The organism is uncultured Microbacterium sp., from assembly GCF_900078385.1.
Lineage (GTDB): Bacteria > Actinomycetota > Actinomycetes > Actinomycetales > Microbacteriaceae > Microbacterium.
Map to the genome: position 1 here is coordinate 1 of NZ_FLQR01000003.1, position 43,055 is coordinate 43,055.

General features: G+C 71.7%; 38 protein-coding genes. 19 read left to right on the forward strand and 19 right to left on the reverse strand.

The features are described from left to right. Positions 1-295 precede the first annotated feature (295 nt). The 4 genes from QZL85_RS04425 to QZL85_RS04440 are packed head-to-tail and all read left to right on the forward strand — an operon-like array spanning position 296 to position 6,717. Positions 296-1,084 (forward strand): PP2C family serine/threonine-protein phosphatase, encoded by a 789-nt coding sequence (locus QZL85_RS04425; protein WP_295574142.1) that lies wholly within the window; start codon positions 296-298, stop codon positions 1,082-1,084. 58 nt (positions 1,085-1,142) lie between these two features. Further along, positions 1,143-3,896, forward strand: coding sequence for an FtsK/SpoIIIE domain-containing protein (locus QZL85_RS04430; RefSeq protein ID WP_295574144.1), 2,754 nt, complete (start codon positions 1,143-1,145; stop codon positions 3,894-3,896). Positions 3,897-3,929: 33 nt separating this feature from the next. Then, complete coding sequence (locus QZL85_RS04435) at positions 3,930-5,474, forward strand: APC family permease (RefSeq protein ID WP_295574148.1); 1,545 nt, start codon at positions 3,930-3,932, stop codon at positions 5,472-5,474. Positions 5,475-5,499: 25 nt separating this feature from the next. Then, positions 5,500-6,717, forward strand: a complete 1,218-nt coding sequence (locus QZL85_RS04440; protein WP_295574150.1) for a saccharopine dehydrogenase family protein — start codon at positions 5,500-5,502, stop codon at positions 6,715-6,717. A gap of 33 nt (positions 6,718-6,750) precedes the next feature. Here QZL85_RS04440 and ald read toward each other — a convergent pair whose 3' ends face one another. Together ald and QZL85_RS04450 are read right to left on the reverse strand one after the other, a co-directional pair. Beyond that, positions 6,751-7,866 (reverse strand): alanine dehydrogenase, encoded by a 1,116-nt coding sequence (gene ald, locus QZL85_RS04445; protein WP_295574152.1) that lies wholly within the window; start codon positions 7,864-7,866, stop codon positions 6,751-6,753. A gap of 32 nt (positions 7,867-7,898) precedes the next feature. Beyond that, positions 7,899-8,888: an asparaginase gene (locus QZL85_RS04450; RefSeq protein ID WP_295574155.1), complete on the reverse strand. Its 990-nt coding sequence runs from the start codon at positions 8,886-8,888 to the stop codon at positions 7,899-7,901. A 52-nt stretch (positions 8,889-8,940) separates the two neighbouring features. Between QZL85_RS04450 and QZL85_RS04455 the strand changes: the two genes are divergently transcribed. Then, positions 8,941-9,444 (forward strand): OsmC family protein, encoded by a 504-nt coding sequence (locus tag QZL85_RS04455; protein WP_295574158.1) that lies wholly within the window; start codon positions 8,941-8,943, stop codon positions 9,442-9,444. Here QZL85_RS04455 and QZL85_RS04460 read toward each other — a convergent pair. After that, positions 9,413-10,162 (reverse strand): 1-acyl-sn-glycerol-3-phosphate acyltransferase, encoded by a 750-nt coding sequence (locus QZL85_RS04460; protein ID WP_295574240.1) that lies wholly within the window; start codon positions 10,160-10,162, stop codon positions 9,413-9,415. The two genes, QZL85_RS04455 and QZL85_RS04460, sit on opposite strands and share 32 nt — an antisense overlap. A 144-nt stretch (positions 10,163-10,306) precedes the next feature. Between QZL85_RS04460 and QZL85_RS04465 the strand changes: the two genes are divergently transcribed. Both QZL85_RS04465 and dxr read left to right on the forward strand, forming a co-directional pair. Continuing rightward, positions 10,307-11,248 (forward strand): FKBP-type peptidyl-prolyl cis-trans isomerase, encoded by a 942-nt coding sequence (locus tag QZL85_RS04465; RefSeq protein WP_295574160.1) that lies wholly within the window; start codon positions 10,307-10,309, stop codon positions 11,246-11,248. A gap of 20 nt (positions 11,249-11,268) precedes the next feature. Continuing rightward, positions 11,269-12,351, forward strand: a complete 1,083-nt coding sequence (dxr, locus tag QZL85_RS04470; protein WP_295574161.1) for a 1-deoxy-D-xylulose-5-phosphate reductoisomerase — start codon at positions 11,269-11,271, stop codon at positions 12,349-12,351. A 136-nt stretch (positions 12,352-12,487) separates the two neighbouring features. Here the strand turns inward: dxr and pflA are convergent, their stop codons facing one another. The 5 genes from pflA to QZL85_RS04495 all read right to left on the reverse strand — a co-directional run bounded on the left by pflA (position 12,488) and on the right by QZL85_RS04495 (position 19,027). Next, entirely contained in the window at positions 12,488-13,393 is a 906-nt protein-coding gene (gene pflA / locus QZL85_RS04475; protein ID WP_295574164.1) for a pyruvate formate-lyase-activating protein, read from the reverse strand. 5 nt (positions 13,394-13,398) lie between these two features. Beyond that, the gene (gene pflB / locus QZL85_RS04480) at positions 13,399-15,660 is read right to left on the reverse strand and encodes a formate C-acetyltransferase (RefSeq protein ID WP_295574167.1); all 2,262 of its coding nucleotides are present in this window, start codon (positions 15,658-15,660) and stop codon (positions 13,399-13,401) included. A 297-nt stretch (positions 15,661-15,957) separates the two neighbouring features. After that, positions 15,958-17,610, reverse strand: coding sequence for a Mur ligase family protein (locus QZL85_RS04485; protein ID WP_295574170.1), 1,653 nt, complete (start codon positions 17,608-17,610; stop codon positions 15,958-15,960). A 97-nt stretch (positions 17,611-17,707) separates the two neighbouring features. Next, positions 17,708-18,382, reverse strand: a complete 675-nt coding sequence (locus QZL85_RS04490; protein WP_295574173.1) for a DUF1775 domain-containing protein — start codon at positions 18,380-18,382, stop codon at positions 17,708-17,710. A gap of 63 nt (positions 18,383-18,445) precedes the next feature. Further along, positions 18,446-19,027 (reverse strand): hypothetical protein, encoded by a 582-nt coding sequence (locus QZL85_RS04495; protein ID WP_295574176.1) that lies wholly within the window; start codon positions 19,025-19,027, stop codon positions 18,446-18,448. 64 nt (positions 19,028-19,091) lie between these two features. Between QZL85_RS04495 and QZL85_RS04500 the strand changes: the two genes are divergently transcribed. The 3 genes from QZL85_RS04500 (at position 19,092) to QZL85_RS04510 (ending at position 22,078) form a co-directional block, all read left to right on the forward strand. Beyond that, entirely contained in the window at positions 19,092-20,387 is a 1,296-nt protein-coding gene (locus QZL85_RS04500; RefSeq protein ID WP_295574179.1) for an RIP metalloprotease, read from the forward strand. 69 nt (positions 20,388-20,456) lie between these two features. Next, positions 20,457-20,846, forward strand: coding sequence for a YciI family protein (locus QZL85_RS04505; RefSeq protein WP_295574182.1), 390 nt, complete (start codon positions 20,457-20,459; stop codon positions 20,844-20,846). Further along, a complete protein-coding gene (locus tag QZL85_RS04510) occupies positions 20,843-22,078 on the forward strand; it encodes an RNA polymerase sigma factor (RefSeq protein ID WP_295574185.1) in 1,236 nt (411 codons plus the stop codon). Before QZL85_RS04505 ends, QZL85_RS04510 begins: the two co-directional genes overlap by 4 nt. Here the strand turns inward: QZL85_RS04510 and QZL85_RS04515 are convergent, their stop codons facing one another. Further along, positions 22,079-23,974, reverse strand: coding sequence for an anthranilate synthase family protein (locus tag QZL85_RS04515; RefSeq protein ID WP_295574189.1), 1,896 nt, complete (start codon positions 23,972-23,974; stop codon positions 22,079-22,081). Positions 23,975-24,168: 194 nt separating this feature from the next. Between QZL85_RS04515 and ispG the strand changes: the two genes are divergently transcribed. Continuing rightward, positions 24,169-25,320 (forward strand): flavodoxin-dependent (E)-4-hydroxy-3-methylbut-2-enyl-diphosphate synthase, encoded by a 1,152-nt coding sequence (gene ispG, locus QZL85_RS04520; protein ID WP_295574192.1) that lies wholly within the window; start codon positions 24,169-24,171, stop codon positions 25,318-25,320. On the opposite strand, the gene QZL85_RS04525 is transcribed toward ispG, so the two are convergent. Further along, positions 25,310-26,539, reverse strand: a complete 1,230-nt coding sequence (locus QZL85_RS04525) for a PLP-dependent aspartate aminotransferase family protein (protein WP_295574195.1) — start codon at positions 26,537-26,539, stop codon at positions 25,310-25,312. The two genes, ispG and QZL85_RS04525, sit on opposite strands and share 11 nt — an antisense overlap. 114 nt (positions 26,540-26,653) lie before the next feature. Here QZL85_RS04525 and QZL85_RS04530 point away from each other — a divergent pair, with 114 nt between their 5' ends. Beyond that, positions 26,654-27,154: an Lrp/AsnC family transcriptional regulator gene (locus QZL85_RS04530; RefSeq protein ID WP_295574198.1), complete on the forward strand. Its 501-nt coding sequence runs from the start codon at positions 26,654-26,656 to the stop codon at positions 27,152-27,154. Positions 27,155-27,162: 8 nt separating this feature from the next. On the opposite strand, the gene QZL85_RS04535 is transcribed toward QZL85_RS04530, so the two are convergent. The 6 genes from QZL85_RS04535 to QZL85_RS04560 form a co-directional block, all read right to left on the reverse strand. Then, positions 27,163-27,591 (reverse strand): VOC family protein, encoded by a 429-nt coding sequence (locus QZL85_RS04535; protein WP_295574201.1) that lies wholly within the window; start codon positions 27,589-27,591, stop codon positions 27,163-27,165. Positions 27,592-27,608: 17 nt separating this feature from the next. Further along, the gene (locus QZL85_RS04540) at positions 27,609-29,057 is read right to left on the reverse strand and encodes a maltokinase N-terminal cap-like domain-containing protein (protein ID WP_295574205.1); all 1,449 of its coding nucleotides are present in this window, start codon (positions 29,055-29,057) and stop codon (positions 27,609-27,611) included. Then, complete coding sequence (treS, locus tag QZL85_RS04545) at positions 29,054-30,823, reverse strand: maltose alpha-D-glucosyltransferase (RefSeq protein ID WP_295574209.1); 1,770 nt, start codon at positions 30,821-30,823, stop codon at positions 29,054-29,056. The genes QZL85_RS04540 and treS overlap by 4 nt, the downstream gene beginning before the upstream one ends. Before the next feature lie 163 nt (positions 30,824-30,986). Further along, positions 30,987-32,006 carry a 1-aminocyclopropane-1-carboxylate deaminase gene (locus QZL85_RS04550; protein ID WP_295574212.1) on the reverse strand — a complete coding sequence of 340 codons (1,020 nt, stop codon included), beginning with the start codon at positions 32,004-32,006 and terminating at the stop codon, positions 30,987-30,989. A gap of 141 nt (positions 32,007-32,147) precedes the next feature. After that, complete coding sequence (pcp, locus tag QZL85_RS04555) at positions 32,148-32,780, reverse strand: pyroglutamyl-peptidase I (RefSeq protein WP_295574215.1); 633 nt, start codon at positions 32,778-32,780, stop codon at positions 32,148-32,150. Then, a complete protein-coding gene (locus QZL85_RS04560; protein WP_295574218.1) occupies positions 32,777-34,222 on the reverse strand; it encodes an RNB domain-containing ribonuclease in 1,446 nt (481 codons plus the stop codon). The genes pcp and QZL85_RS04560 overlap by 4 nt, the downstream gene beginning before the upstream one ends. Before the next feature lie 95 nt (positions 34,223-34,317). On the opposite strand from QZL85_RS04560, the gene QZL85_RS04565 reads away from it, so the two are divergent. From QZL85_RS04565 to QZL85_RS04580, 4 genes are read left to right on the forward strand one after another with little or no spacing between them, the layout of a single operon-like run. Beyond that, positions 34,318-35,358: a hypothetical protein gene (locus QZL85_RS04565; protein ID WP_295574220.1), complete on the forward strand. Its 1,041-nt coding sequence runs from the start codon at positions 34,318-34,320 to the stop codon at positions 35,356-35,358. 53 nt (positions 35,359-35,411) lie between these two features. Next, positions 35,412-36,407: a hypothetical protein gene (locus tag QZL85_RS04570; protein WP_295574223.1), complete on the forward strand. Its 996-nt coding sequence runs from the start codon at positions 35,412-35,414 to the stop codon at positions 36,405-36,407. A 46-nt stretch (positions 36,408-36,453) separates the two neighbouring features. Further along, the gene (locus tag QZL85_RS04575) at positions 36,454-38,211 is read left to right on the forward strand and encodes a proline--tRNA ligase (RefSeq protein WP_295574225.1); all 1,758 of its coding nucleotides are present in this window, start codon (positions 36,454-36,456) and stop codon (positions 38,209-38,211) included. 43 nt (positions 38,212-38,254) lie between these two features. Next, positions 38,255-39,322, forward strand: a complete 1,068-nt coding sequence (locus tag QZL85_RS04580) for a TIGR00730 family Rossman fold protein (protein WP_295574227.1) — start codon at positions 38,255-38,257, stop codon at positions 39,320-39,322. Position 39,323: 1 nt separating this feature from the next. On the opposite strand, the gene QZL85_RS04585 is transcribed toward QZL85_RS04580, so the two are convergent. The 3 genes from QZL85_RS04585 to QZL85_RS04595 are packed head-to-tail and all read right to left on the reverse strand — an operon-like array spanning position 39,324 to position 41,268. Beyond that, positions 39,324-39,824 carry a pyridoxamine 5'-phosphate oxidase family protein gene (locus tag QZL85_RS04585; RefSeq protein ID WP_295574229.1) on the reverse strand — a complete coding sequence of 167 codons (501 nt, stop codon included), beginning with the start codon at positions 39,822-39,824 and terminating at the stop codon, positions 39,324-39,326. Between the two features lie 50 nt (positions 39,825-39,874). Next, complete coding sequence (locus QZL85_RS04590; RefSeq protein WP_295574232.1) at positions 39,875-40,675, reverse strand: DUF1206 domain-containing protein; 801 nt, start codon at positions 40,673-40,675, stop codon at positions 39,875-39,877. Between the two features lie 8 nt (positions 40,676-40,683). Further along, positions 40,684-41,268 (reverse strand): acetate uptake transporter family protein, encoded by a 585-nt coding sequence (locus QZL85_RS04595; RefSeq protein ID WP_295574234.1) that lies wholly within the window; start codon positions 41,266-41,268, stop codon positions 40,684-40,686. 154 nt (positions 41,269-41,422) lie between these two features. Here QZL85_RS04595 and nusA point away from each other — a divergent pair, with 154 nt between their 5' ends. From nusA to QZL85_RS04610, 3 genes are all read left to right on the forward strand, one after another. Beyond that, entirely contained in the window at positions 41,423-42,412 is a 990-nt protein-coding gene (gene nusA, locus QZL85_RS04600) for a transcription termination factor NusA (RefSeq protein ID WP_295574236.1), read from the forward strand. Positions 42,413-42,421: 9 nt separating this feature from the next. After that, a complete protein-coding gene (locus tag QZL85_RS04605; RefSeq protein WP_295574238.1) occupies positions 42,422-42,673 on the forward strand; it encodes a YlxR family protein in 252 nt (83 codons plus the stop codon). Positions 42,674-42,762: 89 nt separating this feature from the next. Next, the coding region (locus tag QZL85_RS04610; protein ID WP_295574242.1) for a translation initiation factor IF-2 N-terminal domain-containing protein at positions 42,763-43,055 on the forward strand (293 nt) is incomplete at its 3' end.

Below are 43,055 nucleotides of genomic sequence, written 5' to 3' on the forward strand. Positions count from 1 at the left end.
GCCGCCCGCGCCGCCGGCTGCCGAACCGCCGGCCGCCGCGCCGCCGGCTGCTGAGCCGCCGGCCTCCGAGCCGCCGGCTGCCGCGCCGCCGTCCGACGAGCCGCCGGCGCCGCCGCGGGTCTGATCGAACCGCTGACCGGAACCCCCGACCTCCGTGGTCGGGGGTTCCGTCGTGTGCGGGGGCGAGTGGTGGCCCGCCCGAATGGCCCGATGCCGGGGTGCGGCGGCGGGCTGTCGCGGGCGCCGTCCACTAGAGTGTGAGGACGCGATCCGTCGACCAGAAAAGGGTGTCAGCGTGCCCGAACCCGCGACCGAGTCGCGGACCGTTCCACTTCCGGACGGTTCGCTCGAGCTCACGTGGGCCGAAGTGACCCACAAGGGCCGACGGCGCGACGGGAACCAGGACGCCGTCCTGGCCCGCTATCCGCTCTTCGCCGTCGCCGACGGCATGGGCGGCCACATCGGCGGCGAGATCGCCAGCTCGAGCACCGTCGAGCGGCTCGCCGGGGTCGTGGCCAAGGGGTCCGTCACCCCGAAGACGATCGAGAAGGCGCTCTCCCGCGCCGTGGCCGACATCTCCTCGCACCCCGAGGCCACCGACGACGGCACGGGGACGACGGTCACCGGGGTCTACCTCGACGACTCGGATGCCGAGCCGACCTGGGTCACCTTCAACATCGGCGACTCGCGCGTCTACCTGTTCCGCGATGACAGCCTCGCCCAGGTCACGACCGACCACTCCGTCGTCCAGGAGCTCATCGCGTCGGGCCGGCTGAGCCCCGAAGAGGCGGAGAACCACCCGTACGGCAACGTCATCACGCGCGCTGTCGGCCCGAGCGACGGGGTCGTGCCGGACTACGTGCGGCTCGAGGTCGTCGACGGGGACCGCTTCGTCATCTGCAGCGACGGACTCACGAAGGAACTGACCGACTACGGCATCCTGCACTTCCTGCTGCAGCACGCCGACCCGGGTGACGCGGTCGACGCGATGCTCGAGGCGGCGCTGGAGAACGGCGGCCGCGACAACATCACGATCATCGTGCTGAACGTCGCGCGCACCGGCTCCTCCCCCGTCGCCGACTGATCCCGTCTCGCCCCGGGACCACGCCCCGGGTGCCCGCGCGATCGCGCGACCCGATTCGATGGACGTCGTGCAGCACGATGACCTCGACGAGCCGCTCTCGCTCCCCGCAGCGCCGGCCCCGGTGCCGCGGGCGCCCCTTCCCGTGGTGTCCGCGCTGGCTCCCGTCCTCGGAGCCGTGCTCCTGTGGGCCATCACCGGCTCCGTCTTCGCGCTCTGGTTCGCCGCGCTCGGGCCCGTCCTCCTCGCGGCATCGGCTCTCGATGCGCGGCGCGGCGCACGTCGCCGGCTCCGGCGCGCCGCGCGGGAGTCCGCGGCGGCGGTGGCCGGCGTACGGACGGGCGTCGCGGCACGTCACGAGGCGGAGCGTGCCGACCGGTGGGCACAGCACCCCGACGTGGCCGGCTTCGCCGGCGCGCCCGAGGACATCTGGCGTCCCGTCCCGGGCCGCCCGGATGCGCTCGTCGTCGCTCGCGGCGACGCGGCGAGCCGCCTGCGCGTGACCGGCGGGGACGGCGGCGTCGCGGCGCGCGATCTGCAGCGGTCGGCCCGGCGGCTCGAGGACGCGCCGATCACCGTGCCCGTCGAGAGCGGCGTGGCTGTCGTGGGACCGCCGCTTCTCGCAGCCGCCGTCGTGCGGGCGCTCGTGCTGCAGGTGTGCCTGACCGCGCCGCCCGGCGCGGTGCGCCTCCTCGAGGGCGCCCCGCGGGAGCTGCAGGGCCTGCCGCACACCACCGCTTCCTCGGGCCGCGTCCTGTGCGCACCGATGGACGCCGGTGCGCTGCCGCCCTCGGCGGACATCCCGATCGTCCGGGTCGACCCGGGTCGACCACCCCCGCCGCGCTGTGCCGTCGTGGTGACGCTCACCGGGATCGACAGCGCCCGGCTCGACCATGAGGGAACGAGCCGGGACGTGCGCATCGAGGCGCTCTCCGTCGGGCAGGCGCGCGAGATCATGGCGCTCTTGCGGGCCCGCAATGCCGCCGCCGCGGCGCCGGTGGAACAGGCCACCGGGCTCGCAGCGCTCCTCGAGCACGCCCCGCCGGCGGCCCTCGACCGGCTTCCGGCGCCGATCGGCACGACCCTGGGGCGGCCCGCCGTGCTGGACCTCGTGCGGGATGGGCCGCACGCCATCGTCATCGGCGTGACCGGCGCCGGCAAGAGCGAACTCCTCACCTCGTGGATCGTGGCGCTCTGCCGCTCGCACGGCCCGGACCGCGTGTCCTTCCTGCTCGTCGACTTCAAGGGCGGGCGGACGTTCGACGCGCTGCTGCCGCTGCCGCAGGTCACCGGCGTGCTGACGGATCTCGACGACGCGGCCGCCGCACGAGCCGTCGGGAGCCTGCGAGCCGAGATCCGGCACCGCGAACGCGCACTCGCGGATGCGGGCGCACGCGACGTCGCCGACGTCGACATCCCGCGGCTCGTCGTCGTGGTCGACGAGTATGCGGCGCTCGTGGCCGCACATCCGGCGCTACACGACGTCTTCGGCGACATCGCCGCGCGCGGGCGTGCCCTCGGCATCCACCTCATCCTCGCCTCCCAGCGGGCCGCGGGCGTGTTCCGGGATGCCGTGCTGGCCAACGCCCCGCTGCGGATCAGCCTGCGGGTGACGGACGCCGGCGACTCCCGCAGCGTGCTCGGCACGGACGAGGCGGTGCTGCTCAGCGGGAGCCCCGACGCGCGCGGGACGGCGCTGGTGCGACGCGCGTCGGACGCCGAGCCGCACAGCCTCCGTGTCGCGCTCTGCGACGACGCGACGATCGCGCGCATCGCCGCCCGGACGCCGGGGCCGCGTGCGCGGCGACCATGGCTGCCGGCCCTGCCCGCGGTCATCCCGCTGGACCAGGTGCGCGCGCCCGGCCACATCGTGCTCGGCATCGCCGATCAGCCCGACCGGCAGCGTCAGCCGGCCGTGCACCTCGCGCCGGGGGAGCCCGGGCTCGTCGTCCTCGGGCGGGCCGGGTCGGGGCGCACCGCGATCGTCCGGACCGTGGCGGCGCAGTGCGGGGCGACATGCGTCATCCCGGCGGACCCGGAGGCGGCGTGGGACGCGACCGTCGCCCTCGATGGGCTCCGCCCCGGCACCGCGGTGCTCGTCGATGATGCCGACGCCCTCCTCGGGCGTCTCCCGCCGGAGTACGCCACCGCGGTCCTGGAGCGACTCGAGACCGTTGCGCGGACGAGTCGCGCGCGCGGCGTGCTCCTCGTCCTGACGGCTCAGCGACTGAGCGGCGGTCTCGCACGCCTCGCCGAGCTGATCCCGCGTCGCGCGATCCTCGCGCTCGCCACGCGCGCCGACCACGTCGCCGCGGGCGGCGATGCCGCCGGGTTCCTCGCCGACGCACCGCCCGGTCGCGGCCACCTGGGCGGCGAGCTCGTGCAGTTCGCGCTCCCCGCCGGTGACTCCGGCACCCCCGCGCGCTGCGCGCCGCCGGTCGTGCACCCCGCGCGCCGGGCGGCGGCGTTCATCGCGCCGCCGGGGCCCGGCACGCGCGCGACCCTCGCGGCCTGGAGCGACGGCGGCCTGCGCATCGCGCACGTCGCCGACGCCGACGCCGACCTGCGGCCCGGAGTCGTCGTGTGGGGCACGCCGGAGGAGTGGCTCGCGCAGTGGCGCCTGCTCGCGCGCGCCCGCGGAGAGGCGGACCTCGTCGTGGACGTCGCGTGCGCGGCGGAGTATCGCGTGCTCACGGGTCGCCGCGACCTGCCGCCGTACGCGCTCGGCGGCGCGCGCCGCGCGTGGCTCGTGCGCGCCGACCCCGACGCCCCTGCCCGCCGCGTCGCGCTCCCCGGCGGCGATGCGGTGCCTTGACGCTCCGGCCTCGGGGGGCCTAGCGTCACGACTGTGACTACCACGCCTGTTCACCTGACCCGGGGTGATGGCAAGGGACTCGCCGCAGGAACGCTCGGGCTCTGGGGCTCGACGGTCATCGGCTTGGCCTCGACCGCACCCGTGTACTCCCTCGTCGCGACCCTCGGCTGGGTGGTGCTCGCCGTCGGCGGGCAGGCCCCCATCGCGTTCATCGTCGCGTTCGTCCCGATGCTCTTCATCGCGTTCGCGTACCGGGAGCTGAACAACGCCGTCCCCGACTGCGGCACGACGTTCACCTGGGCGACGAAGGCGTTCGGCCCGTGGGTCGGCTGGATGGGGGGCTGGGGCGTCGCCGTCGCCGGCATGGTGGTCCTCGCGAACCTCGCCCAGATCGCCGGCATCTACTTCTGGTCGCTGTTCGGCGACGGGTCGCTGTCCGAGAACGTGGCGGTCGTCACGGCCACGGGCGTCGTCTTCATCGCGGCCATGACGTGGGTGAGCTGGCGCGGCGTCGAGATCGGCGAGCGTCTGCAGAACGTGCTCCTGGCGGTCCAGTACATCGCGCTCGCCGTCTTCGTCATCGCCGCCCTGTGGCAGTACTTCACCGGCACCGCCCCGAACGCCACCGCCTTCGACTGGGAGTGGATGAACCCGCTCGCGTTCGACGACTGGCACGGCTTCACCGAGGCGGTGCTCCTGGCGCTGTTCATCTACTGGGGCTGGGACACCTGCCTCGCCCTGAACGAGGAGACGAAGGACCCTAAGCGCATCCCGGGCCGCGCGGCGCTCCTGACCACCGTCATCCTGCTGTTCACCTATGTCACCGTCACGATCGCCGCCATGATGTACGCCGGCATCGGAGAATCCGGCGTCGGACTGGGCAACGAGGACAACGCCGACGACTTCTTCCTCGCCGTCCGGGACGGCCTGCTCGGGCCGTGGGGCTGGGTCCTGATCGTCGCGGTGCTCATCTCCGCGGTCTCCTCGACGCAGACCACGATCCTCCCGACCGCCCGCGGCACCCTCGCGATGGGGGTGTACCGTGCGCTTCCGGAGCGTTTCAAGCACGTCCACCCCGAGTACCGCACGCCGTCGTTCTCGACTCTCGTGATGGGCGTCGTCGCGGTGGTCTACTACGTCGGGATGACGCTCATCAGCGACAACCTCCTGCAGGACTCGATCCTCTCGCTCGGCCTGGCGATCGCCTTCTACTACGCCATCACCGGGTACGCGTGCGTCTGGTACTTCCGCCGCGACCTGTTCACCTCGGGGCGCAACCTGTTCTATCGCGGCATCCTGCCGCTGCTGGGTGCGCTCATGCTCACCTACGCGTTCATCCAGTCGGCGATCGACATGTACGACATCGAATACGGCTACTCCGAGCTCCTCGGGATCGGCGGCACCTTCGTCGTCGGCGTGGGCGCGCTCCTCGTGGGCGTCGTCCTCATGTTCGTGTGGTTCCTCTTCCCCCGGTCGAAGCGGTTCTTCCGCGGCGAGAGCCTCAACCGCGACACGCCCGTCCTCGTGCCGGAGGAGCCGGGCGAGTTCGTCCGCTCCGTCGACGGCGGGCGTGCCTGACCCCCAGCGCCGAAGGGACACCACCATGCGCATCCTCATCGTCGGCGCCGGCGGCGTCGGCTCCGCCGCCGCCCGCATCGCCGTCCGTCGCGACTTCTTCGAGCGCCTGATCCTCGCCGACTACGATCCCGCCCGGCCGCAGGCCGTCGTCGACGAGCTCGGCGACGAGCGCCTCGTCGCTGCGCAGGTCGATGCGTCCAGCGCGGACTCCGTGGCCGCGCTCATCACGGAGCACGGGGCCACCCACGTCCTCAACGCCGTCGACCCCCGCTTCGTGATGCCGATCTTCGACGGCTGCTTCGCGGCCGGGGCCGTCTACCTCGACATGGCGATGAGCCTGTCCCACCGGCACCCCGATCGCCCGTACGAGCTGACCGGGGTCAAGCTCGGCGACGAGCAGTTCGCGAAGGAGCAGGAGTGGAAGGATGCCGGCCGGCTCGCGCTCGTCGGCATCGGGGTCGAACCCGGGCTGTCCGACGTCTTCGCCCGCTACGCGGAGGACGAGCTGTTCAGCGAGATCGACGAGCTCGGCGTGCGCGACGGCGCGAACCTCGTCGTCGCCGGGTACGACTTCGCGCCCTCGTTCTCCATCTGGACGACCATCGAGGAGTGCCTGAACCCGCCGGTCGTCTACGAGCGCGACCGCGGCTGGTACACGACGGCGCCCTTCAGCGAGCCCGAGGTCTTCGACTTCCCGGAGGGCATCGGTCCCGTGGAGTGCGTCAACGTCGAGCACGAGGAGGTGCTCCTCATGCCGCGGTGGACGGGTGCCCGTCGCGTCACCTTCAAGTACGGCCTCGGCGACGAGTTCATCGAGGTGCTGAAGGTGCTCAACAAGCTCGGCCTCGACCGGACCGAGAAGGTCACGGTCAAGGGCGTCGAGGTGTCGCCCCGCGACGTCGTGGCCGCGTGCCTGCCCGACCCCGCGACCATCGGCGACAAGATGACCGGGAAGACCTGCGCCGGCGTGTGGGTCACCGGGAAGGGCAGGGACGGGGAGCCCCGCTCGACCTACCTGTACCACGTCGTGGACAACGAGGACACGATGCGGGAGTACAACTCGCAGGCCGTCGTATGGCAGACCGCCATCAACCCGGTCATCGCGCTCGAACTGCTCGCATCGGGCGTCTGGTCGGGCACGGGCGTGCTCGGCCCGGAGGCCTTCGACGCGCGACCGTTCCTCGATCTCCTCGGCGGCGCTTACGGTTCGCCGTGGGGGATCCAGGAGAAGGAGCCCGCCTGACGCGTCACCGCGTGACCCGTCAGGCGGACCGTCTCACGCGAGGGCGTCCTGGAGGGCGCGCAGCGCAAGACCGTGCGCGGTGGCGACGCCGGCGTTCACGACATCCCCGCCGACCGTGTTGAGCCCTGCCGCCAGCGACGCATCGCCGCGCAGCGCGTCGCGCCAGCCGTGCGCCGCGATCCGGCGGATGTACGGCAGCGTCGCGTTCGTCAAGGCCGACGTCGAGGTGTTCGGCACGGCGCCGGGCATGTTGGCCACGCAGTAGAACACGCTGCCGTGGACCGTGAAGGTCGGGTCGGCGTGCGTCGTCGGGCGCGTGTCCTCGAAGCAGCCTCCCTGGTCGACGGCGATGTCGACGAGCACCGAGCCGGGCCGCATCCGCGACACCATGTCGTTGGTGACGAGCTTGGGCGCCTTCGCCCCCGGGATGAGCACCGAGCCGATCACGAGGTCGCTGGCGACGACCGCGCGGTCGAGATCGAGGGGGTTGGACGCGGCCGTCTTCACGCGCCCCTGGAAGTGGTCGTCGAGGTAGCGCAGGCGCTGGATGTTCGTGTCGAACACCGTGACGTCCGCGCCCATGCCGACCGCGATGACGGCCGCGTTCGCGCCGGCCACGCCGCCGCCGATGACGGTCACGGTCGCGGGGCGCGTGCCCGGTACGCCGGACATGAGAAGGCCCAGGCCGCCCGCGGAGCGCAGCAGCGTCGCCGCGCCGACGGTCGGCGCGAGCCGCCCCGCGACCTCGCTCATCGGCGCGAGGAGCGGCAGCCCGCCGCCCGCCGACTGCACGGTCTCGTACGCGATCGCCGTCACACGGTCCGCCACGAGGCGATCCGTCAGCGGGCGGTCTGCGGCGAGGTGCAGGTAGGTGAAGAGGACGAGGTCGTCGCGGAAGTGGCCGTACTCGGAGGCGATGGGCTCCTTGACCTTCAGCAGCAGCTCGGCGCGTGCCCACACCTCGGCCGCATCGTCGAGGAGTGTCGCGCCGGCGTCCTCGTACTCAGCGTCCGTCATGGACGATCCGAGGCCCGCGCCACGCTGCACGAACACCTCGTGCCCCGCGGCGGACAGGTCGTGCACGCCCGCGGGTGTCAGTGCGACCCGGTACTCGTTGTTCTTGACTTCGGTGGGAACACAGATCCGCATGCTCGTCCTTTCTGCGTCCCTTGTGGGGACGACTACACCGTCGGCCGGATGGACCCGACGTCCTGCCCGCCGCCGGTCACCGACAGCGGAAGAAGTGACAGGGTCTGCGCAACGTCGCCCGCAGGCAGCGCGCCGACCCGCTCGAGGAGCGCCAGGGCGATCGCGGTGGCTGCGCGCCCGTTCCCGTCGAGGATCTTGAGGGCGACCGTGGCGCCGTTCGGGGCCACCATGACCATGACGCCTTCGGCGCCGCCCTTCGCGAAGACGCCCAGGCGCTCGATCGCGATCGTGTCCGGGCGACCGGGTCCGTCGATCGTCCAGGGGTTCTCGCGCACCGCGCGCACGAGCTGGCCTGCGCTGCGGTGCAGCGCGAACGGCGACCGCTCGGACGAGGATCCGATGCGGTGGATCGCGCGGCCGAGGGCCGCGAGACTCATCGCGAAGACCGGCGCGCCGCACCCGTCGACAGCGGTCGCGGCGGGCTTCGCGCCGGTGAGCCGCTCGATCACCTCGCGGATGTGCAGCTGCAGCGGATGTGCGGGGTCCAGGTAGGTGGTGTGGTCCCAGCCGTTCGCCGTGCAGGCGAGGAGCATGGCGGCGTGTTTGCCGGAGCAGTTCATCCGCACGCGCTGGGGCTGACCGAGCTCGCGCACCAGCTCGTCACGCGTCGCCGGGTCGGAGGGCCAGGCCGGCGGGCACTGCAGGTCGTCCTCGCCGCGGCCTGCGGCATCCAGGATGGACCGCACGACGGCGACGTGCCGGTCGGTGCCGGCGTGGCTCGCCGTCGCGAGCGCCAGACGCTCGCCCTCCAGCGTGGCGCCCGCCGTCAGGCACGCGAGTGCCTGCAGCGGTTTCAGGCTGGAGCGGGGGAGGATCGGCGTGTCGACATCGCCGAGCGTGCGGACGGCGACCCCGTCGGGGTCGAGGACGACAGCCGATCCGGCATGCCGGGACTCGACGAAGCCGCTCCGTTCCACGACGGCCAGCTCGACTGCATCCGGGACGGTGAAGGTCTGCGCCACGATGTCAGCCTATCGTCGCGCCCGCCACGGTCTGCGATGGCAGACTGGCCGGATGATCGGCGAGCACGAGTACGCGCTGCGGAGCGTCTGGACCGGCAACCGCGGAACGGGGACGAGCGGGTACCGCGACTACGACCGGGCCGTGACGATCTCCATCGACGGCAAGGCGGAGCTCGCGGCATCCAGCGACAAGCCGTTCCGCGGCGACCCTGCGAAGTGGAATCCGGAGGACCTGCTGCTGGCCGCGCTGTCGGAGTGCCACCTGCTGTCCTACCTCCACGCGTGCGTGCAGGCGGGCGTCGTGGTGGTCTCCTACGCCGACGACGCGACGGGGCGGATGGTCGAGGACGGCCGCGGCGGGGGAGCGTTCACCGAGGTCGTGCTCCGCCCGCGCGTCGAGGTCGCCGAGTCGGGGATGATCCCGGCGGCGACCGCGGCGCACGCGCAGGCGCGGGAGTGGTGCTTCATCGCGAACTCGGTGAACTTCCCGGTCCGGCACGAGCCGACGGTGATCGTCGCCGAGGTCAGCGGCGCTCGTGCGGCAGGACCTGCTTGAGCCGCTCGACGGGATTCTGCGCGGGCGCTTCGTTGTAGGCGTGCGCGAGCTCCTGGCCGGAGAGCGCGTGGATCGCCGCCATGATCTCGTCCGTCGCGAGGCGACGGGCGCGCCCGGATGACGCGGGCCCGTGGTGGGCGAGGTCCAGCGGCTCGCCGTAGCGGATGATCACCTGCGGCTGCATCTTCGGCCACTTCGCGCCGACCGGCATGGCATCGCTCGTGCCGACGAGACCCACCGGGACGACCTTCGCTCCCGTCTGCAGGGCGAGGAACGCGACGCCCGTGCGGCCCTTGTAGAGGCGGCCGTCCAAGGAGCGCGTGCCCTCCGGGTACAGCGCGATCGCGCGGCCGGACTCGAGGATCCGGCGCTGCTGGTCGAGCGCATCGAGCGCCGCCTGACCGGCCCCGCGCGTGACCGGCGTCGCGCCGATCGCGGTGAAGAACTGTCGGCTGAACCAGCCGGCGATGCCCCTCCCTTCGAAGTACGACGACTTCGCGAGGAAGTACACGGGGCGCGGCGCGAACATGGGAATGACGAACGAGTCGATGAACGACAGGTGGTTGCTCGCCAGGATGACGGGTCCCTTGCGGGGCATGTTCTTGCGGCCCTCGATGCGGGGACGGTAGATCAGTCGAGCGAGCGGGGCGATCAGCCAGCGGATGACGTAATAGGTCAGTCCGACGCCGCCGACCTCGGCCTCGTCCGCGGATGCCACGTCGGGTACGGGCTCTTCCTCTGCGGTCACCCGACGAGGTTACTCCCGTTTTCATTCCTCCTCGGGCATAGCGCGTTCTCAGCCGGGGCAGAAGAAAATGCGGGAGGATGGAGCCCTTCCCCGTCCCCCACTGTGAGGTCTTCCGTGCGCCTGCGCCCCTTCGCCCTGTCCGTCGTCGCCGTGTCGGCGCTGCTGCTCTCCGGCTGCGCCGGAGGCGACCAGCCCTCGCCCGACGCGAGTGGATCAGCGGACCTGTGCGCCGCCGTCGCCGACTCCGGCGCGGCATCCGAGGCCGTCGACGTCACCGGTGAGGTCGGCGAGCCCTCGACGGTCAGCTTCGACGCGCCGCTGGAGATCGACGAACGGCAGGTCAGCGTCGTCGAGGCCGGCGACGGCGAGAAGGTCGCGGCCGGTGATTTCGTGACCTACGCGCTGTCGGCCTTCGACCCGGAGACGGGCGACGAGATCGCGACGGCGGGCTACGAGCCCGGCGAGATGTTCCCCTCGCAGATCTCGCCCGACAGCGTGCTCGGCCAGACGCTCGGCTGCAACCCGATCGGCACCCGCGTGGTCGCCGCCTTCCCGAAGACCGATGAGACCGCGGCCGAGATCTACGTCCTCGACCTGCTCTCGGTCGTCCCGACCGCCGCGTGGGGCGAGGCGCAGGATCCGGTCGCCGGGATGCCGGAGGTGACGCTTGCCGACAACGGCGCGCCCACCGTCACGGTGCCGGAGGGCGAGCTGCCCACGAAGACCACGGTCGCGAGCCTCAAGAAGGGCGACGGCTACGAGGTCCAGGCCGGCGACGCCGTGCTCATCCAGTACTGGGGCGTGCGCTGGTCGACCGGCGAGTCGTTCGACTCGACGTGGGACAAGGGCGGCGTGCCGTACGCGGAGCGGACCACGGCATTCGTCCCGGGCTTCCAGAAGGCACTCGAGGGGCAGACCGTCGGGTCGCAGGCGCTCGTCGTCATCCCGCCCGCCGACGGCTACGGCGAGGGCGAGATCAACACGACCGACCTCAAGGGCGAGACGCTGATCTTCGTCGTCGACATCCTCGGCGCGCAGCACATCCCCGCCGAGTGACCCGCGGCTACGCTGAACCCATGCGGCGTGTCCTGATCCTCGGCTCGACGGGCTCGATCGGAACGCAGGCCCTCGATGTCATCCGGAGTCGGCGCGATCGCTTCGAGGTGGTGGGTCTCGCCGCCGGCACCGACCGCGCGGGCCTCGCTGCCCAGGCGGAGGAGTTCGGGGTCGCCCTGACGGCGCTCGGCGCCGAAGAGGCCGAGCAGCTCGTCCGCGACGTCGACGCCGACGTGGTGCTCAACGGCATCACCGGCTCGGTCGGCCTCGGCCCGACCCTCGCCGCCCTGGAGTGCGGGCGCACGCTGGCCCTGGCCAACAAGGAGTCGCTCATCGTGGGCGGCGACCTCGTGACGCGCCTCGCGGCCCCCGGTCAGATCGTGCCGGTGGACTCCGAGCACTCCGCGATCGCGCAGGCCCTGCGCGCGGGGGATCCCAGCGAGGTGCGCCGGCTCGTCCTCACCGCCTCCGGGGGACCGTTCCGCGGCCGCGACCGGGCGGGGATGGAAGGCGTCACGCCCGCGGAGGCGCTCGCGCACCCGACGTGGGATATGGGCCGCGTCGTCACGACGAACTCCGCGACCCTCGTCAACAAGGGGCTCGAGGTCATCGAGGCGCATCTGCTGTTCGGCGTCGCGTACGACGAGATCGACGTCGTCGTGCACCCGCAGTCGATCGTCCACTCGATGGTGGAGTTCACGGACGGCTCCACGATCGCGCAGGCCTCGCCGCCGGACATGCGGCTGCCGATCTCGCTCGGCCTGGACTGGCCCCACCGGGTCGCCGGCGTCGGCGTGCCGCTGGACTGGACCGCCGCGAGCGCGTGGACCTTCGAGCCGCTGGACGCCGAGGCGTTCCCCGCCGTCGAACTCGCCAAGCGCGTGGGTCGCGCGGGCGGCACCTACCCGGCGGTCTTCAACGCCGCCAACGAGCAGGCCGTGGATGCGTTCCACGAGGGCGGGCTCGGGTTCACCGGCATCCTCGACACCATCGAGCGCGTCGTGGACGAGCACGACGCGCCCGGCGAGCTCACGCGCGAGTCGCTCGCCGAGGCGGAGCGGTGGGCCCGCGCCGCCGCCGACCGGGTCATCGCCGCCCACTGATCGCCCGCGCGTCGCACGCGTCACATCCGCTCCTGCGAATCGATCGCAACGCAACGATCGGCCCGCCCCGGAAGCGGTGGGGCGGGCCGATCGACAAGCCCGCCGTTGGGCTCGATCTGACCGTCGGGGGGAACGGTCAGTGCACTGTGAGGCCGTGCGCGCGGAACTGCTCGCGGACGCGCTCGACCAGCTCGGGTGTCGGCGGCTGGGTGTCGGCCAGCTCGTACTCCCGGCCGATCGCCTGCCACTTGTCGCGGCCCATCTGGTGGAAGGGCAGCACCTCGACGCGGGTGAGGGCACCCGGCCGGATCTCGTTGAGCGACGCCGCGTACTGTGCGACGGCCTCCACGTTCTCCTCGTCGTCGGTGAGACCCGGAACGAGGACGAAGCGGATCCAGATCTCGGGTCCGTCGACGAGTTCGGCCAGACGCCAGCCGAATGCGAGGGTCGGCTCCAGGTCGCGTCCCGTCACCTTCCGGTACGTCTCCGGGTCGCCGGACTTCACGTCCAGCAGCACCAGGTCGGTGTCGGCGAGCATCTCGTCGGTCGCATTCACGCCGAGGTAGCCGCTCGTGTCCAGGGCGGTGTGCACGCCGAGCGCCTTCGCGCCGTGCAGGATGCGGGCCGCGAACGCCGGCTGCATGAGCACCTCGCCGCCGGACAGGGTGAGCCCGCCGCCGGTCGCCCGGAAGACGCCGGCGTACCGGCGGATGCGGGTCACGACCTCGTCGGCGGTGACCGGCTTGCCGTCCTTCATCGCGAGCGTGTCGGGGTTGTGGCAGTACAGGCAGCGCAGCGGGCAGCCGTTGAGGAAGACCGTGAGCCGGGTTCCCGGTCCGTCCACGGCCGTCACGAGCTCCCACGAGTGCACGGAGCCGAGGCGCCCCTCCCGCATCGCGGTGAGGCGCTCGCCCCGGTCGACCTGCGCGACGCGCAGGCCGTCCAGGCCGTGGCCGGCGCGTGGCCCCGCCGCCGGGGCGGGCCCGCCGGAGGGAGCCTCCAGGCGGGTCGCCTCGGGCGGCAGGGCGGTCAGCGGGAACATGACGGTCACATCGAGCCGTGGAAGGTGCGGGAGAGCACGTCGAGCTGCTGCTCGCGGGTCAGTCGCACGAAGTTCACGGCGTAGCCGGAGACGCGGATCGTCAGCTGCGGGTAGTCCTCGGGGTGCTCCATGGCATCCACGAGCGTCTCGCGGTTCAGCACGTTGACGTTCATGTGATATCCCTCGGACCCGATGTAGGCGTCCAGGAGACCGGCGAGGTTCTGCACCTGCTCGTCCTTCGTGCGGCCGAGGCCGGCGGGGACGACGGTGTTGGTGAGCGAGATGCCGTCCTGCGACTGGTCGTACGGCAGCTTGGCCACCGACAGGGCGGATGCCAGCATGCCGTGCGTGTCGCGTCCGTTCATCGGGTTGGCGCCCGGGGCGAACGGCTCGCCGGCGCGGCGGCCGTCGGGCGTGTTGCCCGTCGCCTTGCCGTACACGACGTTCGACGTGATCGTCAGGACCGACTGCGTGGGGAGTGCGTTCCGGTACATCGGGTGCCGGCGGATCTTCGCCATGAACCGCTCGACGAGGTCCACCGCGATGCCGTCGACGCGGTCGTCGTCGTTGCCGAAGGTGGGGAACTCGCCTTCCGTCGTGTAGTCCACGACGATGCCGCGCTCGTCGCGCACCGGGGTGACGGTGGCGAACTTGATCGCCGAGAGCGAGTCGGCCGCGACCGAGAGGCCGGCGATGCCGCAGGCCATCGTGCGGAGGACGTCGCGGTCGTGCAGCGCCATCTCGAGCCGCTCGTACGCGTACTTGTCGTGCGACCAGTGGATGCAGTTGAGCGCCTCGACGTACGTCTCGGCGAGCCAGTCCATCGTCTTGTCGAACCGGGCCATGACGTCGTCGAACTCGAGCGGTCCGTCGCCGACGGGCGCGGCGATCGGGGAGACCTGCTTGCCGCTGACCTCGTCGCGTCCGCCGTTGACGGCGTACAGGAGGGTCTTGGCGAGGTTCACGCGAGCGCCGAAGAACTGCATCTGCTTGCCGACCCGCATCGGCGAGACGCAGCACGCGATGGCGGCGTCGTCACCCCACGCGGCGCGGATGATCTCGTCGGACTCGTACTGCACGGCCGACGTGTCGATCGAGACCCGCGCGCAGAAGTCCTTGAATCCCTGGGGCAGCTCCGGGCTCCAGAACACGGTCATGTTCGGCTCGGGGGCGGGGCCCAGGTTGTACAGGGTCTGCAGGTAGCGGAACGAGTTCTTCGTCACGAGCGGGCGGCCGTCCTCGCCCATGCCGCCGATGGTCTCGGTGACCCAGGTCGGGTCGCCGGAGAACAGCGCGTCGTACTCGGGGGTGCGGAGGAACCGGACGATGCGCAGCTTGATGACGAAGTCGTCGATGATCTCCTGCGCCTCGGTCTCGGTGATGAGGCCGGCGACGAGGTCGCGCTCGATGAAGACGTCGAGGAACGTCGAGGTGCGACCGAGCGACATGGCCGCGCCGTTCTGCTCCTTGACGGCGCCGAGGTAGCCGAAGTACAGCCACTGCACGGCCTCGCGGGCGGTCGTGGCGGGCCCGGAGATGTCGACGCCGTAGGACGCCGCCATCTGCGCGAGCTCGCCGAGCGCGCGGATCTGCTCCGCGTGCTCTTCGCGCTGGCGCACGATCTCCTCGGTGAACGGGGTCGTGTCCAGGCCCAGCTTGTCGACCTTCTTCGCGCTGATGAGCGCGTCGACGCCGTACAGGGCCACCCGGCGGTAGTCGCCGATGATGCGGCCGCGGCCGTACGCGTCGGGGAGGCCCGTGATGATGTGCGAGTTGCGGGCTGCCCGGACGTTCGGCGGGTAGGCGTCGAAGACGCCCTCGTTGTGGGTCTTGCGGTACGTCGTGAAGACCGTCCGCAGCGTGGGGTCGATCTCGTAGCCGTAGGTGTTCAGGGCTCCCTCGACCATGCGCCATCCGCCGTTGGGCATGATGGCGCGCTTGAGCGGCGCATCCGTCTGCAGGCCGACGATGATCTCGTCGGCGCGGTCGATGTAGCCGGGCGCGTGCGCCGTGATGGCGGCGGGCGTGTGCGTGTCGACGTCGTAGATGCCCTTCTCGCGCTCGACGGGGAACATCGCGCTGAGGGTGTCCCAGATGCGCGTCGTGCGGGCGGTGGCGCCCTGCAGGAACGACGCGTCGCCGGCGTACGGCGTGTAATTGCGCTGGATGAAGTCGCGCACATCGATGCCGTCCTGCCACGGGCCGGGGGTGAATCCGGTCCAGGCCGCGGGCTGGGCATCCTGTGTGGCGGGGGTGACGGTGGTCATTTCGCTTCCTCGTGTCCTTGTGGGATCGAGCGCGTCGGGTGGTCCCCGTCTGGTGGCGGTATTCCGCTCGGCGTGCCGGTTAGGACCAGGATAGCCCTATGGTCTGACCACTGGAAGAGGGTGCACGGATGCCACAAAAGGGACCCGTTGCGGGCGCGTTCCTTTGTGGTCAGACAACAAGACTCGCGAGCGAGTGGATGCCTCGCCGACACCGCGAAATGAAAGCCGGCTCCTGTCGTGTCCGGGCCGGTCAGTCGGCGCCGATGGACGCCCGCCCAGGCCCGGGCCCGGGCCCGGTCAGGCCAGGGGGCGCGAGGGGTCCGAGAGGGGCGTCTCGTCGGCGGGGTACGGCACGTGCCAGGACGGCTCGGGCACGGGCCATCCGGCGTCACGCAGGGCGCGGCGGGCGAGCTCGCGGGCAGAGTAGGGAGTGCGGACGCCGCGGATGTCGCGGTAATCCTGGTGGCCGGGCCCGGCCCACAGGATGGCGTCGCCGTCGCCGACGAGCGCGACGGCCTCGCGGATCGCGCGCTCGGGCGGGGAGTACTCGTGGATGTCGGCATCCGGCTGCGCGCGCCGCGCGCCGTCGACGAGGGTGGCGCGGATCGAGTCGGGGTCTTCGAAGCGCGGGTGGTGGTCGGTGACGATGAGGATGTCGCTGCCCTCGACCGCCGTCCGGCCCATGTCGTGCCGCTTCGTGGCATCGCGGTCGCCGTCGGCGCCGAAGAGCATGAGCACCGTGCCCGGCGTCACGCGCCGGACGGCGGCGAGCGTCTTCTCGAACGCGTCGGGGGAGTGCCCGAAGTCGACATAAACGGCGGGTCCGCGGTCGCCCGACACGCGCTGCGTGCGGCCGGGGAGGTGCGCGTCGATGCGGCCGCCGTCTAGGACGGCGACGAGCCGCTCCCAGGCGTAGCCGCCCTCCAGCAGCATGACGATGGCGAGGCCCGCGTTGGCGGCCATGTGCCGGCCGATGACGGGGACGGTCGTTGTGAGGATGCGGCCCTCGGGCCCCGTCAGGGTGAACTCCGTGCCGTCCTGCCGCTCCTCGACGATCTCGACGCGCCAGTCCGCCGCCGCGGCGGGGTCGACGGCGATCGCGGGGGTCACGATCGTGACCGTCGGCACCGTGCTGCGCTCGGCCACCTCGACGCCGTAGGCGGAGTCGAGGCACACGACGGCGCGGCGCGACCGGTCCGGCTGGAAGAGCGGGAGCTTCGCCTCGAAGTACTCGCGCATGTCGGCGTAGTCGTCGAGGTGGTCGTGCGTGAGGTTGGTGAAGCCCGCGACATCGAACAGGATGCCGTCGACGCGATGGCGCGAGAGCGCCTGGGCGCTGACCTCCACGGCCACGGCCTCGACGCCCCGCTCGCGCATGAGCGCGAGGAGCGCGTGGAACTCGGAGGCCTCCGGCGTCGTCAGGCGCGAGACGATGACCTCGCCGGCGATGTGGCGCTCCGCGGTGGAGGACAGGCCCGTCACGACGTCGAGCTGGCCGAGGATCCCCTCCAGCAGATGCGACACGCTCGTCTTGCCGTTCGTGCCGGTGGTGGCCAGGAGCAGAGGCAGGTCGTCATCGGGACCCGTGCCGTAGACCCACGCGGACAGGTCGCCGAGGAGCGCGCGCGGGTCGTCGACGACGATGATCGGGAGGCCGGCGTCCCGGGCGATCGCGGCGCCGGCAGCGTCGGTGATGAGCGCTGCCGCGCCCTTCTCGGCGGCGGTCTGCGCGAACTCCGCGCCGTGCCGTTTCGCGCCCTGGATCGCCACGAACGCCTCGCCGGCGCGGAGGTCGGCCGTCGCCAACGTTATGCCGGTCAGGCGGGTGTCGCCGAGGTCGCCGCGGTGCGAGCGGCCGAAGCGCTCGGCGAGCTCGGCGAGCGAGCGCTGCGGAGGGTTCTCCGGGCGGAGCACGGGCGGGAGATTCGAGGGTGCGGCGTCACTGGGCATGGCCCGTCCATCCTCTCATCCCTCGCGCCGATCGCCCGGTGCGGGGATGAATGCGGGCGGCGGGACGCGCACGAAGGGCGCGTCCCGCCGCGGGACGTCAGGCGCGACGGCGCAGCACGACCACGACGAGCGCGGCCACGGCCGCGACGAAGGCGCCGCCGCCGAGCCAGCGCGCGACCGGGTCGGCCCCCTCCGTCGACCCGCCGTCCGCAGCGGCCTCGGCGTGGTCCTCGCCCTCGTGCGCGTCGCCGGTCTCGGCGACCGCCCCCACCGCGACGACCGGCGCGGGGGCCTCCAGATCGTGGGCGTCCTGGCCGTCGTCGGCTACCTCGTTCCAATCCGTCTCACCCTCGGCGCACTCCTGCAGAACGGGGAACGCGACCTCGGTCTCCGCGGCCGAGGAGGCGAAGACGACATCCAGCGACACGGTGGCGCTCACGCCGTCCTCGACGGGAGTGACCGCCGTGTAGGTGACAGCGGTGGGGATGCCGTCGGCGCCGAGATCGCGAGTGATCGTCCAGGCGCCGTCGAGGACCGGCGTGACGGCGTCGAGCCCGTCGGGCAGGTCGAGCACGACGGCGGTGGTGGGGGAGCCGTCGCACCCGTGGCTGAAGCTGAAGTCGAGCCGCGTCGTGGCGCCCGCCGCGCTGTCGGTCGGGGAGACGTGCACGTGCGCGGAGGCCGCGAGCGGAGCGGCGAGGACGAGGGCGATGCCGGCGACGCTGCCGCCGACGAGGCGCGCGCGACGGCGCGCAGGGGTGGAGGTGGTCATTGTTCTCTCTCGGATCGGTGCGGCGGATCGCCGCGGAAGGGGATGCCGCGCAGGCGGCCGTGCTCAGCCGAAGACGGCTGGCGGTCCCCGTCGGGAGAGAGAGGCGAGATGGACCCGCAGGATCGCGGGGAAGGAGAGGGGCACGGCGCGCGCCGGCACCGGCGGGAACGCGGCCGCGCCGTCCGGGAGTCGGCGGAGGAGCCGGCGGAGGCCCCGCCCGATCCCGCGCAGCATCCGCTCACCCCAGGCGAGCAGCGCTGTGGTGACGAGTGCCGCCAGCGCGTGGCCGGCGACCATCCCGGGATCGAGCGCGGCGACGGCGGACCCTGCCCCGAGGACGACCGCGCCGTGGTCGTGGCGCGCGGCCGATGCCGGCGCATCCGTCCCGATCGCGGCGAAGGCCGTGTGCAGGAGCGCCTGGCTGGCGGCGACGACGGCGGCCGTGCGCCAGAGCTCCGGCGTGCGCCCGACGAGCCAGACGGCGAGCGGTGCGGCCAGGAGCGTCGCGGCGACGAGCAGCCAGAACGGCGGGGCTCCACCGCCGGAGAGCGTGTGCGCGGTCGCGGCGACCAGGGTCGCGACGGCGGTCGCCGTGCAGCCGCGCGCGACGCGCACTCGGCGTGCCTCGTGTCGTCCCCGTTCCACGCTCCGAGCCTAGTCGGCGCGCGGCTCGGCAAACTCAAAGCGCGGGGCGGTAGCGTGAGCGCTCGTGACCGTCATCGCCTTCATCATCGGGGTCGTGCTCCTCGTCGTGGGGCTCGCCGTCTCGATCGCGCTCCACGAGGTCGGGCACCTCGTGCCGGCGAAGAAGTTCGGGGTGCGCGTCGGCCAGTACATGATCGGCTTCGGCCCGACGCTGTGGTCGCGACGCTTCGGCGAGACCGAGTACGGGTTCAAGGCGATTCCGCTCGGGGGCTACATCTCGATGGCGGGGATGTACCCGCCCTCGCCCGGCACCGAGGGCCGCGCCGGCGGAGGCTTCTTCGCCACGATGGTGCAGGACGCCCGTGCCGCGAACGACGAGACCCTCGTCACGACGGGCGAGCGCCGCGCGTTCTACGAGCTGCCGGTCTATCAGCGGGTCATCGTGATGCTCGGCGGTCCCGTCATGAACCTGCTGCTCGCGTTCGTCCTGTTCGCGATCGTGTTCAGCGGCATCGGCGTCCAGACCGCGACGACCACCGTCGCGGCTGTCAACGAATGCGTGCTGCCGGCGGATTCGACCCAGACCGTATGCGGTGACGGCGACCCGGCTTCGCCCGCCGCCGAAGGCGGCATCCTCCCCGGCGACGTCCTCGTGTCCGTCGACGGCACGGAGGTCGCCACCTTCGCCGACGCCTCCGCGATCATCCAGGCAGCCCCCGGTCGCGCGCTCGACGTCGTCGTCGAGCGTGACGGCGAGACCATCCCGCTCCAGGTGACCCCGATGCTCGCCGAGCGCGAGGTCCAAGGCGCCGACGGTGAGGTCACGACCGCCGAGGTCGGGTTCGTCGGGATGACGGCCGCGGTCGAGTTCGTGCGTCAGCCGATCTGGGCGGGTCCCGCATCCGCGATCGAGCAGACCGGTCAGGTCATGGGCATCATCTGGCAGCTGCCGGTCAAGGTGTACCAGACCGCCGTCGACCTGTTCACGGGTCAGGATCGCGATCCGACCGGCCCGCTCTCGGTCGTCGGCGCGGGTCGCCTGGCCGGCGAGGTCGCGGCGATCGACGCGCCGATCCTCAACCGCGTGTCGGCGCTCCTCGGCCTCCTCGGGTCGCTGAACATCGCGCTCTTCGTCTTCAACCTCGTGCCGCTGCTGCCCCTCGACGGCGGCCACGTCGTCGTGGCGCTGTGGGACGGGATCAAGCGGGCGTGGGCGAAGCTGTTCCGCCGGCCCCCTCCGAAGCCCGTGGATGCCACGAAGCTCGTGCCCGTCACCTTCGTGGTCGTCATTGCGCTGATCGTCATGGGCGGGGTGCTCATCCTCGCGGATGTGTTCAACCCGGTCGTCCTGTTCGGCTGATTCCCCGTCGATTCCCGGTTCCTGTCACAGACGGCGTTGCCCGTTCGCTGTGGGAGTGACACGGTTCCCATGGACGAAAGGAAGGCCGTCGTGAAGTACGTCATCATGTTCACCTCCATCCCGGAGCAGGATGCGCAGGTGCCCGCCGAGGTGCGCGGGGCGAACTACGCAGAGATCTACCGCTGGTTCCAGGACAACGCCGCCGCCATCTCCGACAGCGGCGCCGAACTGCAACCCATCACCACGGCCACCACCGTCGCCTACGGCGAGGACGGACCCGTCGTCGCCGACGGGCCGTTCTCCGAGGCGAAGGAGGTCATCGGCGGCTTCAGCGTCATCGACGTCGCCGACCTGGACGCCGCCATCGCGCTCGTCAGGACCTGGCCGAGCCTCGCCCTGCCGGGCACGGCCGTCGAGATCCGCCCCATGGTCACCGACTACAGCCAGTTCGAGCAATGACGGGAGAGGATGCCGCGGGGCGGGGCGTTGAGCGCCCCGCGGCATCCGACCTCGTCCTGGCCCGTATCGTCCGCGAGGAGTCCGCCCGCGTCGTCGCGGCCCTGACGGCTTCGACACGCAACCTCGACGTGGCAGAGGAGGCGACCGCGGATGCCGTCGAGGAGGCGTTGCGGGAGTGGCGGCGCCGCGGCGTTCCGCCGCGCCCCGGCGGGTGGCTCATGCAGGCCGCACGGCACAACGCCCTCGACCGGCTGCGGCGCGACAAGGTCTACCGCGGCAAGCTCGCGCTGCTTCCGGAGGCGGTGCCCGCCGGGGAAGCGGAGCCCGACGAGCGCCTGCCGCTGCTGTTCGGGTGCTGCCACCCGGCTCTCGCGCCCGAGGCGCAGCTCGCGCTGACACTGCGCGCCGTCCTCGGTGTGACGGCGGCGCAGATCGCCCGCGCGACGCTCGAGCCGGAGGCGACGGTGCGTCAAAGGCTCTCGCGGGCGAAGCGGAAGATGGCCGCGGCCGGCATCCCGCTGCGGATCCCGGAACCGAGCCAGCGGGTCGACCGCCTCGACATCGTGCTGACGATCGTCTCGGTGATGTACGACGCCGCTCACCTCGCGGCGGGTGCAGACGCGTCGGCCGACCGCGATCTCGCGGACGACGCCCTCTGGCTCTCCGGGGTGATCGCGGACGCGCTCCCCGGCGAAGCGGAGGCGGCCGGACTGCACGCGCTGCTGCTGCTGCACCGCGCCCGCGAACCGGCTCGGGCGGTGGACGGCGCGCTCGTGCTGCTGGCGGACCAGGACCGTTCGCGGTGGGACGCGGGCCTGCTCGCCCGGGGGCGCGTCGAACTCGACCGGGCGGCCGCGCTGCGCGCTCCCGGGCGGTGGCAGCTGCAGGCGGCCATCGCCGCGTGCCATTGCGACGCCGTGCGCATCGAGGACACCGATTGGCGGCAGATGCTCGTCCTCTACGACATGCTGCTCGGCTACGACCGCTCGCCGATCGTCCGACTGAACCGCGCCGTGGTCCTCGCCGAGGTGGCGGGACCTGCGCCGGCGCTCGCCGAGGTCGACGCGCTGGGGGCGCGACTCGAGCAGCACCACCTGTGGCACGCGGTCCGCGCGCGGATGCTGCGCGATCTCGGCCGCGTCGACGATGCCCTGGCAGCCGATCTCCGAGCGCTCGAGCTCACCGCGAACGAGGCGGAGCGCCGGCTGCTCGCGGCCCGGCTGACGCGGTGATCAGGACGCGAGTGCGTGCCCGACGAGACGTTCGAGCGTCTCGAGCCCGTCCCGGGACAGGATCGACTCGAGGTGACCCTGCACGGAGGCGTAACCCGGCCCGCGGAGCGCGTACACGTCGCCGGACGCGTCGGCAGCGATCTCCGTGGACCCGATCTCGGTGGTCCCGGCCGGCACCCGGACCGTGAACGTGTTGTAGAAGCCGATCGAGGCGGCCATGCCGAACACATCGACGGTCTTCTGGAGGCCCTGGTGCGGGGACTCGAGCGGCGCCAGCCCGAGGCCGAGCTCGGCGGCGAGGATCTGGTGGCTCAGGCACACGGCCAGGAGCGGCCGCCCGGAGGCCAGGCGCGCCCGGACGACCTCCCGCATCCGCGCCATGCGCGGGCTGCCGGTCTCGCGCGGATCGCCGGGGCCGGGACCCGAGATGACCAGGTCGGCGACGTCGATCGCGGCCACGTCGACCGCGTGCCACGGAAGGATCGTCACGTCGAATCCCAGGTGGCGCAGCTGGTGGGCGAGCATCGTCGTGAAGCGGTCCTCGGCGTCGACGACGAGCGCCGTCCGGCCCGCGAACGGCCCGTGTGCGCCGGCATCCTGCGGGTTCAGCCAGAACGATGCCAGCCGCGCGTTGCGCGAGGACAGCAGCGCCGCGATCTGCGGGTCGTCGGCGAGGATGCGCGGCTGCGCCGTCGGGGCGTCCTCGTCCAGCTCGACCGCCTCGGCGATGTGATCGCGCTCCACGGCGCCGATGGCGCCGAGCACGCCGGCGGCCTTGCCGTGGGTCTCGCCGACCTCGCCGTCCGGGTCGCTGTGGCGCACGAGCGTCGCGCCGACGGGGACGCGGAGGGTCCCGTCCACGAGGTACGCCGTGCGGATGAGGATCGGCGCGTCCAGGTCATGGCCGCCGGTGGGGTGGGGCGTGAACAGCGCCGCGACGCCGGAGTAGTACCCGCGCGGCGAGCGCTCGTGGCGGGTGATGACGGTGCAGGCGTTCTGCATGGGGGAGCCCGTGACCGTCGGGGCGAACATCGTCTCCCTCAGGATGTCGCGGGGGTCCATCGTGCTGTGCCCGCGGAGCATGTACTCCGTGTGCGTGAGCCGGGACATCTCCTTCAGGTGCGGGCCGGTGATGCGGCCGCCGTCGGTGCAGACGGCGGACATCATCTTCAGCTCCTCGTCGACGACCATGAACAGCTCCTCGGTCTCCTTCGTGGAGGAGAGGAACGCGGTGAGCGTCTCGGCGGTGGCGCCGCCGACGGGATGGCGGAACGTGCCCGAGATCGGGTTCATCGTCACGACGCCGTCCTTCGCGCTCACGTGCGCCTCCGGGCTCGCGCCGACGGCGAGGTGCCCGGGGGTGGAGACGAGGAACGTCCAGTACGCGCCCCGCTCGTGCTCGAGGAGGGCGCGGAACCAGGTGAGGCCGGCGGTGACGGCATCCGCGTCGACGGTGGCCGTGAAGTCGCGGCGGATCACGAAGTTCGCACCCTCGCCGCGGCCGATCTCGTCGGCGATGACGCGGCGGACGATGGCGGCGTACTCCTCGTCCGGGATGTCGAAGCCCGCGTCAGCGAGCTGTATGCGATGGTTCGGGAGCTGGGCGAGCGCGGCGTCGAGCGGCAGCGCCTCGTGCGCGTCCACGACGAGGCAGCGCAGGGGAGCGCCGTCGTCATGGCATTCGAAGCCTCGCTCCACGACCTGACGGAACGGGACGAGAGCGAGGACCTCACGGGGCGTCCCGGCGGCATCCTCGAGCGGGATGCCGGCGAGGGCGGCGACGTCCACGACGTCTCCGGTGAGGACCTCGACCGTGACGCCGTCGCGGGCGATGAGGGCGAACGGCGCCCCAGAGGCGGCGAGGTCGGCGAGGTTCAGCGGTGAGGACCCGGTCATGGTCGGTCTTTCGTCGTGGGGGCGGCCGCCCGACGAAGAAGACCGCCCAGGGGGCGGTCTGTGTCAGTACGCACGCGAACACACCGCCTTATGCGGAGCGCCACCAGATGAGGTTCGCGGACATGCGCCGAAACTACCACAGCCGCACGGCCGCGCTCAGCCCGCGCCCGGCCACCGGGTCGTAGGCTGGGGACGTGCCAGCAGTCAATCTCGGGATGCCCAAGATCCCCGACGTCCTCGCCCCGCGCCGCAAGAGCCGTCAGATCAGGGTCGGCAAGGTCCTCGTCGGGGGCGACGCCCCGATCAGCGTCCAGTCGATGTGCACGACCCCGACGACCAACATCAACGGGACGCTCCAGCAGATCGCCGAGCTGACGGCGTCCGGCTGCGAGATCGTCCGTGTCGCCGTTCCGAGCCAGGACGACGCCGACGTGCTGCACATCATCGCGAAGAAGAGCCAGATCCCGGTCATCGCCGACATCCACTTCCAGCCGAAGTACGTCTTCCAGGCCATCGACGCCGGGTGCGCGGCCGTGCGCGTCAACCCCGGCAACATCCGCAAGTTCGACGACCAGGTCGGCGCGATCGCGAAGGCCGCGAAGGATGCCGGCGTGTCGCTGCGGATCGGCGTGAACGCCGGATCGCTCGACCCGCGCCTGCTGCAGAAGTACGGCAAGGCCACCCCCGAAGCCCTCGCCGAGAGCGCCCGCTGGGAGGCGTCGCTGTTCGAGGAGCACGACTTCCACGACTTCAAGATCTCCGTCAAGCACAACGACCCCATCGTCATGGTGAAGGCGTACCGGCTGCTCGCGGCGATGGGCGACTGGCCGCTGCACCTGGGCGTCACCGAAGCCGGTCCCGCCTTCCAGGGCACCATCAAGAGTGCGACGGCGTTCGGCATCCTGCTGTCGGAGGGCATCGGCGACACCATCCGCGTCTCGCTGTCCGCCCCGCCCGCCGAAGAGGTCAAGGTCGGCCACCAGATCCTGCAGTCGCTGAACCTGCGCGAGCGCAAGCTCGAGATCGTGTCGTGCCCGTCGTGCGGTCGCGCACAGGTGGACGTCTACACGCTCGCGGACGACGTGACCGAGGGACTGAAGGACATGACCGTGCCGCTGCGCGTCGCCGTCATGGGCTGCGTCGTCAACGGACCGGGCGAGGCGCGCGAGGCGGACCTCGGCGTCGCCTCCGGCAACGGCAAGGGTCAGATCTTCGTCAAGGGCGAGGTCATCAAGACCGTGCCCGAGGCCGACATCGTCGCGACCCTCATCGAGGAGGCCAACCGTCTGGCCGCCGAGATGGGTCCGGGCGCTCCGCTGGGCACCGCGCAGGTCATCACCGCGTAGCGGACACCACCGCCGACTCGTCCGCGTTTGCCCGGGGTGCCGAGGCGAGAGCCTGCGCGAGGTCGGCGATGAGGTCGTCGATGTGCTCCAGGCCGATCGAGAGGCGCAGGATGTCGGCGTCCGGACGCGCGGACGGTGCGACCGGACGGTGGGTCAGCGCCGCCGGGTGCTGCACGAGCGAATCCACTCCGCCCAGCGAGACCGCGTGGCCGAACACCCGCACGGCCCCTGCCACGTGCGCCGCGGCGTCGTAGCCGCCGCGCAGTCGCAGGGCGATCATCGCGCCGCCGCCGCGCATCTGCGACCCGACGAGCGGATTCCCGGTCAGGCCCGGGTAGAACACCTCGGCGACGGCGGGGTGCTCGCTCAGCCACTGCGCGATCCGCTCCGCGGAGGACTGCTGCGCGCGCACGCGCAGTGCCAGGGTGGGCAGCCCCCGGTGCAGGAGGTATGCGGCCAGCGGATGCAGGATGGCGCCCGTGATCGCACGCACGGGCCGCAGGGCCTCGGCCGTCTCCTCGCTGCACGCGATGACCCCGCCGATCACGTCGCCGTGGCCGCCCAGGTACTTCGTCGCACTGTGCAACGACATCGCCGCACCGTGCGCGATCGGGTTCTGCAGCACAGGGGTGGCGAAGGTGTTGTCGACGAGCACGGGAACGGTGCCGGCCTGCGCCACCACCCGCGCGATGTCCACCAGCTCCAGGGTCGGGTTGGCGGGCGTCTCCACGATCACGAGCCCCGTGTCGGCACGGACCGCGCCGGCGATCTCATCGGCCGAGCAGTAGGTCACGTCGGTGCCCAGCAGGCCCGTCGCCAGCAGATGGTCGGTGCCGCCGTACAGCGGACGCACCGCCACGACGTGCGGCTTGCCGACCGACGTCGTGTGGCTGAGCAGGGCAGCCGTGACCGCCGCCATCCCGGAGGAGAACGCGACGGCCGCCTCGGCACCCTCGAGCAGCGCGAGCGCGTCCTCGAACCGCGCGACGGTGGGGTTCCACAGTCGCGCGTACACGGCGCTGCCGCCGGCCGGGGGTCGCCCGCCGCACGCGAGCGTCTCGTACGAATCGCCGCCCAGGCCCACATCCGGCAGGGGATAGGTCGATGACAGGTCCAGCGGCGGAGCGTGCACGCCGAGCGCCGTCAGGTCGTCCCGTCCGCCGTGGACGGCGAGGGTCTCGAAGCGATGGGCGTTCTCGGCGTGGGGTGCGCGGTCCATGAGCGTCAGCGTTGCGCGATGTTCGGCGAATGTCGATCATGCTTGTGGATCGTTAGCAAAGGATGTGTAAGTCTTGGTGAATCACCAACTTCGATGATGTGAAGGACGCTGCCCTTGCCCGATCCGCAATCCGTCCCGACGGGACTCGACGACCTCGACCTGCGGCTGCTCGCGGCGCTCGTCCGGCAGCCGGGACGGTCGAACAAGGCGCTCGCCGAGGATCTCGGCGTCGCAGAGTCGACGTGCGCCTACCGGGTGCGCGCGCTGCGTTCGCGGGGCGTGATCGCCGGTGTGCGCATCGTGCTCGATGCGGCCGCCCTCGGGCTGCCCCTCCAGGGGGTGATCCGCGTGCGGCTGGGCCGACACACGAGCGACGGCGTCGGCGGACTGTTCGATGCGCTCGTGCGCACACCCGGGGTCATCGAGGTGTTCCACGTCGCCGATGCGGATGACTTCCTCGTCCACGTCGCGGTCGAGGATGCCGCGGCGCTGCGCGACATCGTCCTGCAGCACATCACGGTGCATGAGATGGTGAGCACCACCGAGACCCACCTCGTGTTCGAGCGACGCGAAGGCATCGGGCCCCTCGCCCGCGTCGCCGCGAGCGCTCGCTGACGCGGCGCTCACTGCAGGCAGAACTCGTTGCCCTCGGGATCGCGCATCTGGAAGTACAGCTCTGGCCACAGGCCCCACTGCTGGTCCACCAGCCGCACGACGCTCGCGCCGAGCGCCACCAGACGGTCCTTCTCGGCCTCCAGGGCCGCGCGGTGGTCCTGTCCGTCGGCGCGGGGTGCGTTGACGTCCAGGTGGATGCGGTTGCGGTCGGCCTTCGGTCCATCCGCGTGGTGGAAGAAGAGCCGCGGACCCTTCCCCTGCGGGTCTTCGGCGAGCGCTCGACTCGCCAGGTCCGCCTCGGTGAGTCCCGCATCCGTCAGCTGACTCTTGAGCGGATCGTCCCACTCGAGGTGCGGGTACCCGAAGACATCCGCCCAGAAGTGGGCCAGCCGCCGCGGGTCGTCCGCGTAGAAGGTGATGTTTCCGAGCGTCGCCATGGGTCCTCCTCGGTTCGTCAGTCGGCGCCGATCGCGGCGACCGCCTTCAGGGGGATCGCGGTCCAGGCCGGACGGTTGCGCTTCTCGTAGACGACCTCGTACACGGCCTTGTCGGCGACGTACGCGTCGAGCAGGACACGCCGTTCGCGGGCGACGGAGTCCTCGACGTCCGCGTCGGCCGGCGCGGCCGCGTCGACCGCGGACAGTGCCGCGACGTACGCGTCCACGAAGTGCGTGCGAGCGCGTTCGGACCATTCCTGCGCGCGGTCCGCCCGGAGGGTGTCCTCCTCGAGGTCGGCGCCCGCCCCTGCCATCTCCACGACCCCCGGCGCGTAGTCGAACGAACGCAGCATGCCCGCCACGTCGCGCCACGGCGAGTCGGGAAGGGCGCGTTCGTCGAACGGCCGGCCGGGCTCGCCTTCGAAGTCGACGATGCGCCATCCGTGCGAGGTGCGCAGGGTCTGGCCGAGGTGCAGATCGCCGTGGATCCGCTGCACGTCCAGCCCGCCGAGCGCCGCGACCGCGTCGTAGGCGGCCCGCAGGCGTGCCGCGTGGGGCTCGAGCTCGGGCACGGTCCGCAGCGCCCGGTCGAGGCGCTCGGTCATGGCGCGCGCGAGCTCCGCGGTCTCCTGCTCGCCGCGCCGCTCGGCGGGGAAGCGTGCGCGCAGCATGGCGTGCACGCCCGCGAGCGCCTCGCCGAGGCGCGCCGCCTCACCGGCGAAGTCGCCTCCGGAGCCGACGATGTCCGGGTCGGGATCGGCCAGCAGTGTCCGGACGCTCCCCATCGCCAGATCGAAGCCGTCCGTGGCGGTTCGCAGGAACTCCTGCAGCATCGCGAGCTGGAGCACCTCGCCGTCGACGTCCGCCTCGACCCAGCCGTAGAGGGGCGCGATGTGCTCGGACCCGCCGCGTGTCAGCTCTTCGTGGATCTCGATGTCCGGATTCACCCCGGTGCTCACCTTGCGGAACACCTTCATGATCGCGGTGTCGTCGAAGCGCACCGACGAGTTCGACTGCTCGCCCGTCATCGGCGAGGGGCGGAGGCCCGGATCGAGGGGCTGGTCTCCCGGCACCCGGTGGAAGCGCAGGCCCCCGATCTCGGCGACGCCGCCCTGCTCGGCGGCGACGAAGCCGCCGAGCCAGAGTCCCATCGCGTCGTGGTCGTGCACCGCGTCGTACAGGTGCCGCGCCCGCCCGTCGATCTCGGCGGTCCCGACGTAGGCGTGGCCGATCCGCTCCTCGGTCTCGCCGTAACCGGCGAGGGGCACCTGGTACCGCTCGCGGCCGCCCTCCTCGTCGGCGTAGTCCACCGTCGCGAGGAACACGGTGACGCTCGGACCGTGTTCCGCTGCGGGCATCTCGGCGAGCACCCGCAGGTCGGTGACCCGGAACGGCCGGCCTTTGCCGCCGAACCAGCGCGTCCGCCCGAGGTAGGCCTCCAGGACGGCGTGGTCGAGCCCGGTCACAGCAGCCCCACCTCCTCCGACTCCTCCGCCGGCGCATGCAGCTGGAACCAGAAGAACCCGTGCCCGCCCAAGGTCAGCAGGTAGGGCAGCTCGCCGATCCGCGGGAACGGCACGCCGCCTACGAGCTCCACGGGGACCATGCCCTCGAAGCGCCGCAGATCCAGCTCCACCGGCTGGGGGAACTGCGACAGGTTGTTGACGCACAGGATGACGTCCACCGTGCCGTCGTCGTTCGTGTGCTCCCGCGAGTACGACAGCACCGACGGGTTGGAGCCGCCCAGATCGTTGAAGCCGCCGAGCCCGAACGCGGGATGGCGCTTGCGGGCGAGGATCATCTGGCGGGTCCAGTGCAGGAGGGACGAGCGGTCCTCCTGCTGCGCTTCGACGTTGACAGCGAGATAGCCGTGCACGGGATCCTGCACGACGGGCAGGGTGAGCTTCCCCGGGTTCGCGGTCGAGAACCCGGCGTTCCGATCCGAGGTCCACTGCATGGGTGTGCGGACGCCGTCGCGATCGCCGAGCCAGATGTTGTCGCCCATCCCGATCTCGTCGCCGTAGTAGAGCACCGGCGACCCCGGCAGCGACAGCAGCAGCGCCGTGAACAGCTCGATCCGGTCGATGTCGTTGTCGAGCAGGGGAGCCAGACGCCGGCGGATGCCGATGTTCGCCTTCATCCGGGGATCCTGCGCGTACTCGTTCCACATGTAGTCGCGGTCCTCGTCCGTGACCATCTCGAGCGTCAGCTCGTCGTGGTTGCGGAGGAAGATGCCCCACTGGCATCCGGACGGGATGGGCGGGGTTTCGGCGAGGATCTCGCTGATGGGGTACCGCGACTCGCGGCGCACCGCCATGAAGATGCGCGGCATGACGGGGAAGTGGAAGCACATGTGGCATTCGTCGCCGCCGACATCCGGGTCGCCGAAGTAGTCCACGACGTCTGCCGGCCACTGGTTGGCCTCCGCCAGCAGCACGCGGCCCGGGTACTCCCGGTCGACGAAGCTGCGCACCTTCCGCAGGAAGGCGTGGGTCTCCGGCAGGTTTTCGCCGTTCGTCCCGGGCCGCTCGTACAGGTAGGGCACCGCGTCGAGGCGGAACCCGTCCAGGCCCATGTCGAGCCAGAAGCGCATCGCGTCGATCATCGCGGTGTGCACGGCGGGGTTGTCGAAGTTGAGGTCGGGCTGGTGCGAGAAGAAGCGGTGCCAGAAGTACTGCTTGCGCACCGGGTCCCACGTCCAGTTGCTGGGCTCGGTGTCGACGAAGATGACGCGCGCGTCCTCGTACAGCTGGTCGGTGTCGCTCCACACGTAGAAGTCGCCGTAGGGTCCGTCCGGGTCGCGGCGGCTCTCCTGGAACCACGGGTGCTCGTCGCTCGTGTGGTTCATGACGAAATCGACGACGACCTTGATGCCGCGCTCGTGCGCGGCGTTGAGGAACTCCTGGAAGTCCTCGATCGTGCCGAGACCGGGTTGGATGCCGGTGTAGTCGGCCACGTCGTACCCGCCGTCGCGCAGCGGCGACGGGAAGAACGGCGGCAGCCAGAGGCAGTCCACGCCGAGCCAATGGAGATAGTCCAGCTTCTCGATGAGCCCGCGGATGTCGCCCATGCCGTCGCCGTCGGAGTCCTTGAACGAGCGCACGAGGACTTCGTAGAAGACGGCGGTCTTGAACCATTCCGGCGCGGGGCTGCCCGGGGTGTCCGGGAACGGCTCCTGCGTCAGGATCGGGATGGATGCCGTGTACGGAGCGGGCTCTGCAACGTCGGTCATGCGATCATCTTTCCGCTCGGGGTACCGGTCTCGCCGATGGGGATGAGAGAGAGCATGTTCCCAACCTGCTACACCCGCCCGCCATCCGTCACCCCTTGCGTCGGATTCGTCGAGCGTGTATCCCCGGCACGGTCACGGGTCGCCGGATCGAGTGGATTCCGGATCAGCTCCAGAGGGAGTGGTAGGCGTTGATCGCCGGCTGGCCGCCGAGATGCGCGTAGAGCACCGTCGCATCCTTCGGGATGTCGCCGGTCCGCACGAGGTCGATGAGCCCCGCGAGGGACTTGCCCTCGTAGACCGGGTCGGTGATCATCGCCTCGAGCTGCGCGCCGAGGGCCATGGCCGACATCGTCGAGTCGACCGGGACGCCGTAGAGATCGCCGGCCCAGCCGTCCAGGACCTGGATCTCGTCGTCGCGCAGGTCACGCCCGAGCTCGATGAGCTCCGCGGTGTTCCGCGCGATACGGGCGACCTGGTCGCGTGTCTTCGGCAGGGTGGCCGACGCGTCGATGCCGAGCACCCGGCGCCGCACGCCGGTGAGCTCCTCGAGGGCCGCGAAGCCGGCGATCATGCCGGCGTGGGTCGAGCCGGTCACGGTGCAGACCACGATCGTGTCGAAGAACACGCCCAGCTGCTTCTCCTGCTCGGCGAGCTCGAACGCCCAGTTCGCGAAGCCGAGGCCGCCGAGCGGATGCTCCGACGCGCCGGCCGGGATCGGGTAGGGCGTGCCGCCGGCATCCTCCACTTCCGCGAGCGCGCGCTGCCACGAGTCGCGGATGCCGATGTCGAAGCCGGCGTCGTCGAGGCGGCTGTCGGCGCCCATCATGCGGGAGAGGAGGATGTTGCCGACCTTGTCGTTGGTGGGATCCTCCCAGGGCACCCACTTCTCCTGCACGAGCCGGGCCTTCAGGCCCAGGTGGGCCGCGACCGCGGCGACCTGGCGCGTGTGGTTCGACTGGTAGCCGCCGATCGAGACGAGCGTGTCAGCGCCGGAGGCCAGGACGTCGGGAACGATGTACTCGAGCTTGCGGATCTTGTTGCCGCCGAAGGCCAGGCCGCTCGAGACGTCCTCCCGCTTGGCCCAGACCTGCGCGCCGCCGAGGTGCTGTGTGAGCCGCTTCAGATGCTGCAGGGGGCTCGGGCCGAACGTGAGCGGGTGGCGGGGGAACTCGTGCAGCTTCATCGGATCGATCCTCTGGTCGCGTCGGGTAGGTCTGATACGCAATATATCGATGGATGCCGCCCGCACCGAATCGGCGGCGCGCCAGGAGAGGAGATGAGTCTTCGGGAGGATCGCGCGGGGCCCCTCCGTCCGCACGCGGGGTCAGTGCAGGGTGCCCGCCGGGGTCCGCGGCTCCGGCGTCCCCGTGAGCGTCGCATCGAGCGCGATCCGCAGCGCGCGGGCGATGTCGGCGAGCGGCAGCGCCGGCTCGCCGGCCGGCGCCTGGCCGATCGCCCAGGGGACGTGGATGAAGCCGGCCCGCGTACCGGCGGGCACGGCCGAGAGAGCCGTGAAGAACACGTGATTGCAGACGAACGTCCCGGCCGTGTGCGACACCTCGGCGGGGACGCCGGCATCCCGGATCGCCGCGGCGATGGCCTTCACCGGCAACGTCGCGAACGCCGCGGCCGGCGCACCCGGGATGCTGGCTTCGTCGACGGGCTGGGCGCCGTCGTTGTCGGGGATGCGGGCGTCGACGAGGTTCACCGCGATCCGCTCGACCCCGATCGCGCTGCGCCCGCCGGCGAGTCCGGTCGCGATCACGAGATCGGGCTGATGCTCGGTGATCAGGTCGCGCAGGCGCTGAGCGGCACCGGCGAAGGTGACCGGCAGGATCGCCGTCACGAGCGTGCCCGGGCCCGTCCAGTCGGCTGCCACACGTCCTACGGCGTCGCCGGACGGGTTCGCGGCATCGCCGCCGAACGGCTCGAAGCCGGTGAGGAGCGCCGTCGTCACGAGGACGCCTCCGCGAACCGCACGGTGCCGTCGGCGATCGAGGCCTGCTCGAGCCGGAGCCGGACCTCCACCCCCGGCACGGCGTCGCCCAGCCCCGACACCTTCGCCTCGACGGGCGGTCGGCGCAGCTGCACGCGGGCGCCGTCGCCGCGGACGCTGAGGACGACGCCGTCGAAGATCTCACCCTCGCGGCCCTGCAGGACGGCGGCCTCCACGCGGTCGATCGCGCCGGCATCCATCCGGCCGGCGCGCTGCGAGCCGGCCGCCATCAGCGCGGGAACCTCGGGCAGGCTCGCGCGCACCCATTCGGGCACGGTCCGACCGTTCGCGAGGGCTTCGCACACGACGAGCGACCAGCGGTCGACGAGGCGGCGCAGCGGCGCGGTCGTATGCGCGTAGGGCGCCCCGATCGCGGCCTGGCGCGGGTCCTCCGGCGCCTCGCCGTCGAAGGCGACGTAGCCGGCGCCGCGGAACAGGCCACCGGCGTACTCCCGCACGGCCCGCGCGGCGGGCGTGCGGGGCAGATCGCGCAGGTACTCCCCGTACCGGACGTCGAAGCGCCAGGGGATGCCCAGTGCGATCGTCTGGGCGCGGAACTCCGCGACATCGTCGGGGTCGGCCTGCGGCATCGTGCGGAGGATGCCGATGCCCCCGGCCAGCATGATCTCGGCGGCCGCCATCCCGGTCAGAAGGGACACGTGGGCGTTCCACTCCTCCAGCGGCACGCCGTCGCGGCTCTCGAGCCGGTAGCCGTCGCCCTCGGCGATCACCCGGGTCTCGGGGAGGTTCAGGCTCGCCCCGCCGCGCTCACTCTCCCGCGCGTCCCGCTCCGCGCCGAACCAGGGCATCGCGAGGAGCGCGGGCGGCGCAGTACCGAGGTCGATGGCCTCCTGCGCCTCGGCGTAGGCCCACTGGGCACGGGAGCGCATGATCGCCCGTGTGAGCGTCGTCTCCACGGGGCGAGCGCCCTCGTCGAGCACGAACCGCCACACGTAGGCGCGGCGATCCTGATCGGGCAGGAGCGAGGTGGCATCCTCGCTGAGCACCGGCGGATGCAGCGGGATGCGGCCGTCGGGTGCGTAGATCGTCTGCGCGCGGCGGCGGGCCTCGGCGTCGAGGGCGCCGCCGGCCTCCACGTATGCCGGGACGTCGGCGATCGCGTAGTGCAGGATGGCGCCCGTCGGGGTCCGCTCGAGGTGGAGCGCCTGGTCCAGGTCGGTGGAGCCGGCGGGGTCGATCGTCAAGAACTCGATGCCGCGAAGATCCGCCAGGTCGGCCGCGCCCGGGTCGGTCGGCACGCTGGCGGCGGCCCGCTCCGCCTCCTCCTGCACCTCGGGCGGGAACGACGCCGGCAGGTCGAGTTCGCGCCGCAGGGCCTCCAGCGACGCCGCGAGCTCCCCGCGGGCCTCGGTCGGGACGATGCGGGAGCGTCGGACGGGCACGGGGCCAGTGTAGGCGCGGGGGCGTGACCGAATCGTAAGTTCCTTCGACGGCATATGTCGTGGGGAGAGTCGCGGCGCGCCCCTACGCTGGGCGCATGGCACACGGTCTCCGTCTCCTCGCGCAGCGTTCCGCGGTCCTCTCCCTCGCCCTCGCCGCGACCCTCGCTCTGGGGGCATGCCAGCCCGAGCCCTCGACAGCGCCGGTATCGCCGTCCGCTACCGCGCCGGCATCCGGGACACCGGACCCGAGCCCCACGCCCTCCCCGACGGAAGCGCCGCAGACGTCTCCGACCGTCCTGTTCGGCGGTGACTGCGCGGCGGTCCTGCCGCCGTCCACGACGCCTGCCGAGCTGGGGGAGGTCACGGCCGTCGACGGATACGACGGGGGAACCGCCGTGAGCACCTTGGGAGGCCTTTCGTGCCTCTTCAGTGGCGATGTGCCCCTGCAGGTCATGGCATTCCCGCGGTCCGCCGTCGCCGATGACATCGTCGACCGGTACCGCGAGCCCGTCTGCGAGGGCTACGGATACGACGGCTACGGCTGCCGCGTCGGTCGGGAGAGCGGCGGGATGTGGTCACTCACGACCCTCGGTCCCTCGCAGTGGGGGGACGAAGCGACGCCCACGCCGCTCCTGGACGCCACGGCCGACGTCGTCGCGGCGAACATCGCCGCCACTGCGCCTCCCGTCCCGGTCGATCGAACGGACGCGTGGTGGTCGGCGACGTGCGGGGACCTGGGCGCCGACCTCGATCTCGTGACGATCCTCGGCGTCGAGGACGTCGAGTCGGGGTACCCCGCGGACGGCGGCAGCGACGTCGCCACCGAGATCGCCGTCCGCGCCGGCAGCTACCTGGGCTACTGCGCGTGGTACGGGTTCGCGGGCAACGAGCTGCGCGCCATCCAGGTCTGGCCGTACCCGGGCGGCGCCTGGGCGTGGGAGCGCAGCGCGGATGACCTGAGCGAGATCGAGACGCTTCCCGTCACCGGAGCGACCGAGGCCCGGATCGGGATCGACGGCACCATGGCCGTGGCCGACATGACCGACGGCGGCAATCTCGTGCGCGTGGCGGTGGGGGAAGTCGATGCCGCTGTCCCCGCGACGCTCGCTGCGGTCATGGCGGCGCTCGCCGGCTGACGCGCACGGCGGGCCCGCGCGGGCCGCGGAGCGCGTGTGGATAGCATTCGACCATGGATTCCCCCCGATGGATTCGCCGTGCTCTCGGCGCCGGTGCGCTCGTCCTCGCTCTGGCGCTCGCCGGGTGCCAGGCCGCCCCCACCGCTGCCCCCTCGCCCACGGCGTCGGCGGCGACGACCGCGCCCACGCCGAGCGAGACCTCGGTGACCGTGGACACGCCGACCCCGCCGTTCGACGGAGGCTGTGCGGAGCTGCTGGCAGACCCGGGGATCGCAGCCGCGACCGGCGGAGCGACGGCGCTGCAGCCCGGTGAGCGCTGGTGGATCGGCATCGAGACCGCCGGCGGGCTGGACTGCCCGTTCGACGCGGCGCGGGGCTACGGCCACATCATCGCCGTACCCGCCGACGCAGCCGTATCCCCCGGATTCGATGCACCCGGGTGCGTTCAGCAGTACGACGAGGTCGAGTGCGTGAGCACCGAGACCGTCGGCGGGATCTGGGTGCTCGTCGCGCTGATCGGCGGGGAGCTCGCACCCGAGGTTCCCGACGCGCTCGTCGCGCTCCAGGCCGCCGCCTCCGCGGCGCTGAGCGACGCCGACGGTGTCGGAGTCACTGCCCGCGCGTCGACGGCATCGCTGCCGCTGGACTGCTCCGCGCTCGCGGACGCGGTGGACGTGTCGACCCTGCTCGCCGCCGAGGAGGTCTTCTCCGACCGCATCGAGGAAGGGAGTGGGCCGCTCGGCCGCCGCGTCGCCGAGGCGCTCGGCGTGAGCGGACGATGCGACTGGTCCGAGCTCACCGACTTCCGCGAGTTCGGTGTCGTGGTCTACCCGGGCGCGGCGTGGACCTGGCCCGGCATCGACCTCCCCGAAGCCGAGGAGGTGGAGGTGGCCGGTCTCGACGGCCTCCTGTCGGTCGACCGGCATGCGGGGGCGACGCTCATCGTCACGGACGGGGTGAACCTCATCGAGGTGCGAGGCTCGGGCATCGGTCGCGAGGACCTCCTCGCGGCGGCGGAGCGCATCACGACGGCCGTCTCCGGCGCGTGAGGTGCGGCACGGGTCCTCCCGCCGTGGCCCCGTAAGCTTGACCCTCGTGGTCACCCGTCTCTCGCACTACTTCCTCCGCACGCTCCGCGAAGACCCGGCCGACGCCGAGGTCACGAGCCACCGCCTGCTGGTGCGCGCCGGCTACATCCGCCGCGCCGCACCCGGCATCTTCACGTGGCTCCCGCTGGGCCTCCGCGTCAAGGCGAAGATCGAAGGCATCGTCCGCGAGGAGATGACGCGCGCCGGCGCCTACGAGGTGCACTTCCCGGCGCTGCTGCCCCGCGAGCCCTACGAGCTGTCCGGCCGCTGGGAGGCGTACGGCAACGGCATCTTCCGTCTGAAGGACCGGAAGGACGCCGATTACCTGCTCGCGCCCACCCACGAGGAGATGTTCACCCTCCTCGTGAAGGACCTGTACTCGTCGTACAAGGACCTGCCCCTGACGATCTATCAGATCCAGGACAAGTACCGCGACGAGGCGCGCCCGCGCGCGGGCCTCCTGCGCGGCCGCGAGTTCACCATGAAGGACGCGTACTCCTTCGACTACACGGATGCCGGCCTGGAGGCGTCGTACCAGCTGCAGCGCGACGCGTACGAGCGCATCTTCCAGCGCCTCGGCATGGAGTACGTCATCGTCAATGCGGACAACGGCCTCATGGGCGGCGCGCGCAGCGAGGAGTTCCTGCACCCCACCCCGGTCGGCGAGGACACGTTCGTGCGGTCCGCCGGCGGCTATGCCGCGAACGTCGAAGCGTTCACGACGGTCGCGCCCGAGGCGATCGCGTTCGACGGCCTCCCCGCCCCGGTCGTCTTCGACTCGCCGAACACCCCCACCATCGATACGCTCGTCGCCCACTGCAATGCCGTGCTGGAGGGGGAGTACGCCGCGGCGGACACCCTGAAGAACGTCGTGCTGGCGCTCACGCACCTCGACGGCACGCGCGAGCTCGTCGTCGTCGGCATCCCCGGCGATCGCGAGGTCGACGACAAGCGCGTCGAGGTCGCCTTCGCGCCCGCCGCCGTGGAGCCCGCGACGGAAGCCGACTTCGCGAAGCACCCTCTGCTCGTGAAGGGCTACATCGGCCCGTGGTCCGAGCTCGGCCCCGTGCTCGGCGAGGAGTCCGCCACCGGCATCCGGTTCTTCCTCGACCCGCGCGTGGTCGACGGGTCGAGCTGGATCACCGGCGCCAACATCGACCAGAAGCACGTGCACTCCCTCGTCGCGGGGCGCGACTTCACGGGCGACGGCTTCGTCGAGGTCGCGAACGTGCGTCCCGGCGATGCCGCACCGGACGGCTCCGGGCCCGTCGAGCTCGCGCGCGGCATGGAGATCGGACACGTCTTCCAGCTCGGGCGCTTCTTCGCGGAGAAGCTGGGGCTCAAGGTCCTCGACGAGAACGGCAAGCTCGTGACCGTCACGATGGGGTCCTACGGCATCGGCGTCACCCGCATCCTCGCGGCGCTCGCGGAGCTCAACAACGACGGGAAGGGCCTCGTGTGGCCCGCCGCCATCGCCCCGTTCGACGTGCATGTCGTCGCGACGGGTCGGGATGCGGTGGCCTTCGAACTCGCCGAGAAGCTCTCCGCCGACCTCGAGGCCGCCGGCGTCGACGTGCTCCTCGATGACCGCCCGAAGGTCTCGCCCGGCGTGAAGTTCGGCGACGCCGAGCTGGTCGGAGTGCCGCGGATCGTCATCGTGGGCCGCGGCGCCGCCGACGGCGAGGTCGAGGTGTGGGACCGCCGCACCGGTGAGCGCCAGACCGTCGCCGCTGCGGACGCGGTGGCCGCGCTCACCGCGCCCTGAGGTCGTTGGCCCGCCGTTCACCACGCCGTGACAGGGTGGAGTCATGGCTCCACCCCGTTCCGCCGCGTCCGTCCCGCCCCAAGTGACCCAGGCGCTGCGCGCCGTCATCGCCGAAGCCGGCATCACCACCGACACCGATCTCGTCGCGCGCATCCTCGCGACCGGGGTGGGATTGGGCCTGGACGCCACCGACCGGCTCGACCTCAAGATCACCTCCGCCGCGCTCAGCGAGATGCGCGCGGCGTTCCAGCTCTTCGCCCCGTACCGGAACGTGCCGAAGGTCACCGTGTTCGGATCGGCGCGCACGAAACCCGACGACCGGCTGTACCGCCAGGCGTCCGAGGTCGCGGGAGCGCTCGCCGAGCGCGGGTGGATGGTCGTCACCGGCGCGGGTCCCGGCATCATGCAGGCGGCGGCCGAAGGCGCCGGCGCCGACCGGTCCATCGGCGTCTCCATCCGTCTCCCGTTCGAGGAGAAGCCCAACGCGGTCATCGCGACCAGCGCCAACAACGTCGCCATGAAGTACTTCTTCACCCGCAAGCTCATGCTCGTGAAGGAGTCGCACGGCTTCGTCTGCGTGCCTGGCGGCTTCGGGACGCTCGACGAGCTGTTCGAGCTGCTCACGCTGCAGCAGACCGGCAAGGCCGAGCCCATGCCGATCGTGCTCCTCGACGCTCCCGGCGGCTCCTTCTGGACCGGGCTGCGCGACTACGTCGAGCAGCAGCTGCTTCCGGCGGGGGTCATCTCACCCGACGACTTCGATCGCGTGACCATCACCGACTCCGTCACGGCGGCTGCCGAGGAGATCACCGGGTTCTGGCGCAACTACGACTCGCTGCGCTGGGTGGGGAAGCGGCTCGTGCTGCGCCTTCGCGCCGAGCCGACGGATGCCGAGGTCGACGAGCTGACCGCGCGGTTCGGCGCGCTGCTGATCGACGGGCGCATCGAGAAGTCCGCGCCACTCACGCCGGAGCGCGAGGACGACGACCGCGTCGACCTGCCGCGACTGGTGATGACGTACGACCAGTTCGAGGTGGGATCCCTGTTCCGCCTCATCCGGGCCGTCAACGAACTCGGCAGTGCGCCGGCGGGGCCGGCGCACGCCAACTGAGTCAGCAGACGATGCGGCCGTGGTTCATCGTGTCGTCCGGAGTGTCGCGCGTCACGAGCGCCTTGAGCATCCCAGCCGCCATGACGAGCTTGCCGTGCGCCGGCTCCCAGAACTCGGTGTCCAGCGGCGTGACCTTCAGCAGCGCGATACCGGGCGTATCGATTCCGTCGGCGAACCAGATGTCGAGCGACGGGCTCCACAGCTGCTCCATCTTGGCGCGGTCGTGGACGACCGAGGCGCGACCTGCGACGGAGACGTACCGCATCCCCTTCGCGTCGCAGTAGGAGAGCCCGACGTCGTGGTCGCGCTGCACGTCGTCGACCTTCTGGGTGTCCTCCGAGGTGAAGAACCAGATGTCGCCGGCGTCGTCCATCTCGCGCGTGCTCATCGGCCGGCTCACGAGCCGGTTCTGCGCGTCCACGGTGGTCAGCATCGTGAAATCGATGTCCTCGACGAGCGTCTTCACGCGCTCGAGGGCTTCCTTACCCGTCACTTCAGTCATGCCACGACCCTTCCCGGCGGCGGCGAGGCCGCACAGGGGGTTGACACCCCTCAGAGGCGCGCGTAGCGGGCGCGGAAGATGCAGAACACCCCGTAGGCGATGAGGCCGACCCCCACGATGCCCGCGAGCACACGACCGAAGGGGAACTCGAGCAGGCCGTCGACGGCGCCGTCCAGCCCGCCTGCGGCGCCCGGATCGACCTTGACGGCCGCGACGAGCAGCAGGATGCCGATGATGCCGAGAGCCACGCCCTTCGCGACGAAGCCGATCGCGCCGAGCCCCGCGAGACTCCGCCCCGGCCCGGAGTGGGGGATCGTGACCTTGTTCCGGAAGGTGCGGCGCAGTCCCATGACGACGAAGACGACACCCGCGACGGCGAAGCCGGCGCCGACGGCGCCGAGGAGGAAGACGCCGCCGGGGATGGCGAGCACGCCGCGGCTGGCGTCCTCCGCCGTCTCCTCAGCGTTCGGGCGTGCGCCGAGCGCGACCGCCGCGGCGACCGCGCCGAGGCCCGCGAACACGAGGGCCTGGCTCCACTCGGAGACCCGCGCACCCCACTTGCGGGGGCGATGGCCGCGCGTCAGCAGGCCGTCCGCGACATGCCAGAGGGCGAGGGCCCAGAGCGCGATCGCGACGACCCAGAGCGCGACGAAGCCGAGCGGCGCCGTCGCGATCGCCTTGAACGCGCCGACCTGGTCCGCCTCCGCGCGGGTGCCGGTCGCCACGGCCAGGATGATCCCCCCGATCAGGATGTGCACCACGCCGTTGGCGGCGAAGCCCGACCGGGCCAGCACCCGGAAGACCGTGCTCGTCGTCGCGTCGCGGGCAGCATCCTTCGCGGCGTCCGACACCGGCATCCCTACGACTCGCGATCGGGGTCGCCCGCGATCCAGGGCGGACCGAGCGGCACGATGCGGCGTCGCATCGTCCGCCACGCGAACTTCTCCGCGAGGAGGTAGGTCGCCAGAGCCGAGGCGGCCAGCAGAAGGACGGCGCCGACCGTGCCGAGCAGCGCGACCCCGGAGAAGGCGCCGGCCGCCTGGAACGCGAGGCCCGTCGAGACGCACAGCAGCGTCACGGGCAGCACGGAGTTGTGCATGGCCGCCGGGAACGCGAAGCCGAGCGCGAGGATCGCGAACATGAGCGAGAAGACGCCGCGCGCAGGCCCTGCGACCTCGAAGAAGCCGAGTTCACCGCCCAGGAGGAAGCCCGGCATGCAGATCCAGTACCAGCCGAAGGCGTTGTACACGAGGAAGTGGAAGTCGTCGCCCTGGAAGTACGCCAGCATCCCCGCGGTCACCTGCACGATGCCGCCGAAGACGGCGCCGACCCAGAACACGGGGCTCTCGTTCTGCAGGCCGAGGTGCTCGAGCTGGGCGGTCAGGGTCGCGATGACGAAGCCGAGGAGGCCGATGAGTCCGGGGTCTGCGGTTCGGCCTGTCATGTGCCCAGTATGGACCGCCGACGCCCGCCCCGGCGAACGCTCGAAGGCGGCCCCGTCGAGCGCCGGGGCCGGTGCCGCGCACAGCGGCATCCGGTAACCTGGGGGGGATGCCGGCGCGGCGACGTGCCGGCGAGAGCTGAATAGGGAGGCACCTGTGGACATCGATCTGGGACTGCTGCGCACGGTCGAGCGAGAGAAGGAGATCCCCTTCGACGAGCTCGTGCGGATCATCGAGCAGGCCATCCTGACGGCCTACGCCAAGCACACCTCGCCCACGGGCGAGCTTCCCGAGGGCGCCCGCGCCGAGCTCAACCGGAAGACCGGCCACGTCGCCGTGTTCATCCCCCTCCGCGATGAGGAGGATGTGGTCATCGGCGAGGAGGAGAGCACCCCCGACGACTTCGGCCGCATCGCCGCGTTCGCCGCCAAGCAGGTCATCAGCCAGCGCCTCCGCGACATCGCCGATGACGCGATCCTCGGTGAGTTCCGGGGCAAGGAGGGCGACATCGTCGCCGGCGTCATCCAGCAGGGCCCCAACCCCCGCATGGTCCACGTCGACCTCGGCACCGTCGAGGCGATCCTGCCTCCCGAGGAGCAGGTGGCGGGCGAGGAGTACACGCACGGCTCGCGTCTGCGCGTTTACGTGACATCGGTGTCCAAGGGCACGAAGGGCCCGCAGATCACCGTCTCCCGCACGCACCCGGGTCTGGTCCGCAAGCTCTTCGCCCTCGAGGTCCCCGAGATCGCCTCCGGCCTGGTGGAGATCGTGTCGCTCGCGCGCGAGGCCGGTCACCGCACCAAGATCGCGGTGCGGGCGAACGACCCGTCCATCAACGCGAAGGGCGCCTGCATCGGCGAGCTCGGCCGCCGCGTGCGCGCCGTGACCGAAGAGCTCGGCGGCGAGAAGATCGACATCGTCGACTACGACGGCGAACTGGCGAAGTTCGTCGCCAACGCCCTGTCGCCCGCGAAGGTGACGTCGAGCTTCATCCTGGATGCCGGGACGAAGGCCGTGCGCGCCCTCGTGCCCGATTATCAGCTGTCCCTCGCGATCGGCAAAGAGGGCCAGAACGCCCGCCTCGCGGCCAAGCTGACCGGCGCCAAGATCGACATCCAGCCCGACAGCATCCTGGAAGACGCCTGACGGGGTAGGATGGAACCTGTTCGAACGTGCGTGGGATGCCGCGCGCGTGCTCCTCGATCCGCACTCCTGAGAGTCGTGGCCCGTGATGGCATCCTCGTCGCCGACGAGAAAGCCGTGCTTCCGGGGAGGGGGACGTGGGTGCATGACACGGACGAGTGCGTGACCGCCGCCATCCGGCGCCGCGCCTTCGGACGAGCATTGCGTGTGTCCGGTGACCTGGACACGCAGACCTTTCAAAACACCCACCAGCGAAACGGCTGAACGGCTATGGACACAAAGTGAACGGCTCGAAATGAGACCCGTCCGCAAGTAACGGTCTGCCCTGTCCTGGGTAGGCCCCAGACAGGAGAATTGTGGCAAAACCACGCGTGCACGAGATCGCTTCCGAGCTCGGCGTCGACAGCAAAGTCGCCCTCGCGAAGCTGAAGGAGCTCGGCGAATTCGTCAAGAGCCCCTCATCCACCATCGAGCCCCCCGTGGCTCGCAAGCTTCGGGCTGCGCTCGAGGCTGAAGGCGCCGCGGCGCCCGCAGCGCCGAAGGCCGCGCCCGCGAGTGCGAGCCCCGGCCGCCCCGGCCCGGCCCGTCCCGCGGCCCCGGCTCCCGCCGCTCCCGCTCCCGCCGCTCCCGCTCCGGCCGCCGCGGC

Coding starts and splice junctions, on each gene's coding strand:
- QZL85_RS04550 (WP_295574212.1), bottom strand. CDS start 32,006: ATGAAGCTGCACGAGTTCCCCCGCCACCCGCTCACGTTCGGCCCGAGC.
- QZL85_RS04485 (WP_295574170.1), bottom strand. CDS start 17,610: ATGCCCAGTGACGCCGCACCCTCGAATCTCCCGCCCGTGCTCCGCCCG.
- QZL85_RS04565 (WP_295574220.1), top strand. CDS start 34,318: ATGGCACACGGTCTCCGTCTCCTCGCGCAGCGTTCCGCGGTCCTCTCC.
- QZL85_RS04585 (WP_295574229.1), bottom strand. CDS start 39,824: ATGACTGAAGTGACGGGTAAGGAAGCCCTCGAGCGCGTGAAGACGCTC.
- QZL85_RS04490 (WP_295574173.1), bottom strand. CDS start 18,382: ATGACCACCTCCACCCCTGCGCGCCGTCGCGCGCGCCTCGTCGGCGGC.
- QZL85_RS04510 (WP_295574185.1), top strand. CDS start 20,843: ATGACGGGAGAGGATGCCGCGGGGCGGGGCGTTGAGCGCCCCGCGGCA.
- QZL85_RS04525 (WP_295574195.1), bottom strand. CDS start 26,539: ATGGACCGCGCACCCCACGCCGAGAACGCCCATCGCTTCGAGACCCTC.
- pflB (WP_295574167.1), bottom strand. CDS start 15,660: ATGACCACCGTCACCCCCGCCACACAGGATGCCCAGCCCGCGGCCTGG.
- QZL85_RS04535 (WP_295574201.1), bottom strand. CDS start 27,591: ATGGCGACGCTCGGAAACATCACCTTCTACGCGGACGACCCGCGGCGG.
- QZL85_RS04430 (WP_295574144.1), top strand. CDS start 1,143: ATGGACGTCGTGCAGCACGATGACCTCGACGAGCCGCTCTCGCTCCCC.
- ald (WP_295574152.1), bottom strand. CDS start 7,866: ATGCGGATCTGTGTTCCCACCGAAGTCAAGAACAACGAGTACCGGGTC.
- QZL85_RS04440 (WP_295574150.1), top strand. CDS start 5,500: ATGCGCATCCTCATCGTCGGCGCCGGCGGCGTCGGCTCCGCCGCCGCC.
- QZL85_RS04595 (WP_295574234.1), bottom strand. CDS start 41,268: ATGACAGGCCGAACCGCAGACCCCGGACTCATCGGCCTCCTCGGCTTC.
- QZL85_RS04605 (WP_295574238.1), top strand. CDS start 42,422: ATGGAACCTGTTCGAACGTGCGTGGGATGCCGCGCGCGTGCTCCTCGA.
- dxr (WP_295574161.1), top strand. CDS start 11,269: ATGCGGCGTGTCCTGATCCTCGGCTCGACGGGCTCGATCGGAACGCAG.
- pflA (WP_295574164.1), bottom strand. CDS start 13,393: ATGTTCCCGCTGACCGCCCTGCCGCCCGAGGCGACCCGCCTGGAGGCT.
- QZL85_RS04570 (WP_295574223.1), top strand. CDS start 35,412: ATGGATTCCCCCCGATGGATTCGCCGTGCTCTCGGCGCCGGTGCGCTC.
- QZL85_RS04580 (WP_295574227.1), top strand. CDS start 38,255: ATGGCTCCACCCCGTTCCGCCGCGTCCGTCCCGCCCCAAGTGACCCAG.
- QZL85_RS04515 (WP_295574189.1), bottom strand. CDS start 23,974: ATGACCGGGTCCTCACCGCTGAACCTCGCCGACCTCGCCGCCTCTGGG.
- QZL85_RS04455 (WP_295574158.1), top strand. CDS start 8,941: ATGATCGGCGAGCACGAGTACGCGCTGCGGAGCGTCTGGACCGGCAAC.
- treS (WP_295574209.1), bottom strand. CDS start 30,823: ATGACCGACGTTGCAGAGCCCGCTCCGTACACGGCATCCATCCCGATC.
- QZL85_RS04505 (WP_295574182.1), top strand. CDS start 20,457: ATGGACGAAAGGAAGGCCGTCGTGAAGTACGTCATCATGTTCACCTCC.